At 64.1% G+C, this 56452-nt stretch carries 57 protein-coding genes (2 of these 57 running past the window's edge); 36 read left to right on the forward strand and 21 right to left on the reverse strand.

What is annotated here, in order from left to right:
• The 4 genes from AC5WEY_RS20435 to AC5WEY_RS20450 all read right to left on the reverse strand — a co-directional run.
• On the reverse strand, positions 1–10 hold the start of the coding sequence (locus AC5WEY_RS20435; protein ID WP_495647279.1) for an AlkA N-terminal domain-containing protein. Its footprint begins 1457 nt before the window's first position; the window shows 10 of its 1467 coding nt (coding positions 1–10); the start codon lies at positions 8–10; its stop codon lies beyond the left edge, outside the window.
• A gap of 113 nt (positions 11–123) precedes the next feature.
• Positions 124–294: a YbdD/YjiX family protein gene (locus AC5WEY_RS20440; RefSeq protein WP_072692145.1), complete on the reverse strand. Its 171-nt coding sequence runs from the start codon at positions 292–294 to the stop codon at positions 124–126.
• Positions 295–2568, reverse strand: coding sequence for a carbon starvation CstA family protein (locus AC5WEY_RS20445; protein ID WP_495647280.1), 2274 nt, complete (start codon positions 2566–2568; stop codon positions 295–297).
• 134 nt (positions 2569–2702) lie between these two features.
• Entirely contained in the window at positions 2703–3893 is a 1191-nt protein-coding gene (locus AC5WEY_RS20450; RefSeq protein WP_495647281.1) for an ROK family protein, read from the reverse strand.
• Positions 3894–4026: 133 nt separating this feature from the next.
• Between AC5WEY_RS20450 and edd the strand changes: the two genes are divergently transcribed.
• From edd to AC5WEY_RS20465, 3 genes are all read left to right on the forward strand, one after another.
• Positions 4027–5850: a phosphogluconate dehydratase gene (edd, locus tag AC5WEY_RS20455; RefSeq protein WP_495647282.1), complete on the forward strand. Its 1824-nt coding sequence runs from the start codon at positions 4027–4029 to the stop codon at positions 5848–5850.
• Positions 5851–5879: 29 nt separating this feature from the next.
• Positions 5880–6497, forward strand: a complete 618-nt coding sequence (gene eda, locus AC5WEY_RS20460) for a bifunctional 4-hydroxy-2-oxoglutarate aldolase/2-dehydro-3-deoxy-phosphogluconate aldolase (protein WP_495647283.1) — start codon at positions 5880–5882, stop codon at positions 6495–6497.
• 84 nt (positions 6498–6581) lie between these two features.
• Complete coding sequence (locus AC5WEY_RS20465) at positions 6582–6896, forward strand: CD225/dispanin family protein (protein WP_495647284.1); 315 nt, start codon at positions 6582–6584, stop codon at positions 6894–6896.
• A gap of 22 nt (positions 6897–6918) precedes the next feature.
• Here the strand turns inward: AC5WEY_RS20465 and AC5WEY_RS20470 are convergent, their stop codons facing one another.
• Positions 6919–7689, reverse strand: coding sequence for an SDR family NAD(P)-dependent oxidoreductase (locus AC5WEY_RS20470; protein ID WP_495647285.1), 771 nt, complete (start codon positions 7687–7689; stop codon positions 6919–6921).
• Between the two features lie 102 nt (positions 7690–7791).
• On the opposite strand from AC5WEY_RS20470, the gene AC5WEY_RS20475 reads away from it, so the two are divergent.
• From AC5WEY_RS20475 to AC5WEY_RS20495, 5 genes are all read left to right on the forward strand, one after another.
• Entirely contained in the window at positions 7792–8628 is an 837-nt protein-coding gene (locus AC5WEY_RS20475) for a helix-turn-helix transcriptional regulator (protein WP_495647286.1), read from the forward strand.
• A 34-nt stretch (positions 8629–8662) separates the two neighbouring features.
• Positions 8663–9457: a TIGR03620 family F420-dependent LLM class oxidoreductase gene (locus AC5WEY_RS20480; protein ID WP_495647287.1), complete on the forward strand. Its 795-nt coding sequence runs from the start codon at positions 8663–8665 to the stop codon at positions 9455–9457.
• Between the two features lie 12 nt (positions 9458–9469).
• Complete coding sequence (gene ychF / locus AC5WEY_RS20485; protein WP_057475323.1) at positions 9470–10549, forward strand: redox-regulated ATPase YchF; 1080 nt, start codon at positions 9470–9472, stop codon at positions 10547–10549.
• A gap of 248 nt (positions 10550–10797) precedes the next feature.
• Entirely contained in the window at positions 10798–11532 is a 735-nt protein-coding gene (locus AC5WEY_RS20490) for a hypothetical protein (protein ID WP_495647288.1), read from the forward strand.
• A 456-nt stretch (positions 11533–11988) separates the two neighbouring features.
• Positions 11989–12282, forward strand: coding sequence for a tyrosine-type recombinase/integrase (locus tag AC5WEY_RS20495; protein WP_495647358.1), 294 nt, complete (start codon positions 11989–11991; stop codon positions 12280–12282).
• Here the strand turns inward: AC5WEY_RS20495 and AC5WEY_RS20500 are convergent.
• Entirely contained in the window at positions 12272–13201 is a 930-nt protein-coding gene (locus tag AC5WEY_RS20500) for a DUF2971 domain-containing protein (protein ID WP_495647289.1), read from the reverse strand. The two genes, AC5WEY_RS20495 and AC5WEY_RS20500, sit on opposite strands and share 11 nt — an antisense overlap.
• Positions 13202–13555: 354 nt before the next feature.
• Here AC5WEY_RS20500 and AC5WEY_RS20505 point away from each other — a divergent pair, with 354 nt between their 5' ends.
• Together AC5WEY_RS20505 and AC5WEY_RS20510 are read left to right on the forward strand one after the other, a co-directional pair.
• Positions 13556–14548 (forward strand): alpha/beta hydrolase, encoded by a 993-nt coding sequence (locus AC5WEY_RS20505; protein ID WP_495647290.1) that lies wholly within the window; start codon positions 13556–13558, stop codon positions 14546–14548.
• 155 nt (positions 14549–14703) lie between these two features.
• Positions 14704–15321, forward strand: coding sequence for a class I SAM-dependent methyltransferase (locus tag AC5WEY_RS20510; RefSeq protein WP_495647291.1), 618 nt, complete (start codon positions 14704–14706; stop codon positions 15319–15321).
• A 77-nt stretch (positions 15322–15398) separates the two neighbouring features.
• Here the strand turns inward: AC5WEY_RS20510 and AC5WEY_RS20515 are convergent, their stop codons facing one another.
• Positions 15399–16571 (reverse strand): winged helix DNA-binding domain-containing protein, encoded by a 1173-nt coding sequence (locus AC5WEY_RS20515; protein ID WP_495647292.1) that lies wholly within the window; start codon positions 16569–16571, stop codon positions 15399–15401.
• Between the two features lie 4 nt (positions 16572–16575).
• The gene (locus tag AC5WEY_RS20520; RefSeq protein ID WP_495647293.1) at positions 16576–17349 is read right to left on the reverse strand and encodes a metallophosphoesterase family protein; all 774 of its coding nucleotides are present in this window, start codon (positions 17347–17349) and stop codon (positions 16576–16578) included.
• A 162-nt stretch (positions 17350–17511) separates the two neighbouring features.
• Between AC5WEY_RS20520 and AC5WEY_RS20525 the strand changes: the two genes are divergently transcribed.
• The gene (locus AC5WEY_RS20525; RefSeq protein WP_495647294.1) at positions 17512–18873 is read left to right on the forward strand and encodes an MFS transporter; all 1362 of its coding nucleotides are present in this window, start codon (positions 17512–17514) and stop codon (positions 18871–18873) included.
• Positions 18874–19242: 369 nt separating this feature from the next.
• Positions 19243–19638: a hypothetical protein gene (locus AC5WEY_RS20530; protein ID WP_495647295.1), complete on the forward strand. Its 396-nt coding sequence runs from the start codon at positions 19243–19245 to the stop codon at positions 19636–19638.
• Between the two features lie 170 nt (positions 19639–19808).
• On the opposite strand, the gene AC5WEY_RS20535 is transcribed toward AC5WEY_RS20530, so the two are convergent.
• Positions 19809–20351, reverse strand: a complete 543-nt coding sequence (locus AC5WEY_RS20535) for a DUF2716 domain-containing protein (RefSeq protein ID WP_495647296.1) — start codon at positions 20349–20351, stop codon at positions 19809–19811.
• A gap of 62 nt (positions 20352–20413) precedes the next feature.
• On the opposite strand from AC5WEY_RS20535, the gene AC5WEY_RS20540 reads away from it, so the two are divergent.
• Positions 20414–20737 carry a hypothetical protein gene (locus AC5WEY_RS20540; protein ID WP_495647297.1) on the forward strand — a complete coding sequence of 108 codons (324 nt, stop codon included), beginning with the start codon at positions 20414–20416 and terminating at the stop codon, positions 20735–20737.
• Between the two features lie 5 nt (positions 20738–20742).
• Here AC5WEY_RS20540 and AC5WEY_RS20545 read toward each other — a convergent pair whose 3' ends face one another.
• Positions 20743–22116: an FAD-binding oxidoreductase gene (locus tag AC5WEY_RS20545; RefSeq protein ID WP_495647298.1), complete on the reverse strand. Its 1374-nt coding sequence runs from the start codon at positions 22114–22116 to the stop codon at positions 20743–20745.
• Between the two features lie 49 nt (positions 22117–22165).
• Here AC5WEY_RS20545 and AC5WEY_RS20550 point away from each other — a divergent pair, with 49 nt between their 5' ends.
• A complete protein-coding gene (locus tag AC5WEY_RS20550; RefSeq protein WP_495647299.1) occupies positions 22166–23935 on the forward strand; it encodes a helix-turn-helix domain-containing protein in 1770 nt (589 codons plus the stop codon).
• A 37-nt stretch (positions 23936–23972) separates the two neighbouring features.
• A complete protein-coding gene (locus AC5WEY_RS20555; RefSeq protein ID WP_495647300.1) occupies positions 23973–24512 on the forward strand; it encodes a hypothetical protein in 540 nt (179 codons plus the stop codon).
• Between the two features lie 5 nt (positions 24513–24517).
• Here the strand turns inward: AC5WEY_RS20555 and AC5WEY_RS20560 are convergent, their stop codons facing one another.
• Positions 24518–25477 (reverse strand): SDR family NAD(P)-dependent oxidoreductase, encoded by a 960-nt coding sequence (locus tag AC5WEY_RS20560; protein WP_495647301.1) that lies wholly within the window; start codon positions 25475–25477, stop codon positions 24518–24520.
• 71 nt (positions 25478–25548) lie between these two features.
• On the opposite strand from AC5WEY_RS20560, the gene AC5WEY_RS20565 reads away from it, so the two are divergent.
• The 3 genes from AC5WEY_RS20565 to AC5WEY_RS20575 all read left to right on the forward strand — a co-directional run bounded on the left by AC5WEY_RS20565 (position 25549) and on the right by AC5WEY_RS20575 (position 28870).
• Positions 25549–27462, forward strand: a complete 1914-nt coding sequence (locus tag AC5WEY_RS20565) for an alpha-amylase family protein (RefSeq protein WP_495647302.1) — start codon at positions 25549–25551, stop codon at positions 27460–27462.
• Between the two features lie 75 nt (positions 27463–27537).
• Complete coding sequence (locus AC5WEY_RS20570; RefSeq protein WP_495647359.1) at positions 27538–28494, forward strand: alpha/beta hydrolase; 957 nt, start codon at positions 27538–27540, stop codon at positions 28492–28494.
• Between the two features lie 16 nt (positions 28495–28510).
• Positions 28511–28870, forward strand: a complete 360-nt coding sequence (locus tag AC5WEY_RS20575; RefSeq protein WP_495647303.1) for a VOC family protein — start codon at positions 28511–28513, stop codon at positions 28868–28870.
• A 6-nt stretch (positions 28871–28876) separates the two neighbouring features.
• On the opposite strand, the gene AC5WEY_RS20580 is transcribed toward AC5WEY_RS20575, so the two are convergent.
• Complete coding sequence (locus AC5WEY_RS20580; protein ID WP_495647304.1) at positions 28877–29758, reverse strand: PE-PPE domain-containing protein; 882 nt, start codon at positions 29756–29758, stop codon at positions 28877–28879.
• A gap of 75 nt (positions 29759–29833) precedes the next feature.
• Positions 29834–31198, reverse strand: a complete 1365-nt coding sequence (locus AC5WEY_RS20585; RefSeq protein WP_495647305.1) for a WS/DGAT domain-containing protein — start codon at positions 31196–31198, stop codon at positions 29834–29836.
• 194 nt (positions 31199–31392) lie between these two features.
• On the opposite strand from AC5WEY_RS20585, the gene AC5WEY_RS20590 reads away from it, so the two are divergent.
• Complete coding sequence (locus AC5WEY_RS20590; protein ID WP_495647306.1) at positions 31393–32745, forward strand: sialidase family protein; 1353 nt, start codon at positions 31393–31395, stop codon at positions 32743–32745.
• A gap of 52 nt (positions 32746–32797) precedes the next feature.
• Here AC5WEY_RS20590 and AC5WEY_RS20595 read toward each other — a convergent pair whose 3' ends face one another.
• Positions 32798–33595 carry a hypothetical protein gene (locus tag AC5WEY_RS20595; protein WP_057475345.1) on the reverse strand — a complete coding sequence of 266 codons (798 nt, stop codon included), beginning with the start codon at positions 33593–33595 and terminating at the stop codon, positions 32798–32800.
• 135 nt (positions 33596–33730) lie between these two features.
• Positions 33731–34309 carry a TerD family protein gene (locus AC5WEY_RS20600; RefSeq protein ID WP_057475524.1) on the reverse strand — a complete coding sequence of 193 codons (579 nt, stop codon included), beginning with the start codon at positions 34307–34309 and terminating at the stop codon, positions 33731–33733.
• Between the two features lie 227 nt (positions 34310–34536).
• On the opposite strand from AC5WEY_RS20600, the gene AC5WEY_RS20605 reads away from it, so the two are divergent.
• Positions 34537–35286 carry a DUF1906 domain-containing protein gene (locus AC5WEY_RS20605; RefSeq protein ID WP_495647307.1) on the forward strand — a complete coding sequence of 250 codons (750 nt, stop codon included), beginning with the start codon at positions 34537–34539 and terminating at the stop codon, positions 35284–35286.
• Between the two features lie 155 nt (positions 35287–35441).
• On the opposite strand, the gene AC5WEY_RS20610 is transcribed toward AC5WEY_RS20605, so the two are convergent.
• Positions 35442–36302 (reverse strand): Rv1157c family protein, encoded by an 861-nt coding sequence (locus tag AC5WEY_RS20610; protein WP_057475525.1) that lies wholly within the window; start codon positions 36300–36302, stop codon positions 35442–35444.
• Positions 36303–36579: 277 nt separating this feature from the next.
• Between AC5WEY_RS20610 and AC5WEY_RS20615 the strand changes: the two genes are divergently transcribed.
• A complete protein-coding gene (locus AC5WEY_RS20615; protein WP_235581504.1) occupies positions 36580–37797 on the forward strand; it encodes a mannosyltransferase in 1218 nt (405 codons plus the stop codon).
• 1 nt (position 37798) lies between these two features.
• On the opposite strand, the gene AC5WEY_RS20620 is transcribed toward AC5WEY_RS20615, so the two are convergent.
• A complete protein-coding gene (locus AC5WEY_RS20620) occupies positions 37799–38083 on the reverse strand; it encodes a 4a-hydroxytetrahydrobiopterin dehydratase (protein WP_495647308.1) in 285 nt (94 codons plus the stop codon).
• Between the two features lie 14 nt (positions 38084–38097).
• Here AC5WEY_RS20620 and AC5WEY_RS20625 point away from each other — a divergent pair, with 14 nt between their 5' ends.
• The 6 genes from AC5WEY_RS20625 to AC5WEY_RS20650 all read left to right on the forward strand — a co-directional run bounded on the left by AC5WEY_RS20625 (position 38098) and on the right by AC5WEY_RS20650 (position 44387).
• Positions 38098–38523 carry a (deoxy)nucleoside triphosphate pyrophosphohydrolase gene (locus AC5WEY_RS20625; RefSeq protein WP_495647309.1) on the forward strand — a complete coding sequence of 142 codons (426 nt, stop codon included), beginning with the start codon at positions 38098–38100 and terminating at the stop codon, positions 38521–38523.
• A gap of 317 nt (positions 38524–38840) precedes the next feature.
• The gene (gene typA / locus AC5WEY_RS20630; RefSeq protein ID WP_057475350.1) at positions 38841–40778 is read left to right on the forward strand and encodes a translational GTPase TypA; all 1938 of its coding nucleotides are present in this window, start codon (positions 38841–38843) and stop codon (positions 40776–40778) included.
• Between the two features lie 103 nt (positions 40779–40881).
• Positions 40882–42681: an ABC transporter family substrate-binding protein gene (locus AC5WEY_RS20635; RefSeq protein WP_495647360.1), complete on the forward strand. Its 1800-nt coding sequence runs from the start codon at positions 40882–40884 to the stop codon at positions 42679–42681.
• Between the two features lie 76 nt (positions 42682–42757).
• Positions 42758–43666 (forward strand): N-acetyl-1-D-myo-inositol-2-amino-2-deoxy-alpha-D-glucopyranoside deacetylase, encoded by a 909-nt coding sequence (gene mshB / locus AC5WEY_RS20640; RefSeq protein ID WP_495647361.1) that lies wholly within the window; start codon positions 42758–42760, stop codon positions 43664–43666.
• A 43-nt stretch (positions 43667–43709) separates the two neighbouring features.
• Positions 43710–43868: a hypothetical protein gene (locus AC5WEY_RS20645; RefSeq protein WP_008714214.1), complete on the forward strand. Its 159-nt coding sequence runs from the start codon at positions 43710–43712 to the stop codon at positions 43866–43868.
• Positions 43869–43934: 66 nt separating this feature from the next.
• Entirely contained in the window at positions 43935–44387 is a 453-nt protein-coding gene (locus AC5WEY_RS20650) for a hypothetical protein (RefSeq protein WP_057475352.1), read from the forward strand.
• Here AC5WEY_RS20650 and AC5WEY_RS20655 read toward each other — a convergent pair.
• The 3 genes from AC5WEY_RS20655 to AC5WEY_RS20665 all read right to left on the reverse strand — a co-directional run bounded on the left by AC5WEY_RS20655 (position 44314) and on the right by AC5WEY_RS20665 (position 47004).
• Complete coding sequence (locus AC5WEY_RS20655) at positions 44314–45012, reverse strand: uracil-DNA glycosylase (protein WP_495647310.1); 699 nt, start codon at positions 45010–45012, stop codon at positions 44314–44316. The two genes, AC5WEY_RS20650 and AC5WEY_RS20655, sit on opposite strands and share 74 nt — an antisense overlap.
• A gap of 1 nt (position 45013) precedes the next feature.
• On the reverse strand, positions 45014–46462 hold the full coding sequence (locus tag AC5WEY_RS20660) for a PH domain-containing protein (protein ID WP_495647362.1): 1449 nt from the start codon (positions 46460–46462) through the stop codon (positions 45014–45016).
• Positions 46463–46524: 62 nt separating this feature from the next.
• A complete protein-coding gene (locus tag AC5WEY_RS20665) occupies positions 46525–47004 on the reverse strand; it encodes a PH domain-containing protein (protein WP_495647311.1) in 480 nt (159 codons plus the stop codon).
• A gap of 177 nt (positions 47005–47181) precedes the next feature.
• Here AC5WEY_RS20665 and AC5WEY_RS20670 point away from each other — a divergent pair, with 177 nt between their 5' ends.
• The 5 genes from AC5WEY_RS20670 (at position 47182) to AC5WEY_RS20690 (ending at position 52813) form a co-directional block, all read left to right on the forward strand.
• Positions 47182–49722 (forward strand): bifunctional FO biosynthesis protein CofGH, encoded by a 2541-nt coding sequence (locus AC5WEY_RS20670; protein WP_495647312.1) that lies wholly within the window; start codon positions 47182–47184, stop codon positions 49720–49722.
• Positions 49723–49762: 40 nt separating this feature from the next.
• Entirely contained in the window at positions 49763–50524 is a 762-nt protein-coding gene (locus tag AC5WEY_RS20675; RefSeq protein WP_495647313.1) for a hypothetical protein, read from the forward strand.
• 114 nt (positions 50525–50638) lie between these two features.
• Positions 50639–50962 (forward strand): ferredoxin, encoded by a 324-nt coding sequence (gene fdxA, locus AC5WEY_RS20680; protein ID WP_008714223.1) that lies wholly within the window; start codon positions 50639–50641, stop codon positions 50960–50962.
• A 4-nt stretch (positions 50963–50966) separates the two neighbouring features.
• Positions 50967–52070: a succinyldiaminopimelate transaminase gene (gene dapC / locus AC5WEY_RS20685; RefSeq protein ID WP_495647314.1), complete on the forward strand. Its 1104-nt coding sequence runs from the start codon at positions 50967–50969 to the stop codon at positions 52068–52070.
• Positions 52071–52195: 125 nt separating this feature from the next.
• Positions 52196–52813 (forward strand): LysE family translocator, encoded by a 618-nt coding sequence (locus AC5WEY_RS20690; RefSeq protein WP_495647315.1) that lies wholly within the window; start codon positions 52196–52198, stop codon positions 52811–52813.
• Between the two features lie 10 nt (positions 52814–52823).
• On the opposite strand, the gene AC5WEY_RS20695 is transcribed toward AC5WEY_RS20690, so the two are convergent.
• Complete coding sequence (locus tag AC5WEY_RS20695; protein ID WP_495647316.1) at positions 52824–53246, reverse strand: hypothetical protein; 423 nt, start codon at positions 53244–53246, stop codon at positions 52824–52826.
• 17 nt (positions 53247–53263) lie between these two features.
• Between AC5WEY_RS20695 and AC5WEY_RS20700 the strand changes: the two genes are divergently transcribed.
• The 4 genes from AC5WEY_RS20700 to AC5WEY_RS20715 all read left to right on the forward strand — a co-directional run.
• A complete protein-coding gene (locus tag AC5WEY_RS20700; RefSeq protein ID WP_495647317.1) occupies positions 53264–54664 on the forward strand; it encodes an acyl-CoA synthetase in 1401 nt (466 codons plus the stop codon).
• Positions 54665–54704: 40 nt separating this feature from the next.
• Positions 54705–55367 (forward strand): SDR family NAD(P)-dependent oxidoreductase, encoded by a 663-nt coding sequence (locus AC5WEY_RS20705; protein ID WP_495647318.1) that lies wholly within the window; start codon positions 54705–54707, stop codon positions 55365–55367.
• A 191-nt stretch (positions 55368–55558) separates the two neighbouring features.
• Entirely contained in the window at positions 55559–56071 is a 513-nt protein-coding gene (locus AC5WEY_RS20710) for an OsmC family protein (protein ID WP_057475529.1), read from the forward strand.
• Between the two features lie 4 nt (positions 56072–56075).
• Positions 56076–56452 carry the 5' end (the start) of an O-acetylhomoserine aminocarboxypropyltransferase/cysteine synthase family protein gene (locus tag AC5WEY_RS20715; protein ID WP_495647319.1) on the forward strand. 922 nt of this gene lie beyond the right edge of the window, so the window shows 377 of its 1299 coding nt (coding positions 1–377); the start codon lies at positions 56076–56078; the stop codon falls past the right edge of the window.

Here is a 56452-nt window from a genome sequence, read left to right on the forward strand (position 1 = left end):
CGTTGCTCATGTACCTACTGTGTCAGCGCAACCCCGTCAGTGCTAGCGGGAATCGGACATCGCTGAGGTCGTGCGCGTTTTGCGTACCTGGAGGGGCGCAAAACGCGCACGAGGGCAAAGCCCCTAACAGCAGCGTGCCCCTGGATTCCGGTCCGCTTCCGCGTGCCGGTCTTTCCAGTACTGCCGCACCGTCGGTGGTTCCTGACCCGGATGGTGCCGGGCCAGGTGGGCGACGTACCGGTCGTAATCGTGGTCGCCCATCACCGAGGTGATCCACCACCAGAGCCCGCGCATCTAGTGCGCCGACCCGGGGCGTCGAACGGTGCCGGCATCGATCAGCTCGTCCCACTCGGCCTGGATCTGCTTCTCGGCGGGGGTGAGAACGAATCCGGCGGGGCCGAAGATCTTCGACGGCACCTCCGGCTCCTCGTTGTCCGGCAGATCGGCTCCGCGAACGGCCCTGACGCACACGATGACTCCGGCGATGACGACGACCAGGACGAGTACCGCGAAGATGATCGACAGCGTGCCCTGGATGAAGGTGTTGCGGATGACGGCATCGATGGCCTCGGGAGTTTTCGCGCTGCCGAAGCTGCTGAGCCCCTGCGCCTTTGCATCACGGAACTGTGAGTGCTGGGTCCAGTAACCGATGGCCGGGGTGGAGGAGAAAATCTTCTGGTACGAGGCCGTCATCGTGACGATGAGGTCCCACGCCAGCGGAACTCCGGGAATCCAGGCCCACTTGTAGAGGCCACGCTTGACGACGATGACCATCACCACCGTCAACGCGATCGCTGCGAGCAACTGGTTGGCGATACCGAACAGCGGGAACAGGGTGTTGATGCCGCCGAGGGGGTCGGTGACGCCCATGAGAAGGATTGCACCCCAGGCTGCGACGACGATGACGGAGCAGATCCAGGCGCCGGGACGCCAGGACGGGTCCTTGAACTTCTTGGCCGAGGCACCGGGCAGGTTGCCGATGCTGTCGGAGAGCATGAAGCGTGCGACGCGGGTGCCGGCGTCGACCGTGGTGAGGATGAACAGGGCCTCGAACATGATCGCGAAGTGGTACCAGAACGACTTGAGCGATTCGCCGCCGAACACCTGGTGCAGTACCTCGGACATGCCGAATGCGAGTGTCGGTGCGCCGCCGGTGCGCGAGATGATCGATTCCTCGCCCACATCGGCTGCCGCCTGACTCAGTTCGTTCGCCGAGATGTCGCCGCCGCTCAGTCCCAATCCGTTCACATACGTTGCCGCGGTCTCCGGAGTGCCGCCGGTCAGCGTCGCCGGCGCATTCAGCGCGAAGTAGATGTGCTGATCGAGAACACAGGCGGTGATGAGAGCCATGATGGCGACGAACGACTCGGTGAGCATGCCGCCGTAGCCGATCATGCGCATCTGCTTTTCCTTCTCGAGCAACTTCGGCGTGGTGCCGGAGGAGATCAGAGCGTGGAAACCGGAGAGTGCGCCGCAGGCGATGGTGATGAACAGGAACGGGAACAGCGATCCGGCGAATGCCGGGCCGTTGCCCTCGGTGGCGAAACTCGTCATGGCGGGCATCTGAATCTCGGGGCGCGCGATGAGAATGCCGACGGCCAGCAGGGCGATGGTGCCGACCTTCATGAACGTCGACAGGTAGTCGCGCGGTGCAAGCAACAGCCACACCGGCAGGATGCAGGCGAGCAGACCGTAGCCGATCAGCAGCCAGGCGACCGTCACCTTGGACAGGGTGAACCAGTCGGTGCCCCACTCGGTTTCGGCTACCCAGCCGCCGGCGACGATGGCGAGCAGTAGCAGGACGACACCGATGAGCGAGACCTCGGTGACGTTGCCCGGTCGCAGGAAGCGCAGGTACACACCCATGAACAGTGCGATGGGGATGGTCAGCGCGATGGAGAAGACGCCCCATGGGCTTTCGGCGAGCGCGTTGACGACGACGAGTGCGAGCACCGCGATCAGGATGATCATGATGACGAACACTGCGACCAGAGCCGCGGTTCCGCCGACGACTCCGAGCTCGTCCCGGGCCATCTGGCCGAGGCTGCGGCCGTTGCGGCGCGTCGAGATCCACAGCACCAGGAAGTCCTGGACGGCACCGGCGAACACGACGCCGATGATGATCCACATCGTGCCGGGTAGGTAGCCCATCTGGGCCGCGAGGACGGGTCCGACGAGGGGACCGGCACCGGCGATGGCGGCGAAGTGGTGGCCGAACAACACCCGACGATCCGTCGGCATGTAGTCCTTGCCGTTTTCCAGAATCTCGGCCGGTGTCGCTCGGTCGTCGCGAGGAAAGACGATCTTGCGTTCGATCAACCTGGCGTAGAAGCGAAACGCGAAGATGTAGGTGCAGACGGCGGCGATGACGAACCAGACGGCGTTGGGGTTCTCCCCGCGCACGATGGCGATGATCGTCCATGCGACACCGCCGAGCAGGCCGATCGCGACGAGCATCAGACGCTTGATCGGCGTCATCGGATGTGACTCGACGACGCCGACGGGCGGCAGATCGGGGTCCGTCTTCAGCAGTTCGACGTGTGGTTCGTCGGGCGCTTTCAGTGACATGTGTGGGGTCTCCAGGATCGCAGGTGTGACTGCGATCACCCTATGTGTGCAGTCGGTGCGCGTCCTCGAATCGGCGCATCGCGGTGCGCCCGGCGGTCGCTGGAGTGCGACGAACGGAAAACGTGGCCGGGGTGTCAGCTACCGAGAGCGTTGTCGACGGCCCGGGCGCTGAGTACCTGATCCAACACCAGTGCTGCGCTGCCGATGACCCCCGAGAGGTCGCCGTGCGTGGTGGCCTGGATGGTGAGCGCCTTGGTGGCCAGTGCGGTCGCGTTTCCGTAGACGGTCTCGCGCAGTCCTGCGACGAAGATGTCGTAGGCGTTGGCCATGTCGCCGCCGACGATGAGCACCTCGGGGTTGAGCAGGTTCACGGCTCCGGCGAGGGTTTCGCCGATGTGGCGTCCACTGTCGCGGATGAGTCTGCGTGCTTCGGGGTCACCGCTCACCGCGAGGTCGACGACACCGCGGATGTGGCCCACTTCTCGGCCCTGCTCGTTGAGCGCGCGCACCAGTGCCCAGCCGCCGGCAATGGCCTCCAGGCAGCCGCTGTCGCCACACCGACATGCGACGCCCGCTGCCGCTGCGGTCTTGGTGTGGCCGAATTCGCCTGCAGCGCCCAGTGATCCACGCTGTAGGGCCCCGCCCGCGACAATTCCGGCACCCAGACCCGTCGAGGCCTTGACCAAGAGGGCGTTATGGAAGCGATCGCGATTGTCCCGGCGTTCGGCAAGGACCATCGCGTTGGCGTCGTTGTCGAGAAAGACCGGAGCAGATGTGGTGTCGGCGAAGTACGGGGCCAGTGGCACTCCGTCCCAGCCGTGCATGATCGGTGAGTCCAGGCTGCAGCCGCGTGCGGTGTCGGCGGTGCCGGGTATGGACAGGCCGACGCCGAGAATGCGATGTTCGGTTCGGTTCGATTCGTCGAGCAATGCCTGCAAGCGCTTCGTGATCTGCGGCATCAGCTCGTCCGGCCCGATGCCGATTTCCTGATCGACGGTATCGCCGGCGAGAAATTCTCCACCGAGAGTGAAGACGCCGAGTTGCGAGCGGCTGCGTCCGATCGCAGCGGCGAGCACGACACCCGCGTCGACGTCGAAGGACAGTCGCGCCGGGGGGCGTCCACCCGTCGACTGGGTGTCCTCGGTTTCGATGATCAAGCCGAGTCCGGTGAGTGCGGCGACACGGGAGGCGACGGCCGACCGGGACAGTCCGGTGATCCGGCCCAATTCGGCGCGGGTGTCGGCTTCTCCGTCGCGAACCAGAGCAAAGATCTCACCTGCGGTCGCAGGTGGAGCGCTCAGGCGCGGCATCGACATATACGCCATTCAACCAACTGGCAACTTTTACGGCAACACCCTAAGAATTGCCACTTAGAACTTTGAAAAACATAAGTTGGGTTGCTGATGGGCCTAACTGGCTTTAGGCTGAGTCGTGAGAGACCGAACATCGGAGATACTCATGGACACACTTCATCCAGTCCTGCGTCAGGTCACCGACCGCATCGCAGACCGCAGCCAGTCCGGCCGCACCACATATCTCGCTCGAATCGCTGCTGCCGCTGATCAGGGCCCGGCCCGTGGCCGACTCGCCTGCGCCAACATCGCCCACGGCTTCGCGGCCGCCGGCAAGGCCGACAAGCAAGCGCTGCGCGGCATGGTCAAACCCAACATCGCGATCGTCTCCGCCTACAACGACATGCTCTCGGCGCACAAGCCGTTCGAGACCTACCCGGCCGTACTCAAGAAGTCGGTCATCGATGCAGGTGGCATCGCGCAGTTCGCCGGTGGCGTCCCCGCCATGTGCGACGGCATCACGCAGGGCCGCGACGGCATGCAGCTGTCATTGTTCAGTCGGGACATCATCGCGATGTCGACGGCAATTGCGTTGTCCCACGACATGTTCGACGCCACCCTGATGCTCGGCGTGTGCGACAAGATCGTCCCCGGAATGCTCATCGGCGCACTGAGTTTCGGCCATCTTCCCGCGGTGTTCGTGCCTGCGGGCCCGATGACGTCCGGACTTCCCAACGGCGAGAAGGCAAAAGCGCGTCAGCTCTATGCCGAGGGCAAGGTGGGCCGGGAGGCTCTGCTGGACGCGGAGGCCGCGTCGTATCACGGCAGTGGCACGTGCACGTTCTTCGGAACGGCCAATTCCAACCAGCTGCTCATGGAGGTCATGGGTCTGCATCTGCCGGGCTCGTCGTTCGTCAACCCCGGAACCGCGATGCGCGACGCGCTCACTCGCGAAGCCGCTCACGTCGTCACCGGTCTGACCTCGTTGGGCGACAACTACACCCCGGTCGGAGAGATCGTCGACGTGAAGTCGATCGTCAACGGCTGCGTTGCGCTGCTGGCCACCGGCGGCTCGACCAATCACACGATGCACCTCGTCGCCATCGCGAAAGCTGCCGGCATCACGCTGACGTGGCAGGACCTGTCGGATCTGTCGGCCGTGGTGCCACTGATGGCCCGGATCTACCCGAACGGCAAAGCCGACGTCAACCACTTCCATGCGGCCGGTGGACTCGGGTTCGTCATCGGGTCTCTGCTCGACGCCGGGTTGATGCACGAGGATGTGAAAACCGTTGCCGGGCAGGGCCTGCGGCGCTACACGCAAGAGCCTAAGCTCGACGGCGACGGGGTGATGTGGCAGGACGGTACTCGGATGAGCCACGACGACAGCGTGTTACGTGGCGCGAACGAGCCGTTCAGTGCCGACGGTGGACTGAAGATGCTGACCGGGCCGATCGGAAAATGTGTCATCAAGACTTCTGCGTTGGCACCCGAACACCGCGTGGTCACCGGACCGGCGCGAGTGTTCGACGATCAAGCCGACTTCCTCGAAGCGTTCGACGCCGGGCTTCTCGACGGCGACTTCGTTGCCGTGCTGCGTTATCAGGGCCCGCAGGCGAACGGTATGCCCGAGTTGCACAAGCTCACTCCGGCTCTGGGAATTCTGCAGGACAAGGGGCGGTCCGTCGCACTGATCACGGACGGCCGGATGTCCGGTGCCTCCGGCAAAGTCGCTGCGGCAATTCACCTCACGCCCGAGGCCGCGAGTGGGGGACCGATTGCGAAAATTCTCGACGGTGACATCATCACCCTCGACTCTCTCGACGGCACATTGTCGATCGACGTTCCGCTCGACGAGTTCGAGGCTCGGCCGGTCACCGGACGAGTCCTGGACAAGGACGAGTGGTCGAGCACCGGTCGTGACCTGTTCTCGGGCATGCGTGCGCTCGTCGGCCCTGCCGACGAGGGTGCAATGTTCGTCATGCGCTGAGCCCCCACAACTCCGAAAAAGGTAGAAACGTGACTGCATCTCTGCTCGACCGCGTACCCGTCATCCCCGTGGTCGTCATCGACAACCTCGATCATGCTGTTCCGATCGCACGTGCCCTGGTGGCGGGCGGAGTGCCCGTCATCGAGCTCACGCTGCGGACTCCGGTGGCACTCGACGCCATCGAGCGCATCGCGGCGGAAGTCCCCGAAATCCTCGTCGGCGCAGGCACGATCATCACTCCCGGTCAGGCCAAGCAGGCGGCCGACGCGGGTGCTCAATTCCTGGTCTCGCCCGGTTGCACGCCGTCCCTGACGAAGGCCATGCGAGACACCGGACTACCGCATTTGCCCGGTGCCGCAACAGTGTCCGAGGTGCTCACGCTGCTCGAAGCCGGCTACACAGAGCTCAAGTTCTTTCCGGCCGAGGCATCGGGCGGCGCGAACTTCTTGAAGTCGATCCACTCGCCTATCCCGGCCGCCCGTTTCTGCCCGACGGGTGGAATCTCCACCGCCAATGCCTCGGCGTACCTGGCGCTGCCGAACGTCGGATGCGTCGGGGGATCGTGGCTCACTCCGGCCGCGGCTGTCGCAGAACAAGATTGGGATGTAATCGTCGCTCTTGCGGCGGCCACGGCCGAACTGGTCTGAGATTCCCCCTCCTCCGAGGGAACCAGACGTGGCGATGCGGCGTCCTACTGGTTGTCCGTCATCGAACTATCGGGGGAGATTCTCATGTCAGGTCCGTACGAGCAACCGTTCCCAGCCGCACAGCCGTTTCCACCTGCGCAGCCCTATGTCCAGACGCCCACCCTGCCGTCCTCGAACGCAGGCTGGGCCGTCGTGGCCATCATCTTCTTCTGGCCGCTGGCCATTCCCGCGTTCAACCATGCACTGAAGGTGCACCCACTGTGGATGATGGGAGACGTTCAGGGAGCAGAGTATTCGTCGAGTCGTGCCGCGTTCTTCGGGAAGCTGTCGCTGATCATTTTCGGTGCCTTCATCGTTCTCTACCTTGCGTTCATCGGCTTGGTCGTCTCGACCATGTGACGGGTCGGCGGCGGTTCACTGCTCACCCGCGGGTGACCGAGATGCCGCCGTCGATGTACAGCGTCGTTCCGTGAACCATCGCGGCGTTGTCCGAGACCAGAAACAGAACGCCGTCGGCGATGTCCTGCGGAGAGAGCACTGTGCCTGCCGGTGTGCCGGCCGTCATGGCGTCGAGGACTTGACGAGCATCCTCGTTGCCCGGGGTGAGAGTTGCCCCGGGTGCGAGCGCGTTCACTCGCACGCCGTGTGGTCCGAACTCGGCGGCCCAGCTGCGGGTGAGCTGTTCGTCTGCGGCTTTGGTGGCGGAGTACATCGCGGCGAAGGGGCTGCCCATCGTGGCCATCCACGACCCGATGTTGACGATGACTCCAGTGCCCCGCTCGGCCATGGCCGGGGCCAGCGCGCCGACGAGCACGTGTGGAGCTCGGACGTTGACGGCAAGCATCGCGTCGAGCTGGTCGTCGGGAAGGTCCGCCGTCGAGGTGGCCGGATAGATACCGGCGTTGTTGACGAGAATGTCGACGCGGCCGCCGAGAGCGTCGGTGCTGCGGGCAGCGAAGTCGCGGAGCTCCTGGTAGGTGCCCGAGAGATCGACGTCGACGAAGGTCGCGGTGCCGCCTGTCTCGGAAATGCGGTGCGCCAGGGCTTTGCCGCGCTCGGCGTCGCGGCCGCTGACGACCACCGAGGCTCCCTGGGCGGCGAGGGTGAGTGCGATGGCAGCACCGATTCCACTGGTCGATCCGGTGACGACGGCGGTGCGTCCGAGGAGCTGGGATGAAGTAGAAGATGTCATGACGCCATGTCTACGGTCGGTCGAGGCCGTGAACCAGGCGTCGTTCTGCCTAGGTCTGTCATGACCAGGTTGGCGATCGCCCGTGTGGTTACTGTGGAATTCGTGAACAAGGACAGGTCCGCCCTCAGCGCGTTTCTGCGTGATCGGCGCGACCGCATGACCCCGACCGAGGCTGGGCTTCCTACCTATCCCGGTGCCCGACGGGTGCCTGGGCTTCGGCGAGAAGAGCTGGCGTCGTTGGCCGGAGTGAGTCCGGATTATTACAGCAAACTCGAACAGGGTCGCCAGGCCAACGTCTCACCCGAGGTGCTGCGGGCAATCGCCGGTGCGTTGAAGCTCGATGAAGTCGAGTGTGCGCATCTACTCGATCTCGCGTCCCCGGCTGTGCCCACCGAGGATGTTGCGCAGCTACCGAATCCGGGTCTGCTTCAGGTCATGAAAACCCTCGACCACGTTCCGGTGATTCTGCTCGGGCGCAACGGGGTGATCCTGGCCGGCAACTCGCTGGTTCGATCCGTTCTGAGTCTGCAACCGTCCGCTGATCGCTCGTTGTTCCACTATCTCTTTCGCAATCCCATCGCCCGTGAGCGAATCGTCAATTGGTCGCAGTTCGCGGCGGCCTCGGTTGCGGCGCTGCGTCGCGATCTTGCTCGTCGACCGGGAGACCCGACCCTGAGTGCGATGATCGACGAATTACGTTCATCCGAGCCGTGTTTCGAGCAATGGTGGTCCGATCACGAGGTCGCCGAATTTGCAGGCGCAACCAAGATCATTCAGCATCCCGCGGCAGGCACCCTGCAATTCGGGATCGAGTTTCTGACGTCGCCGAGCGCACCGGATCAAAGTCTGATCGTCTACACAGTCGAGGAAGGATCGAGCACGGCGAAAGTCCTGCCGATCCTGGCGAGCTGGGACCCGAGTTCGGCGATCACCTCTTGACCTGAACAACGCTCGAGGTTTTAGCGTCGTAGCCATGAACACACACGGACTCGGCACAATCGGCATTTCCATCGACGTGTCACCGTCGTATCTCGACGATGCACGCGCGTTGGAATCACTCGGATTCACCTCGTTGTGGCTGCCGGGTGGGCAGATCGATCGGCTCGGCAGGCTGGCCGATCTGGTTCACGCGACCGAGACCGCCACCATCGTTCCGGCAATCGTGCCGGTCGATGTGTACTCGCCTGCGCAGGCCTGCGGACTGTTCGACGAGCTCTCGGGCACCGGTCGATTCGTCCTCGGCCTGGGCGGACCGCAGAGTGCCCGGCCTCTGGCCGGGTTGAGGAAGTACCTCGACGAGCTCGAGGTCCCCACCGATCACCTTCTGCTCGCAGCGCTCGGTCCGAAGAAATTGGAGCTGGCGCGGGACCGTGCTGCCGGTGCAATCGGGTTACTGGTGACGCCTGACTGGACGGCGCAGACGCGCGATGCACTCGGTGAGTCGACGCTGGTGGTCGACCAGTTCGTCGTGGTCGAGTCAGATCCGGATCGAGCCCGCGCCGCAGCTTGGGAGCCACTGAGCTTTCTCGCGACAGTCCCGGGCTATCGCCAGAACTTCCTGCGGATGGGCTTCACCGAGGCCGATGTCGACGAGCTCAGCGACCGACTGGTCGACGGCCTGGTGGTGTGGGGGAGCATCGACGACATTGCCGAGAGGGTGGCCGCCCACCACGCTGCCGGCGCAGATCACGTGGTTCTCGCGCCCCTCGGTGCGTCGAGTATCGACGCTGGCCGGGCACTGTCCGAACTGGTGGCGACGTCAAAGTAGACTCCATAGACCGTGAGCCTCACCCTCGGAATCGTCGGACTGCCCAACGTCGGCAAGTCCACCCTCTTCAACGCACTGACCAACAACGATGTGCTGGCCGCGAACTATCCGTTCGCCACCATCGAGCCCAACGTCGGTGTGGTCGCGCTGCCGGATCCCCGGCTCGAGAAGCTGGCCGAGGTGTTCGGTTCGGAGAAGCTCGTGCCCGCGCTGGTGTCGTTCGTCGACATCGCCGGCATCGTCAAGGGAGCGTCCGAGGGCGCTGGCCTGGGCAACAAGTTCCTCGCCAACATTCGTGAGGCCGACGCCATCTGTCAGGTCGTTCGGGTTTTCGCCGACGACGACGTGGTGCACGTCGATGGTCGCGTCGACCCGACCGCAGACATCGAGGTCATCGAAACCGAACTCGCCATCGCCGATCTGCAGACTCTGGAGAAGGCCATCCCGCGCCTCGAGAAAGAGGTGCGGATCAAGAAGGATCGCAAGCCTGCACTCGACGCGGCCCTGGCTGCCCAGGCCGTGCTGAACGACGGCAAGACGTTGTTCTCGGCCAAGGCGAAGCTGGACTTCGAGCTGCTGGGTGAATTCCAACTGCTCACCACCAAGCCTTTCCTGTACGTCTTCAACGCAGACGAGTCGGTGCTGACCGACGATGCGAAGATCGGCGAACTCGCTCGCCTCGTCGCTCCCGCCGATGCCGTGTTCCTCGACGCGAAGATCGAATCCGAATTGCTCGAACTCGACAAGGAATCGGCAGCGGAGCTGCTCGAATCCGTCGGACAGACCGAGCCCGGTCTCGACGCGTTGGCTCGCGCCGGCTTCCACACCCTGGGCTTGCAGACCTACCTCACCGCAGGCCCGAAAGAGGCTCGGGCGTGGACGATTCATCGAGGCGACACTGCGCCGCAGGCGGCCGGAGTCATTCACACCGACTTCGAGCGCGGCTTCATCAAGGCCGAAATCGTTTCCTACGAAGACCTCATCGCGGCGGGTTCCATGGCCTCGGCCAAGGCCGCCGGGAAGGTGCGAATCGAGGGCAAGGACTACATCATGTCCGACGGCGATGTGGTGGAGTTCCGCTTCAACGTCTAGCCACGGCACCCATGGCGGCAAAACCGCAGGTGGTTTCCACGAGTTGTCGCTTAAATGTGCAGGTCAGCGTGGTTTTGTGTGCTGACCTGCACGCACCCTGTTGGGTGCGTGGCGGGATCGTAAGCGCCACCGCAATAGGGCTATTTTAGGGCTACGGGCGTTTCGCCTGCGTCACCGGCAGAGCGGACCGTAGGCTCCGGTGAGATCGTGATCTACCGGTAGGGTCGTCGCCAGGGAACGGACAACTGATGAGCCAGGTTCGCGCAATCATCGCAACTAGTCACGAGATCGATTCTGTATACGGGCGGGTGCGACTGACTGAAGGTGAGCTCGATCAAATGCTCGCGGCAGTTCGCTCCGGGTCTCTTCCGATGACGTTTAACCACGACGCACAGCAGCCGCTTGAGGCAACAGTTCTTGCGAGCGGTATCGAAGATACAGCCGACGGCCATCGTGCCCTCTGGTGCGAATTCGAGGTACCTGACTCCGAATGGGATTACGTCCAAGAGCAGATTAAGAAAAATAATGCGCCCGGTGGTTTTTCGTTCACAACTGGTCACGTCATCCAAGAATCGAAAGAGCCGCCTCTAATCGAACTCGCCGCTGATGAATACCACTTCAGCGAGGAAATCGTGGTGGCTGCCGCCGAGGCGATGTCGGCGAGCTTTCCGACCGAGGCATCACATATTCGTCAGTTTTGTATTGTGCCTGAGGCTGTGGTCTTCGTCACGTTCGCTTTCTCTGTATTGCAGGGTATCCCTGTAAACGTTCTTTCGCAGCTAGTTTACGACTCACTCAAGGGGCTCTTTACGCCGAAAGGTAAGAACACCTTTAACTTGCGAGTCAAGCAAGAGAACGGCCGCGTGGATACGAAAGTAAGTATCGTTACCGAAGACCCCGAGGGACTACGCGAAGCAGTCGAAAGACTCGCGGATTCGATTCGGGCAGCGCAGCCGCCGGACTCGGATGGCGCGCAGCGCTGAGTAGCGCACACAAGGAACGCCCCCGTCACCGAGGCAGGGTGACGAGGGCGTTCGCAGTCGGCTCCCGCGCCAACTCGGGGCCGAGTATTTTGTGGCCCACAACCTCCGGCTTGGTGGCGGCTAAGAGGCCTATCGGCGCTGGGGCTGGTTTGTTTTGCCGCGCAGTACGGGATGCGAGCCGGCGAGATGTGCGTACTGCGCCGGGGCAACGTCGAATTGCTCCGGAACCGGGTCACCGTTAGCGAATCCATCAGCACCATCAACTCCGGGGGAATGGTATGTGGTGCCACCCAAGACCAACAAAGACACGGCACGTACCGCTGACACCAGCGCTGGACGCTGCGCTGGGTACCCACGGGCTCCTCAAGCGCGGCGCGGTGCGTTCGCCCCCGAGGTGTACGTATGGTCCACGCCCGCGACTTCGAAAGACGAGCCGTACGGATCAACGCCGATGCAATGGGGCTGCGACTTTTACTGCGATACCGGAAGCAAGCTGCACCGGTCGCAGGATCTGCAAACACGTTGCGCACTCACGATTTACGACACACATGCGCGGCACTGCTCATTGCAGCGAACGTTCCGGTCAAGGTGATCCAGGCCCACCTCGGCCACTCGTCTTTTAAGGTAACGATGGACATATGCAGGCATCTCTACGATGACGCCAGCGATGTCGTCACCGACGCGATGGGTGCCGCATTCGTGCGTCCATCCGAACCGAGAAACGTAAGAAACCCTAGGGTTAACCTCTGAAGGACAATTCGCTGGTGGTTATCTTGATCGTGTGATTCTTGCCGAACTGCTGCTCTAACATGTACTTCAACGTCGACCGCCTCAACTCGATGTTCAATCCTGGGCCAACTGTTATTGCTTTTATTGCTTCCGGATCAAACTCGAGCTCAATATACGGCGTCGGTCCGATCCTGGACGGCCGGAACTTGACCGCACCTGCGTGAGACACGCAGATTCGGACTTCCTGTTCGTCCGCAAAGCCCCGCTCCTTGTAGAACGGAATCGATGTTTGTACCGCACCGATAGCCGCGATGGCGGCAAGCGCATGTCGATTTTCGGGTTTGATAAGATTCCCAAGAGGCGCGTTGGCCCCGGCAAGGTTAAACGCTTCTAGGTCCGCATCTGCATTGTGCAGAACTTCGTGCATTCTGCCAAGAACGGAGTGCATATAGTCCGCCTGACCCCACTCCTGGCCGTCGCCATACATGACTGGACGGCTCCTTACAGACTCGGCGTTGTCGTACGAGGCTGAAATGCTCTCAGTCAACTTTTCGAAATCGAACGTTATGCAATATCCCTCGCGCGCATATCCACGCCATTGTCCAAGATCGTCGATAAACCGCGAAAAGCAAGATACAAACTGCGAGTTCTTCGTGGTTTCCCCAACGCTTTCTAGCAAATCAATCGCAAATTCTACCGCTGCCGCTAGTTCTTCTGTGTAGGGTGTCTTATCATCTTCCCCTTTCTCAATGCTTCGAACAGCACTTCGTAGGGATTCGCATACTGAATTTAATCCGAATGCATATTCAAGGGAGTCGTTCAGAAATTGAATATTTGTCGCCCATAGTGTCTTGTTTTGCACGATGCCGATCAGGCCACCGGTGTCGGTGTAGTGATGGACTTCGTTCTCGTTCGGCACCGCATAGAACGCCTTCGTCATACAGGGAGTGTCTCACGGCAGTCCGGCAACGCCAGGGACTTCTTGGGCTAAAACGGGGCTAGTGTGCGCGACGAAGCTGGCTTGACCGCACGTGAGCGCACTGGCCGCTGTGTTGTCAGCGTTCCGCTTAAACGTCTACCCTGACGCGCGGCAACCATAGGTCACCCGGGCACGTCATTTGTTGGCAGCTCGCAGTCTCGGTAAGTACTCAGCTTTTCCCCTCGGTGCGCACAAAACAAGCTGAATCCCGGTTTTTTCACAAGTTGTCGACGATTCGTCCGATTCTTGCTCTCCCGTCGTGCAACATTGCCCAGACATCAGCGGTGGTACAGCGCCGCGGGCAGTGGGGGTTCTATGTTCGGCGTGCGGCCGGTTCTAGTGGTGATCGCAGTTCTGCTCACCTTCGTAGCGGGCGTGCCCGCTGCTGCTCAAGACATCGACAGTGAAAATCCTGCACGCCAGTCGGCGCGGATCGAGAACCGAATTGATAACAGCCCGACGCTGACGTGGCTGGCGGTGTATTCGCCGAGTATGGATCGGACCATCGAGGTGCAGGTTCTGACCCCCGCGGAGCGTAAAGGCCCGCGCCCCACGCTGTACATGCTCAGCGGATCCGGGGAGAACGAACCGTCGAGCAGCATCTGGCTTCGCAAGGGCAACGCGGCGGAGTTCTTCCGTGACAAGAACGTCAACGTGGTTCTCCCGCTCGCCGGGCCGGCGAGCTTCTACACCGACTGGGAGAACGACGACCCGCGCCTCGGCCGCTACCGCTTCGAAACCTTTCTGACGCAGGAGCTTCCGCCGTTGATCGACGCGGAGTTCGAGGGCAACGGCAATGACGGTGTGGCGGGCCTGTCGATGGGCGCTCAGTCGGCGATGATGCTGGCGGCCCGGAACCCGGACAAGTACTCGGCCGTCGCGGCGTACAGCGGGTGCTTCTTGTCCGAGGGCATACTCGGGCAAGTCCTCATGCGAAGCATCGTCGCCGGTTACGGCGGCAACGCGAACAACATGCTCGGTGGCCCCCTCGACGCGGGCTGGGCAGCCCACGACCTGCTGGCGAACGCAGAAGCGCTGCGCGGAATGTCCATCTACCTCTTTTCCGCCAGTGGCCTCCCCGGTCCGCACGAGCGGTACGAGACGCTGGAAGACCTCGACACGCTGGTGATCGGCGGAGCGATCGAAGCAGGCACCGATTTCTGTACGGGCCTGCTACGCGACAGGCTCGTCGAGCTGAACATTCCGGCCACCTTCGATCTGGGCAGCCCCGGTACGCACTCATGGCCGTACTGGGCCGACCAGCTTGCAAAGAGCTGGCCGACCCTGGCCGCGGGGCTAGAGCCGTGAGCGTATACGCAGCTCAGTAGCGCGCTCGACGAACTTTCATGCACCCTGCTGTGCAACCTCGGCGAACGCAGTGGCGTGTTCTGCCAGTGATCCGTGTCGTCTGCATCGAACATCGAAGTTGGCTACGCTCCGAATCAGACGATAGGAGAACGTAGATGGGTCTGCAGGAACTCGAAACGCTGGTGAACCAGACAGCCACCGCCGGTGAACCTTTCGAGCGGGGAGCCGACGAGGCGGAGCAGAAGTATCTGTCCTCGCTTGCGGCGCGTCCGAGTACGAGGACGATCTGCGAGGTCGGGTTCAATGCCGGCTTCTCTAGCTGGGCTTTTCTGTCCGCGTCTCCCGATACCACGGTCGTATCCTTCGATCTGGCCGCGTATGCCTATAGTGCCACCGCGAAAGCCCATATCGACGAACACTTTCCGGGCCGCCACACTCTGATCCAGGGTGATTCGCACACCACCATTACCGCGTACGCTAAGGAACATCCGGACGTGCGATTCGACGTCATCTTCGTCGACGGTGACCATTCGGTGGACGGTGCTCGCTCAGACCTCGACGACCTACGTGCGCTGGCCACCCCGGAATCGGTGGTGATCATGGACGACATCACCCCGTGGCTCTGGTTCGGTGAAGGCCCGACGCAGGCCTGGCAGGAAGCAATCGACTCGCGCAAAATTCTGCATACGCAGTACTTCCGCGACGGAGAACCTGTCGACGAAGTGTCTCCTCCTGCTGCCCGAGCCTGGGCCGAAGGCCGCTACGCCTTCTGACACCGCTGTTGCCCACGGATTGTTCAGATGCCCACCTGCGACGGTGGGCAGATGAATAATGCGTAGGCCAACGTCGGCTACTTCTTGCCGCGCAGCTTCTTCTCCAGCGGCGTCGGGAAGGACGGGACCACCGCGGTGCCGTCGAGCAGGGTGGTGAGTCGTTCGGCCTCGGCTGCAACGGCTTTCGACACCGTCGAGCCGACGTCTTCCAGTAGCTCAGTGACCACCTCGCCGGATCCGGTCACGGCCCAACCCCCGACGATGCGACCCCCGGACCAGATGGTCGGACCGATGTTGCCGAAGGTGTCGAACAGTGGTGCCTTGTGCTCACCGAGATACCAGGCGCGGTGTTTCCAGCCCATCGGAGTGGGATCGAGAGCGGGCAGCAGCATGACACTCGTGCCGGCGGTCTTGTCGAAGGTAGTGCCGGGCAACATGATTCCGTCGCCCTCGGTCAGTTCGACTGCCACGGTGTTCAGGCCCGAGACCGCACCACGAGTCTGTGTCTTGTTCCAGCCGGTCCACCATTGCAGGTCGTCGAGAGTTGCCGGTCCGAATACTTCGAGCCAGCGTCGGGCAAGATCGGCACGTGCTTCGGTTTCATCGAGTTCGGGGATCCCGTCCGGCCACCAGTGATCGATCGGTGCCCACGCATGCCGCCGAGAAGTCCATGCTCCCCGTGGCTCGACACGCACCAATCTTCCTTCGGCGGCCATCATCACCAACACCTCGGAGGTGACGTACCGCTTGACGTCGTACACCTTGTCTGTGGTCGGCAGATATGCCGTCTTGAGGCCGGGAACTGCAGAAGACAGTTCTGCTCCGGTCGCGGTTCCCATCGACCGTAGCACCGCCTCGGTTTCCTGTTCGGTTGCTGCGAGCCAGGATTCGACATCGTCGATCACCGGATCGGTGGGCAGCGTCGAGACCTGCTTGATCAGACGTGCTCGCATGGTGCGCGCAACCCCGAGACTCGCGCCGGCATGAATCATCGGGACGTCGTCGTGCGCGACGACGAACATCGTGCGCCGCATCGCCATCAAGCGGACGAGGCTCCGGCGTTCGTACATCGCGTCGCGAACATCCGAAAGTCCCAGCGATCGAGCACGCGCCAACACCGAGAGATACACCGTCGCCGGGTCGGTGGCATGTAATGCCAGCAACGACGACACAACGTCGTCGGCAGTCGAGGTATGGACGAAGTGCCGCTCGACGAGCCGGTGTCGCCGCTGGGCGTCGGTGATCTTCACGCGATCAGTGTGACGGCTGCTGAGGCGCAGGGCCGACAAAACCGGTGAGAAGAGCGTCGGCGATGGCGTCCATGCCGTATGCGCGGGCATCGGCGGCAGCACCGACGTGGTCGTACTCGACCAGCTCGAACGAGACTGTCCAGCTGCCTCTGCCGTGGTCGTCGAGTACTGCGTAGCGGGCGTGCGGAGACCCGGATTCCATGACGTGCGGGTGGGGCTGATCGTCGTCGTACGCGGGGGTGCCGACGCTGCCCGGGTTGACCACGAGTGTGCCGCTGGGAAGAGTCCACTGTCGCTGCAGATGGGTGTGCCCGCAGGCGATGACAGAGCGGTCCATGAAACCTGCTGCGCGGTGGAGTATTTCGGCCTCGGTTGCCTCGCGAGAGCCGTTGACGTCGACCGAGTGCAGGAAATACTGCTGATCGTCGGTGGGGGTTCCGTGCACTGCAAGGATTCCGTGACCCAGTTCGAGTAAGAACGGCAGCGAGCCCAGCCACTGTCGATGCTCGTCGTCGAGTCGATCATGGGCGTGCCGATCCCAACTACCCATGGACTCGGGATCCTGCTCGAGCAGATAGCGATCGTGATTACCTGCGATGGTGGGAAAATCCAGCGCCATGAGCCGGTCCGCAGTCCGACGCGGATGCAGTCCGCCGGACAGCAGATCGCCGAGGTTCACCACCGAGTCGACGCCTTGCCGTTCGATGTCGTCGAGGACGGCGTCGAGCGCCGCGATGTTGCCGTGAATATCGGCTATGAGAGCTACCCGCACAACCACAGGATCGCAGCGTAGGTGTTCGCCTGCAACACGGGAGACCTCGGCGAGCGTTGGAGACTTCGCTCTCGGATATCCGGCTTCGATGGGTGATTTCTCCATAGACCGTTGCTCGGCGTACTCAACGTGGTCCAGGTCACTCTCGCTCTACGGAAAGCCGAGCCCATGTCTGCAGTCACGTCGAAGCCCGAGATCGAAACGAGGGTGGTCAAGAAGGTCGCCCGACGCATCATCCCTTTTCTCGGTTTGGCCTACTTCGTCAACTATCTCGATCGCACCAACATCGGTCTCGCCAAGCTGACCATGAGTGACGAATTGGGCCTCACCGAAACGATGTTCGGCCTGGCGTCGGGACTGTTCTTCATCGGATACCTGCTGTTCGAGGTGCCCAGTAATTTGGCGCTGCACAAATTCGGTGCCAGACGGTGGATCGCCCGCATCATGGTGTCGTGGGGAATTGTGGCCGCCGCCATGGCATTCGTGCCGACGGCAGGGTGGCTGTACGGGTTGCGGGTGCTACTCGGTATCGCCGAGGCCGGCTTCTTCCCCGGCGTACTGCTGTACATGACGATGTGGTTTCCGCGCGCCTACCGAGTCCGTTTGATGGGCCTGTTCATGCTGGCACTGCCGGTGTCGTCGGCGCTCGGTGCGCCATTGTCCAGTGCGATCATTCAGTACATGGACGGGCTGTTCGGACTGTCGGGTTGGCGGGTGATGTTCCTCCTCGAGGGTATTCCTGCGATCCTGCTCGGAGTGGTCACCTGGTTCTATCTCACGGATCGACCGTTCCAGGCGAAGTGGCTCACTGTCGACGAGAAGGCCTGGCTCACCAACGAATTGGAGTCCGAGGACGCTGTGAAGGACGGGCACATCAGCGGCTCGGTCAAGCGTGCTCTCGGTGACGTCCGAGTCTGGATGCTCGGCTTGGTGTATTTCGGCATCACCTACGGTCTCTACTCCCTGAGTTTCTTCCTTCCCAGCATCGTCGCGGGATTCAAGCAGACGTTCGACACCGACTTCTCGCTCGTGACAACGGGCCTCATTGTGGCCGTGCCGTTTGCGGTGGGCGCAGTTGCGATGGTGCTCTGGAGTCGACACTCGGACCGGACCGGTGAGCGCACTTGGCACGTCGCGATCCCCACCCTGATCGGTGCGATCTCCATTCCGTTTGCGCTGTATATGGATTCACCGTTCACCACCATGATCGCGGTGACGGTCAACGCCGTGGGCGTGTTCTGCGCGCTTCCCGTGTTCTGGTACCTGCCCAGTACGTTCCTCACCGGAGCGGGGGCAGCGGCTGGAATCGCGATCATCAACTCGGTCGGCAACACTTCGGGCTTCGGTGCCCCCTATGTGACGGGGTGGCTGCTCGACGCCACCGGCAACGCCAAGGCCGGTTTGTGGGTCGTCGGCGGTGTCATGCTCATGGCGGTTGTACTGGTGATCGCTCTGCGGAGCCGAATGGGAGTCCGCTCCGAAGGCAATACGGAAGCAGCCCACGGTCCCCAGAGGGCGGCACGGACCTGAGGTGCTCAAGGCTGAAACAGGAACGTTCCTGGACTCCCTCGGTCCTCTGTTTGGGACACTGTTTGCGTGAACGATGTGGACCTCGACCCGACGGAAATGAAAAGACTCCTGCCCGACTTCGGTTCCGCGGATGTCAAGCGGCTCCTGAGGGCGACCCGTCCAAGCTCGGTAACTCGCCAATGGGCCCGGCTGTCACGGCTTCTGACGGCGAATCTGGGGGTCCAGTATTTCGGTGCCTCCGACGAAGCGATCGCAGAAGCCGAGGCCGCGACGTGTGCGTGGCCCGAAGAGGTACGAGAACTTTACCGATGTGTCGAACGAGCTGATGACCGCCGGGGCATGTTGCTCCTGCCTCCGAACTTTGAGCTGTTGTCACTTTCGCAGGTCGAGAAGACTCACGCGTTCTGGGATCGGTCCAACAGAAACCCCGAATACGGACCGTCGGTCGACCTCGCAGCCGAGATGAACAAACCTGCCGGGTCCGCCGCCCGCACGATGCTGCCGGGGTTCGTTCCGTTTGCCAAGGATGACGCCGACACACTGTTCGTCGACACTCGGTCGGGTCCGCTCCACGGTTGCGTCAATCTGTGGCCGGATGCAGACCTAGCATGGCGGCCACCGATCTGGCGGTCGGCGAGCGCGATGCTCGAAGACTTGGCCTTCTCTCTGGAGCGCAACACGCCGATCGCGATGCGGATCTCGCTGTGGAGCCAATTCCAGCCGTACGTCGAGGGAGATCGGCTGGTGTGGGAATGGCTTGCGTAAGAGACGTTGTCGTCGAACCTGAGGCACTGGACGTGAGCGAGGCGACGACCGGCGCAGTACCCATCATCTCGATATGAGAACCATCATCTCGACCTGAGAAGCACGCTGCCCCTACAGCTTCGCCAAGGCCAGGCGGGTCGGGCTCGGTTACATTCGTCGCCGCCGACCTGTTAACCGTCGACGCGGATCGTGGGAAGCCACGTTGCCAAGGTGCGACCGAGCGTGGCGACCATGCGCGGTCCGAAGACACACAAGGTGCGTTCCCACGGGTGGCCGAAGGTCCCTTCGGTGAATCCGTCGCGGGCGAAGATGTAGTAGTCACCGTTCGGGTGGACGGGGACCCGCCACTCGCCGTTCTCGGCCGCGTCGGCGTGCGCTTCCGCGTCGAAGCTGTAACCGGGGTGTTGCCAGTCCAGGACGACGAAGGTCGGGTTGTCCGAGAACTCGGTGACGAAGCAGCGCAAAGCTTCCGCGTTGACGGCGTCGACCCGAGCAGACCACGAGGCCGTCGTGCGGACGGTATGGGCGTCCAGGTCGAATGTCATGGAGGGCGCAGGCTCGGCAATGGCCGGCCACGACTCAGGTGTGGTCCCGGGCCGAAATACGAACTTACTGTTGAACACCGACCAGTGCTGCGTTTGCACAGTTCGGTCGAGTTCGGTCCACCCGATGGGTAACGTAGATCCGAAGTCCATGGTCAGCTTGGTCGTCATCGGTCTATCGTTCCAGGCTGGGAGACTGCGCGAGGACGGCAGCGGGAAGGGGAGGCGAGTACATGTCGCTTGCGTTGTGTGCCATCACGTTCGCTGTACTGCTTCACGTCCTGGCAGCTCGAATTGCATCTCGTGAAAACTACGGCCGTAGGTTGCCCACCGTGAACGGCTCGTATCCGGTCAGACCTGCCCAGCGTGCCCGACGTGCCCAGGCTGCCGGATGGATACTGAGTATTGTCGGTGCGCTACAGCTCGGCAACCATTTCTGGCTGACCGAGCCGTGGTTGGCGATGGGCCTCATGGTGGCCGTTCTCTTGTTGGTCAACGGCCTGCCGAGTCTGCTGGTGACCGTGCTCCACAACGGAAGTCTGCGAACGCAACAGTAAGGCCCTCAGGACGCGAACACCTTTCCCGGGTTGAGGATTCCGTGCGGATCCAGTGCCTTTTTCACCGCGCGGTGCATGTCCAACACCACCGGATCGAGTTCCTGTACCAGGCCGTCCATCTTGAGTAGCCCCACTCCGTGCTCACCGGTCACGGTGCCGCCGAGTTCCAGAGCAGCGTCGATGATCTCGGCAAAGGCGGCCTGTGCGCGCTCGCGGGCCGGAAGGTCGTCGTGCGGTGTGATGAGCAGTGGGTGCAGGTTTCCGTCACCGGCGTGGGCGATGTTGGCGATCGTAGTCTCGTACCGCAGGCCGATCTGCTCTATACGCGAAAGCATTTCGGGCACATGCTTCTTCGGTACACACACGTCCTCGGTCAGTACTGGACCCAGTCGCTCCATCGCCGGATACGCCAACCGGCGGGCCGCGAACAGCGCGTCGGCCTCCTCCTGGTCGGTCGAGACCGCAGACCACGTGGCCCCGGCCTCGTCGAAGCACGAGAGCATCTTCTCGGCTTCCTGGTCTCCGATGAGCCCTGGATCGTCGATCCGCCCGAGTAACACCACATTCGCCTCGACCGACAGGCCCATGTTCTTCCAGGCGTCGACGGCGATGAGGCACTGTTTGTCGATCAGCTCCAACGCGGAGGGCGTCAATCCGGCGGCGGCAACCGCGGCCACGGCACGACCGGCGTCGACGATCGAGTCGAAGTACCCGGCGACGGTCCGCTGCGGGTCCTGCAGCGGGCGCAGCTTGAGGGTCACCTCGGTGATGATGCCGAGTGTGCCTTCCGATCCGACCATCAGACCTGCAAGGTCGTAGCCGGCAACACCTTTCGCGGTTTTGCGGCCGAGCCTCACCAGTTCTCCGGTTCCGGTGACGACCTGCATGCCCATGACGTAATCGCGGGTGACGCCGTACTTCACGCAGCACAGCCCGCCCGCGTTGGTGGCGACGTTGCCGCCGATGGTCGACCACGGTGCACTGGCCGGGTCCGGTGGGTACCAGAGACCCTGCTCGGCGACCGCGGCTCGCAGGTGATCGTTGACCACTCCCGGCTCGACGACGGCGTATCGCTCGAGCTGGTCGATCTCCTTGATCGCGTCCATGCCGTCGAGGGCGAGTACGACACATCCCTCTGTGGCATTTGCGCCGCCGGACAGTCCGGTGCCCGCCCCGCGAGTGACGACGGGTGCGCCGTGGGCCAGGCATGCACGAACGACAGCCTGCACTTCTTCGGCGCTACGGGGCCGCACGACGGCAACAGGTACCGCAAACGGAGCCCATTCCGCCTCGTCGTGCTGGTACGACGCGATGACGTCGGGATCGACGACGACGCGGTCCGCGGGGAGAGACTTCGACAACTGTTCGACGAGCGACATATCTCGACTCTAGCTGTGACCTGGGTCTCGGCCAATGTAGGTTTCCTCTATGTCGCCCGCGAAGTCATGGATGGAATTGCTGCTGGACGACGCGTCCATCGACGAACTCGAAGCCCACCGTCGAGCGCATCCCGGTGCCGAGGCGCACGCGGCGTCGCGGCTGCGCGCATTGCTCGATCAGCGCAAACAGCGCAGCACCGAACTCTCGGCGCTCAACGACATCGCAGTGCGCCTGACAACCGTGCGAGACAACCGGATTCTGTTGCAGGAAGTGGTGGACCAGGCGCGCACACTTCTGGGCGTGGATCTGGCTTACATGGGTTCGGTGTACGGGAACGAGTTCGTCATCGAAGTCACGAGCGGTGCACTGACGCCGAAGCTCGTGGGCATCAGACTCACGCTCGACGAGGGGCTCGTTGGGCTGATCGTGCGCGGTGCCTCGCCGTCGTGGACCCCCGACTACCAGAGCGAACCTGCATTTCGGCACATCACGGGAGCGGACAGTGCTGCGCGGTCGGAGAACATGCGCGGCTTACTGGGCGTACCGCTGCGGGTGGGCGACCGCGTGATCGGCGCCCTGTTCGCGTGCAAACGGTCGGAGCGGGACTTCGCAGACAGTGAGATCGCACTGCTGTCGGCACTGGCTGCACACGCAGCCATCGCCATCGAGAACGTTAGGGCGATCGACAAGCTCGAAACTCTCAACACCGAGTTATCCCTTCGCACTGCGGAGTTGGAACAAACGCTGCAGTGGGACCGCACGTTGACCCAGGTCGTGCTCCAAGGGGGCGGTGTGCGGAGTTTGGTGCGCGAGGTCGCTGCGGCCACCGGACGCCCGGCGTACTTCGTGGCGGATGTTGCGTCCGTGCCGGCTGCTCTGGAGGACACCGCAACAACGGTCGACACTCTCGTCGACCGCTGTAGGGCGGGCGCGGAGACGGCCGTCGACGACGCGATGACCGCTCACCGGGTGGTGGCAGCGGGTCACTTTCTGGGGGTGTTGATCTCCGTCGGACCCGAGGACCATCAATCCCGTTTGCTTCTCGATCGGGCCACGCCGGCCCTTGCGTTATCGCTGGCCGAGGAGCGGGCCGCAGCGGAATCGGCACGCCGCGCGCAGGATGCTTTTCTGGTGGATCTGCTTCTTCATCCCACCTCGTCACCCGATGACGAACGCAGGCAGTTCCACCGTGCCGGACTGACGCCGGACGTGACGTACTGCGTGGCAGTGGGGCAAGGGAATGCGTCGAGAGCCGAGTTCGAAGCCATAGCGCTACCTCCGGGTTCGGTTGTGGCGGAGCAGGGTTCGAGGGTTCTACTGGTCGTACCAGCCCGAGAATCTGCTGCCGTTCGCCGCATGATCAACACCGGAGCGACGGTAGGAATCTCCGAGCCCGCGCGAGGTGCCGACGCCCTGTCAACAGCATTCCGCGAGGCGCAACAAACCGTCGACGTGCTGACGACCCTGGGCAGGGACGGTGAAGTGTCCTCGGCCCGCGGTCTTGGGATCTATCGAATCCTGCTCAGCCACATGGCCCGTGAGCATTTGGACGAGCTCACCGACGAACTGCTGGGCCCTCTGATGGCGGAGCAGAACAAGCGCGGGGTTCCCTTGATGGAGACGCTGTCGGTGTATCTCGCACACGGACGGCATCATTCGGCTACTGCGTCGAGCCTGGGTGTGCACGTCAACACCCTCTATCAACGACTCGAGGCAATCGACCGGCTGATCGGTACGCAGTGGCGCAACCCGGACGACGCTCTCGATCTTCAAGTGCTGGTGCGGTTGCGAAGATCAGCGGATCTGCTGGGTCTGTGATCCGAGCGATTCGGTGCTCGTCGGATAGCGTCGAGATATGGCAGCCGACTTTTCGTGGTCTCAGTTTCTGTGGATAGTCTTCGTTTTCGTCGGGGTGCCGTCGACGTTCTGGGCTCTTGTTCTGTGGGCCGTCCATACGAAGCGTCGAGAAGGAAGGGGAACCGGTCCGCTCAGCTTGTGGGCTACCGGATCTATCGCTGTCGCATCGGGTTTCGCCGCGTGTGCAGGGTGGCTGAGCTGGTCTGCCGACTACCAGGGCGAAGTCCGTGGCCCGGGTCTCCCGGCCCCGAACGAGTTCCCGTCATGGCAAGTCGCAGCGTGCGGTGCGACGGTCTTGTTGCTGTGTCTACTCACCGCGCATCTGTCACGATGGCCGAAGACCGGCGGACACGTTGCTGCGTTGGGCACGACGGTGGGATTCTCGACGGCGTTCTGCGTCGAAGCGAGTACTGATGTCACCGGGCAGTCCGGAGTGGGTGTCATTCTGTGCATGCTCGGCTGGGGGATGGGCTTGACACTGCTGATGCTCGTTCGGAACACAGTCGGTGGGAGAAGGCGGCCCACGGTACAGCAGTGAGACTCTCAGATCTCCATTCTCGTAGCCTCGACCACGCTGGCCCACAAAGCATCTCGCACGCGAGGTGAATCTCCCCGCCAGGAAGGGTAGTGAGTCGGGCGCGGCGCGCGGTCGTGCCAGAATGTGCCGGTGCTGGTCAACGCGGGATCGGCGGCCACGAGCCAGACGATGGTATCGGCTCCGTCGTCGGCGCTGCGCAGAATCGGCTTCATCACCGAACCGAACAGCGGCATCGAACCGGTGACGCCCGGAGTGGCCGCCCAGCCCGGGTGCATGCTGTGCACCACCGGATCGTCTTCGAGCGAAAAGCGTTCGGCCAGTTGCTCGGCCACCACCACCTGCATTCGCTTCGTGCGTGCGTACGCCGTCATGCCGGAGTACTTGCCGTTCTCGTACTCGAAGTCGGAGTTCTGCAGAGGCACTGCATACATGCCGCCGCTCGAGACGAACACGACCCGCGATCCGGCGTCGAACAACTCTCGCAGTCCAACCGTCAGCGCGACCGGACCGAGAACATGCGTAGCGAAAGCGGATTCGTGCCCCTGAGCCGACATTTGCCGCTCGTCCGGCATCACTCCGGCGCAGTGAACGAGCGCGTGCACCGCCGTCAGCTCGGACGCCAACGCCGCGACCAACGAGGCCACGGAATCGAGGTTGCTGACGTCGCACTCACGCACCACCAGCGAGGCGTCGGGCACCTCGGATCTGATCGCCGCGGCCGCGGTTTCGAGTCGCTCGGCGGATCGACCCACCAGGTGCACCCGCGCCCCGAGCCGCGCGAGTTCTTTCGCGGTGGCGGCTCCCAGACCGGACGACGCACCGGTCACCACCATGTCGATGGGGGAGGGAAACGGCGTCGGATCGGCGGCCCAGAACCGGCGACGCACCGTGGCACCGATCCGGGAGTACCCGGGAACGATTGCTCTGTCGAGGATCGTGTCGACCGTGCGGCTCAGCAATGACATGCCGCTCTGATACCCCGCGGTAACCGGATGTATGCGCGTCTGGACGCTGGGGTCGATGCCAGAATGAGTCCATGGTTCACCACGCCGTCTCCGACGTCTCCCGCGAGATCCTCGACGAACTTCCCGCACACCGACGCGAGACGTTCGAGTTGCGTCTCGAGCAGTGGTTTCCCGATCTGCACGACGCGGTCACCGCTGTCTACCCCGATCCCGATGGCGTCGCGGCCGGCCTGGTGGAGACGGCTGCCCGCGCCTATGCTGCCCGGGCAGAGGATCTGCACCGGCTCGATCAGCGCCGACTGCTCGAGCCCGACTGGTTTCAGCAGCCCGACATGTTCGGCTATGCCTGTTACGTCGACCGGTACGGAGAGACGCTGCGCGGGGTCGGTGAGCGACTCGACCACCTGACCGACCTCGGTGTCACCTATCTGCACCTGATGCCGCTGCTGCAGCCCCGGCCCGGCGACAACGACGGCGGATACGCGGTGATGGACTACCGCTCGGTGCGAGAAGACTTGGGTACCAACGAGGATCTGCGGACACTAGCCCAGACCCTGCGTGGGCGCGGCATCAGTCTCGTGGTCGACCTCGTTCTCAATCACGTTGCGCGCGAGCACGAGTGGGCTGCCAAGGCGCGTGCCGGTGATCCGAAGTACCGTGACTACTTCCTGATCTATCCCGATCGGACCACTCCGGACTCGTACGAGCGCACTCTCCCCGAGGTGTTTCCCGACTTCGCTCCCGGCAGCTTCACGTTCGACGACACACTCGGCGAGTGGGTGTGGACGACGTTCAACGAATGGCAGTGGGATCTGAACTGGGCCAATCCTGCTGTGCTGCAGGAGTTCGCGGGCATCGTGCTGCACCTGGCCAATCTCGGGGTGGAAGTGCTTCGCCTCGATGCGATCGCATTTCTGTGGAAGCGGCTGGGAACCAACTGCCAGAACCAACCCGAGGTGCATGCCGTCACCCAGGCCTTGCGCGCCACCGCTCGACTCGCTGCTCCGGCCACGTTGTTCAAGGCCGAGGCGATCGTCGGACCCCGCGATCTGCTGCCGTACCTGGGCCAGGGGCGGCACACCGGACGAGTGTCGGACATTGCCTACCACAACTCGTTGATGGTGCAGGTCTGGTCGATGTTGGCAACGGGCAGTACAGCTTTGGCGCGTCACGCGTTGGCGTCGCTGCCCCCGACGCCGCCCAGTGGAACCTGGGTGACCTACGTTCGCTGCCACGACGACATCGGTTGGGCCATCGACGACGGCGACGCGGCGTCACTCGGGCTTTCGGGCGCAGGCCATCGGCACTTTCTGGCCGACTGGTATTCCGGAGAATTCGACGGCTCCTGGGCCGAAGGCCTGGTGTTCCAGTACAACCCCGACACCGGCGACCGACGGATCAGTGGAACCGCGGCCGCGCTCACCGGCCTGGGCCCGTCCTGCCTGGATTCCGACGGCGCGTTCGGGCGCATCTTCCTGGCGCACGCCATCATTGCCGGCTGGGGCGGCATTCCCGTCGTGTGGAGCGGGGACGAGCTCGGCTCCCCGGGCGACCCGAACTGGGCCGACGAACCGGCTCATGCCGAGGACAACAGGTGGGTGCATCGTCCCCGCGTCACCGACGCCGACCGCGGCGGCCGGTTCGAGCAGGGGAGCGACGCGCAGCGGGTGTTCGACGGTATCGCTCGAATCGCGAAGGTGCGCGCGTGTCTGCCGATGTTGCACGCCGAGGCGCCGGTGGACGTGCAGACCGAATCGGACGACGGTCTGCTCGTCGTGCGCAGGCGTCATCCGAGCGGCACCCTGGTCTGCCTCTACAACGTGACGGCCGAGCACCGGCCCTTTCCTCACGCGCAGCTGATCGAGCTCGGTATACCGGCCCCGACCGAGGTGCTGTCGCAACACGATCTGCGCGTCGACGACACCGGATCGGTGTGGTTGCCGCCCCACGCGGCGTGGTGGATCGTCGACAGCCCTCTGCGCTAGAAGAAGCGCTACCGTGACCGGGCTGTTACTCTCCCCGGGACGGTGGGGCTGGATACGAACAAGGGGACAATGTCGATGCTGCATGCTCGGATACGAAGTCTGGTGCTCGCTGTAGTGGCGGTGTTGGTCGCCACGATGGCAACGGTGCTGATGGGGACCGGTGTGGCGAACGCCGATTCCGAGCTCGTCTACGTCTACTCGCCGTCGATGGACAAGGACATTCCGATCAAGGTCCTCAAAGCTGCCGGTGGGGGACCCGCGCCCACCCTGTATCTGCTCGACGGGCTGCGCGCGCCCGACAACAACAGCGGCTGGCTCATCGAGACCGACGTCGAGAGCTTCTTCGCCGACAAGCACGTCAACGTGGTCATTCCGTTCGGCGGCGGCGGAACTTTCTACTCCGACTGGCAGCGCGACGACCCCAAGCTCGGACGGGTGAAGTGGGAAACCTTCCTCACTCAGGAACTGCCGCCCGTCATGGCCGATCGTTTCGGCAGTGACAACGTCAACAACGCCGTCGCCGGACTGTCGATGAGTGGCACCTCCGCGCTCAACCTGGCCGCGCATCGTCCGGATTTCTTCAAGGCCGTGGCATCGTTCAGCGGCTACCCGACTGCGAGTAGCCCCGGATTTGCGCAGGGCATCTCGGTGGCCGTCGGCGAGATGGGCGGCAACGCTCGCAACATGTGGGGCACCTGGCCGTCCGCGGACTGGATCCGCAACGACCCGTCCCTCAACGTCGGGGCGTTGCGCAACACGGCAGTCTTCGTCTCGTCGGGAAGTGGCTCACCGGCGACGGACCCTGTGTTCAACCCTGCCAGCAGCCGCTTCGACCCGGTCAAGTTCGCTCAGATGGTGCCGCTCGAGACGGCCGCCGGCATGAGCAGCCGTGCTTTCGTTCCGCTGCTGCAGGCCGCGGGCGGTCGACCCAACGTCAAGATCACCGGTACCGGTGTGCACTGGTGGAACCACTGGGAGCAGCATCTGCACGAGGCGTGGTTCGAGACAATCGCGCCTGCTGTCGGCGGCTGATAGATACTCTGTCGCCATGACGACCCCGAGAATCACCGTCGACTACACGGTGCTGGACTGCCCGGAACCCGCTGAGCTGGCCCGCTTCTACAGCACGATCCTCGGTTGGGAGCCGGTTCGCGACGACGGCGACTGGGTGGTGATCCATGGTCCCGGTGAACTGCGTCTGGCATTTCAGCGGGCACCCGACTTCACGCCGATCGACTGGCCGAGCGAGGGCATCAAGATTCATCTCGATCTGGTGGTCGACGACATGGAACAGGCACGGGACTTCGTCGTCGACGCGGGGGCCGAACTCATCGACCATGCGCAACCCTCGTTCTGGGTGTACCGCGATCCCGTGGGGCACATTTTCTGCCTGTGCAAAAGAAAATGAACTCATCTAGGCCACCCGCGCTGTCGGCCGAGCCCTTTCGCTGGAGTGCTGCCGCTGATCTTCTTGCTCGCCCAGCCAGCGTGCGAGTACCTGGCATCCGGTGAGTTCACCGTCGTACGGTTCACGCGCGTAGGCGATGTGCCGGCCACCGCCGGGGTTGGCCCATTGGAATCGGTGCCAGCGCATCGACTGCGGCAGGTAGCCGGCCACCTCGGTGGCCGCGGTGCGGAGGCGTCGAACATCCTTCACCCACTGCGAAGGTCGCAAGCGAGTCCGGGTCGCGTTCTGGAAGCTGTTGCTACGCAACAACGTCCACAGCTCACGTAGCCAGATTCTCGAGGTGCGAAACGACATCCAGCGGGTGAGGTCGGCGATGTCGCGAATCAGGCTGTCGTCGCTGGCGTTGCAGATCATGTCGGTCTCGAGGCCGATCCACCGAACCGGGATCGACGCGGGTAGAGCAGGACCCGTGCCTGCGACGCCGCGTCCAGCGCATCCGCTCACCGCACCCGCCGGTTGCTGGGGATCGGACACCAAGCCCGCAGCGACTATCCGAGTGCCGTCGATCGTTCCGTCGGCGACGAGCCCGAGTACCTCGCGGACGACGGTAGAACCTTGGGAATACCCGATCAACGCGATCGGCCCGGTAGTGCCCTCGACGGCGCGGCGGAGGCGGCGGACACCGATGTCGGCACTGTGCCGGAAGCACAGCCCGCCCAGTGCGACAGGGCCGTACGACGCCGGGTAGCCGACCCATCGGCCGAAGAAGCGGTCATCGAGCTCGCCGACGACGCAGGCGAGCAGCCCGGTGACGCGTGTCCGGTGGTCGGACGGATGCGATTCTCCGGTACCTCCGACGGCGAGCACGGTGACCTGATCCTGGTTCATGGTGTCGAGTCTGCCGGGCGAACCTGAGCCCGGTGCCCGCCTAACGCTGAGAACTGCCTGGCAGTTCGGTCCCGATCAGGTCAAGGCTGCACGTACCTCCTCGATGGCGTCGCGAAGGAGCGCCTCGTAGCGGTCCGGGTCGGGTACGGCCACACTGTTGGACGTGATGCCGATGGTGACCGTGTCGCCGATGCCGTGCACTCCGTGAGTGAGGCTCATGGCGGGGGAGAGCGCGGGGAAGCCTGCGGTGAATCGGACGGATCCGCCACAGAGGGTGAGGTCCGCAGGGCCGCGCGTGACGCTGGATACGACAGTGTTGCCGGTGACCGTCGGTGGCGACGCCGTCGGATCGAACTGCGCTACTCCCCATTCGGCCAGAAACGCCGGCACGTGTACTTCGACGTCGTCTTGCGAAAAGCGAGCTGCCTCCGCCAGTGGATGGCTCGCGCGGACTCTTCGCGCGGTCAGATCCTGCGAGATGAGCATCATGCGCGTGCGAATGTCCGGTTCTGCGGTGAACAGCCCGATTCCCACGTTGCCGAAGTTGTTGCGCGCGAGTCCACGCGCCTGTCGCGCAAGCGTGACTTCTGCGGCCAGATCGCAAGGAGCGCGGAGAAAGCCCTGCAGTGCAACCGATATGGCGGTGAGGGCGAACGTGGTGACCGTGGTGCCCACAGCCTGCAGATCGGTCTTCGCCAGAACGATGGTCCGCACGGACGTCCGGCCGGTGGGCGGAACGTCCAGGGCTGTCAGGGCTCGCGATCGCGAAGGCGGCGGGATCGAACCCGAGTCGGTGGCTCGCCCGAGGGCCATCGCGTCCCGTCGAGCTCGTAGGCCGCCGCGAATCATCAGCGCCACGCGTACCGGAAGGAGTGCAGCAGCACGCACTGTGGACGCGAGTTCGGTCCCGGAGGAACGCGAAGTACACCCGATCACCGGCGGGAGTCGATGTGTACCGAAGAGGTCGCGGGCGGTCTTCGACGCCAGGGTGCCATCGGCGGCAGCATGCGAAAGTTGAAGTACAGCAACGGTAGTCGGCCCTGATCCGCCTGGAGCGTCGGAGACGTTCGAGTACACCTGCAGGCACCACACCGATACTCGGGGGTCCACCTGGTGCTCGAACGACGACGAGATCGCCCCGAGGCATTGCCGCCAGGTGTGCGGTGTCCGGTGCACGACGATCGCGTCGGTGCGCGGATCCGCTGACGTCCACCGGGGGTAGTCGAGGCCGAGCGGTGCCTCGGTGACGTGTCGGCGCAGTACGTCGATGCGAGCGCTGCGCTCGCGCAGTCGGACCACCTCGGCATCGAGATCGTCGGGCCCGGAGTCGAAGCAGTACAGCAGAAACTGGTCGCTCGGGATCTTCGACGCCATCCAGTACGTCCGCGCATCGGTCGGGTGTAGACGCGTCGACTCGGGGCTACGTCGTTCGCGGGGCACAGGAGAAATCCTAAGCGCCGCGGCGTGACGGGGCGGATTACGAACTGATCAGTTCGGTTCTGTGAAGTTTCACCACGACGGGCCGAGGACTTCTTCGATTGCCTCGGCGATTACTCGCCGTATCCCCGCTAGCCTGATTCAATGCATCGTCTCGACCTCCGTCCGCGACGCCGCGAGATCGCACGGTCGGTGTCGTGACGCCCAGGGTTGCCTCGGGTTATCGGGGAGGTCTACGTTCCTCGACCAGCGCTGCCGCCTCGGCCGACTACATCACCGACATCTCTTATACCGAGTACGGCTCGGCGGCCTGCACCCTCGGAGTCGCGTCGGACGACACCGTCTTTCTCGCCCCCGCGTTCACCGTCGACGGGATCGGTGTGTTGCGGTCGTCGGACTCCGGAAAGTCATGGCGCGCATCGGTTCCGGTGGGCATGCAGAACGGTCGGCGTCGGCCGTATCTGTACTTCGACGCTGTCGACGATCGACTGTTCTTCCATGTCGGCCGATTCGGCGCAGCACCGCAGCATCTGTTTCGGACGGGATTCGTTCTCGGCGTCAGTGACGACCGAGGTGAGACCTGGCGCATCCGAAAGGTGGCCTCCAAAGCTCGAATGAACGCAAAAATATTTGCTGGACCACGTAATTCGAGCAGTGGGAGAGTGACGTACCTATCTGCTCCCACGCCGTTCGCGTTGCGCGTGCGACCGCTGGTCGATGTGACTCGTCAGGTGATCTGGCGGTCGTACGACGGCGGCGTGAAGTGGGAGGTGGCCGGCGGATTCGACATCGATCCGAAGAACATCCCCGGTCTGCCGAGCCGCGAGTACGTCACGTTCGGCAAGGGCGTCGTCGGCCCGGATGGAACGGTCTACATCGGTGGCCGTTACGGTCGGCGGTTCGCAGTGGCAGTCAGTCGCGACGAGGGCCTGACCTGGGATGTCCGCATGGTCCCGGGGTCGGCCCTGGCGAGATACCACAACCCGCTGCATTTCCTGTTGCTCGGTTCGCGTTATCGGCTGCCGGAGTCGACGGCCGTCGACGACGAGGGAAACGTGTACGTGGTGTGGCCGGACCGCGACGGGGTGCTTCATGCCGCGTGGTCCGCCGATGGAACGGTGACCTGGTCGAGGCCGGTGGTTGTCTCCGCACCGGGAGTGCGCGATGCCCGCCTCGGCGCCATCACCGCCACCGGATCCGGGCGAGTGGGTATTGCCTATTACGGGCGTGAGCGAGGGCGCGCATTTCACGGCTTCATCGCGCAGTGCCGTGACTTTCGCACCGCTCGTCCGGTGTTCGTCGGAGGCAAGTACAACGAACCCGACGCGCCACTGCTTCCGCACGGGTTCCGCGGTGGCGTCAGAGATTTGGTGTTGGGGCGCTCGCTCGACGACCTCGTTCGGGTGCACTTCGCCCCCAACGGTGACCTCCTCACAGGTGCCGTGATGCAGATGCGGGGTAGAAACCGGCAGCGCCCCTGGGCTGCGCGTTCCGAACGCACCGAGATGCAGGCAGTCCTAGGACGGCTGGGCCGAGTCGTCCGAGTCTGAACAAAGAAAAGCCCTGCAGCGCATGCGCTGCAGGGCTTTTCTTTGTTCGAGATCAGGCGACGTCGACCAGACCGACGGTGGGGAAGAAGAAGCAGCTCTTGTCGCTACCGTCGAGAGCCTTGTGGTTCACCGTGCCGAACACCGCTGCCAGCACGGTTCCCGATCCGGTGTCGACGGGTACGGCGCGGGCACCGGCAGCGGGCAACGCGTTCAGTGCGTTGACCACGAGAGGCCGGGCCAGTTCTTTCAACTCGGCCGGAATGCCGGAGTTGTCGAGGATCGACTGGGCGAGAGTGGTGGCGAGCCCACCGAAATCGGCGAAGCCACCCTGCAGGGTATTGACGTTGAACCACGCCACCTGCATGCCGGACTTGTCGGCCGAGTCGTTCACGATGCCGGCCGGGACGAATGCGAACATCGTTTCGCCCTTGTCGACGGCGTTGAGATCGGGAATCGGCAGCGGTACGGGTGCCTTCAGTTGCGGCCACGGGCCTGCTGCTCCGCCCGCGACGCCCGGGACTATACCGAGCGGCGCGCCCGGGGTGGCAGCGCAGTTGATAGCCGCTGTCGGGTAGAAGAACGGGGTGATGCCGAAGTCGGTGAGCGCCTTGTTCGCTGCGTCCAGCGCGGCGAAGGGATCGGCGGACGCGTCCTCGGCGACCGGGGTGCGCGAGTCGGCGATGGCATTGGCTGCGGCGAGCGAAGCACCGCCCTGACCCTGCAGTGCCGCGATTGCCTGGGCCAGCGGATCCGCCGGTGCCGGCTCGGCTGCCGCGGTAGCGGGGATGGCGAGCAATGCCGCGCAGGAGAGCGCGAGCGCGCCCGCCAGACGGCTGAGGCGTCGAGACATGTGTGACTCCTGTGACTGATGTGACTTATGTTGCGGTTGCGCTGATACCACCACACATCATCTCGACGTCACAAGTTCTGCCGGAATCCGTTGTCCAATCGAGACGGTTCAATCCGGACGGTTCGCGAAAGATGTTCAGCCCACGTCGATGCCGAAGTCCCGGACGATTCCTTCCAGGCCCGACGCGTAACCCTGGCCGATGGCGCGGAATTTCCATTCGGCACCGCGGCGGTACAGCTCACCGAAGACCATGGCGGTTTCAGTGGAGGCATCCTCACTGAGATCGAAGCGGGCGAGCTCGCGTCCGTCGGACTTGTCGACAACGCGGATGAAGGCGTTGACCACCTGACCGAAGTTCTGCCCCAGGGCGTCCGCGTTGTGAATGGACACGGGGAAGACGATCGAGTCGACCTCGGGGGACAGTGCCGCCAGGTCCACATCGATGCTCTCGTCGTCACCCTCTCCCTCGCCGGTGCGGTTGTCGCCGGTGTGCTCGATGGCTCCGTCGGGCGAGCGCAGGTTGTTGTAGAAGACGAAATAGAGGTCGCTCAGCGCCTTTTTGCTGGTGCCGAGGCCGATGGCGCTGGCATCCAGATCGAAGTCGCCACCGGTGGTCGCCCGGACGTCCCAGCCCAACCCGACGGAGACGGCGGTCAGGTTCGGTGCTTCCTTCGTCAGTGAGACATTGCCACCCTTGGCCAGAGTTACGCCCATGTCCATCCACTCCTTCGCGTCTTCGGCCGTGCATCGTCCTACCCACCCTATTCATCTCGACGAGCGCGATGCCCGAGTTGCCGGTGTGAGCCGCGAGGCACGCGTGCGAGGTGTGAGCAGTGGGGCTGGCGGTACCCATGGGATTGTGGTGGGATACGTCAAAAGATCAGAAGCTAGCAGTGGTGGTGCAGTTGAGCGAGTAGGCGCGCCGCGGCGACCGAACGACGATGGAGATTTCTGTGCAGGTTTCGCGACGTGAACTGTTCAAATACGCCGCCGCGGGGTCCGCTGCCGCCGTCGGAATGGTTGCGCTGGGAACGGCGACCGCCCACGCGGACGCCGCACTGGGGACACTCGTCGACTATTCGGGCGGGGTGCCGTCGGCCTCGGCGATCAAGCAGGCCGGTCACCGCGGTGCCGTGCGATACGTCTCGGATCGCCGCCCGGACGCGAAATGGATGGTCGGCAAGCCGATGCGGAGGTCCGAGGCCGACTCGCTGACCGCCGAGGGGCTCGAGGTGGTCTCGAACTACCAGTTCGGAAAAGGGACGACGTCGGATTGGCGCGGTGGGTACGCAGCGGGCGTGAAGCACGCCGAGCGTGGTCTCGAACTTCACACGGCGGCCGGAGGTCCTGCTGACCGCCCGATCTACGTGTCGATCGACGACAATCCCACCGCCGTCGAGTTCGCGACTCTGATCGCGCCGTACATCCTGGGTTGGCAATCGGTGATCGGATCGGAGAACACGGGCTTGTACGCCAATTCGCCCACCATAGAATTGGCCTCCGTGGCCGGTCTCGGCCAGTGGTATTGGCAGCACAATTGGGGAACACCGAAGGGGTTCGTGCACCCGGCGGCGCACATTCATCAGATCCGAATCGACAAGGATTCCGTCGGCGGAGTCAAAGTGGACATCAACAACATTCTTCGAGCCGATTACGGGCAGTGGTCGAAATCCGCCGCCGATATCACCTGAATTACATCGAAGTAATTTACCGACATACAACTCGATCGGTAAGTCCGGACTTTGTCGAATTCCACTATCGGAAAGTCGATCACCCGGAACATCTTCGAAAGAATTTCGCCCCCGGCTGACGGACAGCCGGGGGCGAAATGCGTCGTGCGCGGAAACTACGGAACGTAGACCGTTCCGATGGTGGGCAGGAACGTGCAGCTGCGGGGAGCGGCCGCGGGGTCTTCCTTCGACTGCGTGGTGATCGACCCGGAGATGACCGACAGTACGCGTCCTGGGCCGGTGTCGGCGATGGCAGACAGGGTGGCCGGGCCGTCGGTGTTGATCATCGCTGCGCCGGTCAGGTCCTGTGTTCCCGAGCGACGGTTGTCGATGTTGAGCCAGGTGACAGTGAGCGGAGCGGTCTGCTCGGCGGCGATGGGAGCGGTTCCCAGAGCGGTGAAGACGAAGCCTGCCTGGCCCGCGGCGGGACCGGGAGGGGGCAGCGTTGCCGGGCCCGGTACTGCGAGTGCGGTTCCGACCGAATCAGCGGTGTCCGAGATGCATCCTGCACCGAGGGTGGGGTAGAGGAACTGGGCGATGACCGGCCCATCGGCGGGCAGCTCGGGGCCGCCACCGCCGGATCCGTCGAGGAATGTGATGACAGATTCGAGCAACGACTTGACCTGCTCCGGAAGCTGCGCCGTCGCGAGCAGGGCGCGGGCCTGACCCAGAAGATCGGCCGCAGGCGCGGCTCCGACATCGGCAGGCCCGGCTGCGGCGCCGACGATGGCAGGCGCAAACGATGCAAGTGCTTCCACGTCGCGAAGGTTGGGTAGCGGTTCACCCGGTGCGGGGAAGAACTGAGCGATCAGCGCGCCGGGATCGGTCGGTGCTGCGGGTAGATCCGCAGGTGCCATGGGCACCAGTGGCTGCGCGGATGCGCTGGTCGGTACGACGAGTGCGGCGGCTGCTGCTACGGCCAATGCCGTCACGACACGACGCGTTCCGCGAGTACGAAGCACGGTGATAATCCCCATTCTGATCATGACGCGAGCACCGGCGACAGCCGGTGCACGAGGGGTCACTCTATGTAGCGCGATCCCCGATGTACAGCTGTTGACGTCGAACCCTCCCCTGTCGCAACCGAGTGAGGGCAGTCTATGTGGTCCACGCTGCGAATTCTCCGCAGGGCCAAACAATAGCCTGTTACTGGAGTTGTCAGTGTTAAAGGTGATGCAAATGTTACTCGTTGGGCCATGTGGTTAGGGAAGGTCTGTGACGCCCTATAAGCTTCGGTCTCGATATATCGCATCTATACCGAACGGAACCGCACGCACTGTGAACCGACTCGTTCGGCTGGCCCCCGTTCTGTTGGCGATATCGGTGATCAGCCGCTTCGTCTGGGCCTTCGTGACGCCGAACGGCATGAACCTCGTCGATTTGCACGTGTACGTCGAGGGCTCCGCTGCGCTGCTGGGCGACAACCTGTACGACTACACGTATTCGGTCCAGACTCCGGACTTCCCGCTTCCGTTCACGTACCCACCGTTCGCCGCCCTGGTCTTCTTTCCGCTGCACTACCTGCCCTTCACGCTGGTCGGGATCGTGTGGCAGGCCGCGACCATGGCCGCGTTGTTCGCGGTGGTGCGGCTGGCGCTGGCGATGGTTCTGGGCGACGAGCATGCCGCCGAACCGCGGTGGGTGCGGATCGCGATGCTGTGGACCGCGCTGGGGCTGTGGTCCGAACCAGTACGGACGACACTCGACTACGGCCAGGTCAACGTTTTCCTGGTGCTGCTGGCACTGCTCGCAGCGCGCAGCTCGCGATGGTGGGTCGCCGGCGGCCTCGTCGGCTTCGCCGCGGGAATCAAGCTGACCCCGGCCATCACGGGTCTGTACTTCCTGGCCACGCGACGGTGGAAGGCTGCAGCATTCTCGGCGTTGGCCTTCGCACTGACGGTTGCGGTGAGTTACGCGGTGCTCGGGCATCAGGCCGCCACCTACTTCACCACGTTGCTCGGCGATGCCGACCGCATCGGCCCCGTCGGCTCGGTCTGGAACCAGTCTCTCCGCGGAGCCCTGAGCCGGATCGTGGGCGAGGACGTCGGCCAGGGACCGCTGTGGATCGCTGCCGCGGTGATCGGCACGGTCCTCGCGGTGCTGGCATGGCGAGGGCTCGATCGTCGCGACTACCTGGGCACCCTGGTCATCGTGCAACTACTGGGCCTGTTGGTATCGCCCATCTCGTGGTCGCACCACTGGATCTGGGTGATTCCGATGGTGATCTGGTTGCTGCACGGACCACTGCGTGACGTCGTCGGCGCCAAGCTCGTCGCGGGATACTGGCTGGTGACGGTCACGGTGGGGGTGCCCTGGTTGCTCAGCTTCTTCCAGGAATCGATCTGGACCATTCCCCGTCCCGGCCTCGAGGCCTGGGCCGGTGCTGTCGACGTGATCGGATCGGCCCTGTTCCTCGGTTGGGTCGTCTATGCGGGGCGGGCCAGGAGTGGAGCCCGCGGAACGACCGTGTGAGTCAGCGTGAAGCGATCAGTGCATCGATCCGACGCGCCAGATCCACATCCTTCTGCGTGAGACCGCCGGCAGAGTGCGTCGAGAGCGTGAACGTGAGCGTTCGCCACCTGATGTCGATGTCGGGGTGATGGTCCGCCTCCTCCGCGGCATCGGCCACGTGGTTCACCACCGCGATCGCAGCGGGAAACGATGTCAGTTCGACGGTGCGGGTGAGTGACTTCCCCGACACAGTCCAGTCGGTGAGCTGGGCGTCCTCGATGTCGCGTTCGGTCAGCAGTTCGGTCATAGAAAGATGGTGGCATGTCCGGAACCCCCACCGCAGTGGTTGTCGCCGCCGCATTGATCGAGAACGGCCGTCTACTGCTCGCTCAGCGAACCCGTCCGCCGGAGTTGGCCGGCCGCTGGGAACTACCGGGCGGCAAGGTGGAGCCGGGGGAGTCCGAGGACGCCGCGCTCGAGCGTGAGCTTCGCGAGGAACTGGGGATCGAGTGCTCCGTCGGTGCGGCGTTGAGTGGCGATGTCGATCTCCCCGGCGGCCTGGTGCTTCGTACCTACCGCGCGGCGGTGGTCTCGGGAACCCCTGCGGCGCTGGAACATTCGGCTCTCAGGTGGGTGGACGCCGAGACGCTGCCGACGATGGACCTCGTCGATGCCGACCGGCTCTGGTTGCCGGAGCTGCTGGAGATTCTGCTCACTTCGCCCGAGCGGTCTTCAGACCTTTCTTGAGGTCTTTCTTGGTCGCGCCCGCCGATTCGAGCTTCTTCATTCGCATGATGACGACCGGGCATGTAACGCACCGAACCTTCTTGCGGCAGCATTTTTTCTTGGGCTTCATCCCCGAGACATCTGCGGCCTTTACCTTGCCCATGAGCACCAAGACTAATGGGTGGCGCAGGTCACAGACCTGAGGGTGGCGCGGGGCACGGTAGAAGTACGGGTAAACTCGATCAGTCGCGAGAACCTCGCGGTGCAGCGCGCTTCTCTAGCGACATAAGCCCGCTAGCGAACAAGAGCCCGCATTCGACTCCAGGAGAATTTTTCGCGTGAGCGCCCCAAGCAGTGCAGACAACATCGACAGCACCACTACTTTCCGCAACGTCGCCATCGTTGCACACGTCGACCATGGCAAGACCACCCTGGTCGACGCCATGCTTCGGCAGTCCGGCGCGTTCGAGGAACGTGCCGAAGCGATCGACCGCGTCATGGACTCGGGTGACCTCGAAAAAGAAAAAGGCATCACGATCCTGGCCAAGAACACGGCCGTTCACAAGCGCAATGCCGACGGCACCATCACCGTCATCAACGTGATCGACACCCCCGGCCACGCCGACTTCGGCGGAGAGGTCGAGCGCGGCCTGTCCATGGTCGACGGCGTCGTCCTTCTCGTCGATGCATCCGAGGGCCCGCTGCCGCAGACCCGATTCGTGCTGCGCAAGGCGCTCGCCGCGTCGTTGCCGGTGATCCTCGTCGTGAACAAGACCGACCGTCCCGACGCACGTATCGAAGAGGTCGTCTCGGAGAGCCACGACCTGCTGCTCGATCTCGCGTCCGATCTCGACGACGAAGCGTCCGAGGCAGCCGAGCTCGCACTCGACCTCCCCGTCCTCTACGCGTCCGGTCGTGAGGGCAAGGCCTCGAAGGTCCAGCCCCAGAACGGACACGCCCCCGACGCCGAAAACCTCGACGAGCTGTTCGAGGTTCTGCTCAGCTACGTCCCGGCTCCCAAGGGCAACGTCGACGCGCCGCTGCAGGCACACGTCACCAACCTCGACGCATCCGCATTCCTCGGCCGCCTCGCGCTGGTCCGCATCCACAACGGTCAGCTCTCCAAGGGCCAGACCGTGAGCTGGATGCGTGAGGTCGACGGCGAGCCCGTCGTCCAGAAGGCCAAGATCACCGAGCTGCTCAACACGATCGGCGTCGAGCGCGTCCCCGGCGAGAAGGGTGTCGCGGGTGACATCGTCGCCGTCGCGGGCTTCCCGGACATCATGATCGGCGACACCCTCGCCGATCTGGAGAACCCGGTCGCACTGCCCCGCATCACCGTCGACCAGCCCGCCATCTCGGTCACCATCGGCACCAACACGAGCCCGCTCGTCGGACGCGTCAGCGGCCACAAGCTCACCTCGCGCATGGTCAAGAGCCGCCTCGATCAGGAGCTCATCGGCAACGTCTCGCTCAAGGTCCTCGACATCGGTCGCCCCGATGCCTGGGAGGTCCAGGGTCGTGGCGAGCTCGCTCTCGCCATCCTCGTCGAGCAGATGCGTCGTGAGGGCTTCGAGCTCACCGTCGGTAAGCCTCAGGTGGTCACCCAGACGGTCGACGGCAAGCTGCACGAGCCCTTCGAAGAGCTCATGGTCGACACCCCGGAGGAATACCTCGGTGCCGTGACGCAGCTGCTCGCCGCTCGTAAGGGCAAGATGGTCCAGATGACGAACCACGGCGCAGGCTGGGTTCGCATGGAATTCATCGTTCCCTCGCGTGGCTTGATCGGCTTCCGTACCGAGTTCCTCACCGACACCCGCGGTACCGGCATCGCCAACGCCGTCTTCCACGGCTACGCGCCGTGGGCCGGCGAGATCCGCGCCCGCCACACCGGTTCGCTCGTCTCGGACCGTCACGGCACCGTCACCCCGTTCGCGATGATCCAGCTGGCCGACCGCGGCACGTTCTTCGTCGAGCCGGGCGCAGACACCTACGAGGGCATGGTCGTGGGCATCAACCCGCGTCAGGAAGACCTCGACATCAACGTCACCCGCGAGAAGAAGCTGACCAACATGCGTCAGTCCTCGGCAGACGTCATGGAGACCCTGGCCAAGCCCAAGAAGCTGGACCTGGAAATGGCCATGGAGTTCTGCGCAGGCGACGAGTGCGTCGAGGTGACCCCCGAGGTCGTTCGAGTCCGCAAGGTCCACCTCGATTCCAACGAGCGTGCCCGTGAGCGTTCGCGCAGCAAGACTCGCGACAAGGCTGCTCTGTAAGACTCGTCTCGTGCAGGAGAAGCGACGTGTCACTGTGGTGGGGCGTCGCTTTTCCTGTACCGGTAGCCGATCACGAAGGAGATCCTCGTTGCGCAACGTGCTGATGCCGGCGGTTCTGGTTTCTGCCATCGCTCTGGTACTCACTGCGTGCACCGCGGATCCGCCACCGCCGATCGAGAGCGTCGAAACTCCGGTCACCACGACGACCGTGCCATCGAAGACCGGCGACCCCGTCGTCGTCGCCATCGACGACGTCGGAATCGGATTCAACCCTCACTTGCTGGCAGACCAGTCTCCCGCCACTGCTGCGGTGAGTTCGCTCGTGCTGCCCAGCCCGTTTCGGCCCGTGCGGAACGCGGACACCGGATCGACCACCTGGGAGCCCGACCTGTCGTTGATGATCTCGGCCGAAGTGACCTCACAATCGCCGTTCACCATTCGCTACCAGCTGCGCAACGAGGCGCAGTGGTCCGACAGCGCACCGATCGCCGCCGAGGACTTCCGCTACCTGTGGCAGCAGATGATCACCCAACCCGGTGTGGTCGATTCCGCCGGCTACGCCCTGATCAGCGACGTCGCATCCTCGGGCGGTGGCAAGACCGTCGACGTGACTCTCGAATCGCCGTACCCGGCGTGGCAGCGACTGTTCACGGACCTGGTGCCCTCGCACCTGCTCAAGGACTCGCCCGGCGGGTTCCAAGGTGGACTCACCGACAATGTGCCGGTCTCCGGCTCTCGGTTCAACATCAAGACCGTCGACCAGGGGCGTGACGAGATTCTGCTCGAGCGCAACGACCGCTTCTGGGACGAGCCCGCATCGCCCGATCAGATCCTCATCCGCCGGGGCGGTACCCCCGCGCAACTGGCCGATTCTCTGCGATCGGCCGACGCTCAGATCGCCCAGGTTCGTGGTGACGCGGCCTTGCGCGCACAGCTCTCGGCAATTCCAGGCGTCCGAACCGACACGATCAGGCAATCTCGGGTGCTGTCGATGACGGTGAACGGTAGAGCGCCCAACATGTCGAATTCTATTGTGCGCCAAGCGATTTTCGGCCTTCTGGATCCGAACCTCCTCGCAACGGTCGGGGCCGGCGGCGGCGCGACGGATCGCCGTGCTGCAGCGCAGCTCCTCTCGCCCTCCGACCCCGGTTACACCGCAACGTCGCCCGCTCCCATCGGCAGAACCGCGGCCCTCGATCTGCTGGAACGCGCAGGTTTCGTTCCGACGCCCGACGCGATGGTCACATCGACACCGAATGCGACCGCTCCGACGACTGCAGCTGCACCGACGACGACAACCGCGCCTACGTCCGCCGAGGCGTCCACCACGAGTACAGCCGTTCCGGGTGCCACCCGCCTCGCCGACGCGACCGGTACCGCGCTGCGGTTCGTGATCGGTGCCGTCGAGAACGACGACATCGCTCTCGCGGTCGCGGGGACGGCGGCGGACGAGCTCGTCGGCGCAGGGGTCGATGCGACCGTCACCCCACTGCCGGCCGACGAGCTGTACTCGACTGCGCTGACCGACGGAACCGTCGATGCGGTGGTGGGCTGGAACAGTGCAGGAGTCGACCCCGCAACGGCGCTCGCATCACGGTTCGGCTGCGTCCCGGAGCCCGCCGCAGACAGCGGCGACCGCGCGGCGGCCCCGCGGAATCTGTCCGGCCTGTGCGTTCCCGAACTCGAGCCCACTATCGACAGGGCTCTCGTGAACGGTCTCGATCCATCCGTGGCCGCAAACGACGTCGAGCCCAAGCTGTGGTCGCTGGCATCGACGTTGCCGATCATGCAGGACTCGTCGGTGGTGGCCGCAGTGCCCGGCATCACCGGTGTCTCCCTGACCGGCCCGGTCGAGGTCGGCATCTTCGCCGACGCCGCGCAGTGGATGCGGACGCCCTCGTGACCGATCGCCGCGGCGACACCGCAGGAACGACGACGTGAGCACAGGATCGAGGACGGACGGAATGACGGAGCAGGCGATGAGCGAGCAGGCGATGACCGAGCCGCAGCGGTTGCTCCTCGTACACGCGCATCCGGACGACGAGACCATCACCACCGGCGGCACCATTGCCCACTACGTTCGCGCCGGGGCAGATGTCACGGTGCTCACCTGCTCGCTCGGCGAGGAGGGTGAGGTGATCGGCGAGACGTGGGCCGATCTGGTCGTCGATCGTGCCGATCAGTTGGGCGGCTATCGGATCCTGGAATTGCATCGGGCACTCGCGGCTCTGGGCTGCAATCCGCCGCGCTTTCTCGGCGGAGCCGGCCGCTGGCGAGATTCCGGGATGGCCGGGACCTCTGCGGCCCGAAAGCCGCGCGCGTTCGTCAACGCGGACCGCGACGAGGCTCTCGGAGCGCTCGTGGCGGTGATGCGTGAGCTGCGGCCTCAGGTCGTCGTCGGCTACGACCCCGAGGGCGGCTACGGCCATCCCGATCATCAGCAGGTGCATTCGTTGGTGACCGAAGCCGTGGAGGTCTGTGGGACGGATTCCTACCCCGGGGCCGGGACACCCTGGGAGGTGTCGAAGTTCTACTGGACCGTCACGGGCCAAAAGCAACTGCAGTCGGGACTCGCCGCGATCGACGACGTTCCGGCCGGATGGCGATTGCCCGTCGACGGTGAGCTTCCCAGCGTCCCCGAGTACACGATCACCACCAGCATCGACATCCGCGGCGTACTCGATGCCAAGCGCGATGCGTTGCGCGCACACGCCACTCAGGTCACCGTCGCCCCGTCGGGACGCGAGTACGCACTCTCCAACGACATCGCCCAACCGATTCTGCTGGACGAGCAGTATGTGCTGGTCCGGGGCACTCTCGGCACCGATGAGACGGGCAGGGAGACCGACTTGTTTGCCGGCGTACTAGGCTGTGCCTCGCATCACTGAATCACCACAAGGTTGATCTCATCACAGCAGGGGCGGAACACACATGTACAACTGGGTAGTGCAGGACGCCATCGTCGCGTTCGTCGATTCTCTCAAGCCGCAGTTCGGCGCGCAGGCAGATCTGTACCAGTACGTTCTGGGTCAGATCGCCATGGGCGCAAGCAACTTGCTCACCTCGCTGGGCTATCCGCCGGTTTCCTGAGTGCCGGTGCCCGGTTTTTCGAGTGCGATGCACTGAAACAACCCGGGTCAAGGCAGTATTGGGCGCATGATCTCGAAGGCCGCATCCAATACTGTCGCCCTGGTGTCGTGGGCGACCGTCGCAGTACTGGTGTTCGACGGCTTTCTATCCGGAATTCTGTCGGTCTTCTTCTTGCCGACCTACCTCGGTTCGGTGCAATTCCCCATCAGCGCACTACTCGGCGGCATCGCCAACGTCGCGCTGATCCTGGCCGCGCGTAAGGTTGCCGAGCGGTCGATCTGGGTGGCGTCACCCCTGATCGGATGGTTCGTCGCAGTGGTGCTCTGCATGCTGGGCGGGCCGGGCAACGATGTTCTGCTGCTCGCCGATTGGCGCACGATGTTGCTCATCATTGCCGGGGCCGGTCCGCCCGGTGTCCTGCTGTTCATGTTCCGGATGAAGGCGATCACAGCAAGCGTGCATGCCGACCCGCATCCCGAAGGACATCCTCGATCATCGTCGGCGTCAACAGTCCGGTGAAGGTGTTTCGCTGGCTGACGTGGTAGCTGGCGAACACGGTGATCGATCCCAGGTCGAGTCGAACGCCGTGCCCGAACTTCGGTGCAGGCCTAGGTATTTCCCATCCATTGGCGGCCAGTATCGGAAGCAGGGACTGCCAGCCGAAGGCACCGAGGACGAGCACCGATCGCAACGTCGGACGCAGCAACCGCAAGTCGTCGTCCAACCAGGGCGTGCACCTGTCTCGTTCGGCCGGAGTCGGCTTGTTCTGTGGCGGCGCGCAGTGCACCGGGGCCGTGATGCGAACTCCGTTGAGCGTCAACCCGTCGCCGATGTGGGTCGCGGTAGGTTGGCTCGCCAGCCCGACGGCATGCATGGCCCGGTACAGCACGTCACCACTTCGATCGCCGGTGAACATTCGGCCGGTGCGGTTCGCGCCGTGTGCCGCCGGAGCCAGCCCCACGATCAGCATCGCCGCGTCGGCCGGTCCGAAGCCGGGAACCGCCTTGCCCCAGTACGTTTCGTCCGAGAATGCCGCACGCTTCTCGGCCGCGACCTGTTCGCGCCATCGCACCAACCGTGGGCAGGCGCGACAGTTCGATACCGCGGTGTCGAGCTCGGCGATGGTCTGCGGGCGCGCCACCATGTCAGGTCCGCTGTAGCCAGATGTCTCCGGCTCCCGGGGTGACGGCGTCGATCATGGCCCACGCGTTCTCCACCGGGATATCGATCACCTCGTAGTGCCCGACGCCTGCCGGAGTAGCCGCCACGATGGTGGCGACCCCGGCGCGTCGCTGAAAGAACGTCTGCCGCACCGTCCAGCCGATGATGCCCGCGGCTTCGAGGCTGTGCCGAGTTCTGTCCAGCGAGCCGTGCTGGGTGATGAGCCAGCCGGGCAGGACGGCATGTCCCAGGCCGCGGTAGCGATCGTGAGCCAGGCCGAAGGCAGCGACGAACAACACCCCGATGGCTATCCACGCGAGGATCGGGATCGGCGCGCCGAAATACTGTGCAACTCCCAGGCCGGCGGCGATGACCAGCAGCGGCACAACCGCCCGGGTGTAACGGCGACGTCGCGCTGCGGGGCCGTGCTGCAGCAGCGGCCGGTCGGCACTGCCGTGCAGACCGGCGTCTCCGAGCACCGTGTTCATCATGCGTAGCGCCTCGGCCTGCGGAGCCTGGGGGAGCAACAGGGACGATTCCTTCTTCTCGGCGCTGACGCCGGTCATGATGGCGTCCAGACGGGCACCGCTGACCGCACGCAGCAGGAGTGGCTGAGACAGGGAAGTGCCGCGTAACCGCTTGCGGTCGAGAGTCGACTGCCGGGTACGCAGCAGTCCGTGGCTGACGTGCAGGGTGCGACCTTGGTCGGTGACGGTGAGGTTGCCGTAGGTCAACAGGTAGCGGACACACGCGAAGATGCTGGATACGACGAGCAGTGCGACCAGGGCTACGACGACGAACACGGCGATTCCGAATTGCTCGGCGGAGTCGATACTGTTCGAGACCACCGACGACTCGGCCAGCGTTTGCCCCAGTCCGTACTGGAAAAGCACGCCGACGGCAGCGGCGATGGTGACGATGCCGGTGATCGAGAACGGGGCGAAGCGCACCCACGAGAACTGCCAGTGGGCAATCTCCACCTCGGGATTCGTTGCTGCAGTGGGCATACCGTCGGCCGACGGAATCTGTCCCGACACTCGCTGGAGCAGATCGCCGCGCAGTGCGGGTACCAGGGAGGTGTCGAGGGCGTTGAGCTCGAAAGCCTCGCCCTTGCCCGCCTGTTGACCGGTACCGATCCGCAAGATCGACAACCCGAGTACCCGGTGCAGCACGTTCGCTTCGACGTCGACCGAACGAATCCTGTTGCGCGGGATGGACAGTACTTTTTTCTGCAACACGCCGGTGCGCAGTTGGACATGCACCGGACCGATCCGGTAACTGGTGGTGAACCATCGCAGAATTGCGAACACCACGACGACCGCGAGGATGCCGAGACTCCAGTAGTGGTTACCGCTCTGGCTGCCCACGAAGAACGAGATCAGCAACACCGGCAGAATCTTGATGCCCTCGTTCACCGGATGCACCAACAACATTCGCTTGTCCAGGCGCAACCACGGCTGCTCCTCCTCGACCGCGAGGAGCTCCGCCTGATCGGTCACGTTGCGTCTCCGACGGTGCGGCCGGCAATATCGGTCAGCCGGGCGACCGTCTTGTCCGCGACGTCCTGATCGAGTGCCGTGATCTTCACCGCGCCGGCGGACGATGCGGTCGTGACGGTGACCGTGGCCAATCCGAGCAGCCGATCGAGTGGGCCTCGTTCGGTGTCGACTGTCTGCACGCGCGAGATGGGCGCGACGCGTCGTTCCTGACTGAGCCAGCCGGTGCGGGTGTAGACGGCGGTATCGCTGATCTCCCAACGATGGACGCGATAGCGCCACTGCGGGACGATCGCGATGTGCAGGGCCGTCAGCACTATCGATGCGACCAGGACGGCGACGTGCGGCCACGAGGTCCACTGCGAGTCGACGACGGCCCAGACGATCTGGGCGACGAACACCGGCAGCCACAACAGACCGGCACTCAGAGCCCAGAGAAGACGTGCACGTGGAGACGGTTGCCACTGGGGATCGGTCATCGTTGTCACAGGTACAAACCTAGAGGTGTCCTTTGCTATCCACCACCCTGCTGCGATAGCGGGCGCTGCCCCTCGTGCGCGATTTGCGTAGCTCCACGTACGCAAACCGCGCACGACGACGGCAGCCCGAAGGCCCTGCAGTGGCACGGGCGTACCGGGAAGGCGCATGATCGACGGGTGACTTCTCTACCTGACTCCGTGCCTGCCCCCTCCGCGATGCGACGAGTGTTGCGTCGCGCCCGCGACGGAGTGTCTCTCAACGTCGACGAAGCCACGGTGCTGCTGCACGCACGCGGTGACGATCTGACGGACCTGATGGCGTCGGCGTCCCGAGTCCGCGATGCCGGGCTCGAATCCGCGGGCCGGCCGAAGACGGTGTCGTACTCACGCAAGGTATTCGTGCCCATCACGCGATTGTGCCGCGACAAATGCCACTACTGCACGTTCGTCACGGTGCCGGGCAAGCTCAACGCCGCCGGGCACGGGATGTTCATGGACCCGGACGAGATCATCGACGTCGCGCGCAAGGGTGCCGCGTTGGGCTGCAAGGAAGCGCTGTTCACTCTCGGTGACCGGCCAGAGGAACGGTGGCCCGAAGCCAAGGCGTGGCTCGATTCGCGCGGTTACGACTCGACCCTGGACTACGTGCGCGCCATGTCGATCCGGGTGCTCGAGGAGACCGGTTTGCTGCCGCACCTCAACCCCGGAGTGATGTCGTGGCAAGAACTTTCGCGACTCAAGCCGGTGGCGCCGTCGATGGGCATGATGCTCGAGACCACCTCACGTCGGCTGTTCGAGGAGAAGGGGCAGGCCCACTACGGCAGCCCCGACAAGGATCCCGAGGTTCGGCTGCGCACGCTGACCGATGCGGGCCGGCTCAATATCCCGTTCACGACAGGCATTTTGGTGGGTATCGGCGAGACGCTGCGTGACCGCGCCGAGTCGATCATGGCAATTCGCAAGGTGCACAAGTCTTTTGGGCACGTTCAGGAAATCATCGTGCAGAACTTCTTGGCCAAGTCCGATACCGCGATGCGGTCGGTGCCCGACGCCGGTCTCGAGGAATTCCTGGCGACCATCGCGGTGACGCGCATGGTGGTGGGTCCGTCGATGCGGATTCAGGCTCCGCCGAATCTGGTCGCACCGGAGGAGACGGCTGCGTTGCTGGGCGCGGGCGTCGACGATTGGGGCGGGGTCTCGCCGCTGACTCCCGACCACGTCAATCCCGAGCGGCCGTGGCCGAACCTCGACACTCTCGCCGAGTTGTCGGCGGCCGCCGGTTACACGCTCGTGGAACGGACTGCCGCGCAGCCGCAGTACGTGTTGGCCGGTGCGCCGTGGATCGATCCCCGGATCTCGGCGCATGTGCGGGCGGTGGCCGACCCGGAGACCGGGATGGCGCGCGAGGGCGTCAACCCGACGGGTCTGCCGTGGCAGGAGCCGGACGAGGAATGGGAGTCCTCCGGCCGCGTCGATCTGAACACCGAGATCGACACTCAGGGCCGTAACGCCGAGACTCGATCGGATCTGGCGAATGCGTTCGGAGACTGGGAATCGATCCGCGAACAGGTACGTGACCTCGCCGGGCTCGAGCGGGTGGACCGCGACCTGGTGTCGGCGTTGACGGCAGCGGAGAAAGACCCGGCCGGTTTGTCCGACGAGCAGTACCTCGCGCTGGCGACGGCCGAGGGCCCGGGCATGGACGCCGTCGCCGCGCTCGCCGACGATCTGCGCAAACAGGTCAACGGAGACACCGTCACCTACGTGGTGAACCGGAACATCAACTTCACCAACATCTGCTACACCGGGTGCCGCTTCTGCGCGTTCGCTCAGCGCAAGGGCGACGCGGATGCGTTCACGCTGTCCACCGCCGAGGTGGCGGATCGGGCGTGGGAAGCGCATGTCGTGGGAGCCACCGAGGTGTGCATGCAGGGCGGGATCGACCCGGAACTGCCGGTGACGGGATACGCCGATCTGGTGCGGGCGGTGAAGGCCAAGGTGCCGTCGATGCACGTGCACGCGTTCTCGCCGATGGAAATCGTCAACGGTGCCTCGCGCGGCGGTCAGTCGATCCGCGAATGGCTCACCGAGCTACGGGCCGCCGGCTTGGACTCGATTCCCGGTACGGCCGCGGAAATTCTCGACGACGAGGTCCGCTGGGTGCTGACCAAGGGCAAGCTCCCCGCTGCCGAGTGGATCGAGGTGATCACCACCGCGCACGAGGTGGGGCTGCGGTCGAGCTCGACGATGATGTACGGCCACGTCGACAATCCCTCGCATTGGGTCGGCCACCTGAACGTCCTCAAGAAGATCCAGGACAAGACCGGTGGATTCACCGAGTTCGTGCCGCTGCCGTTCGTGCATCAGTCCTCGCCGTTGTACCTGGCCGGTGCGTCGCGGCCCGGTCCGACCAACCGGGACAACCGGGCGGTGCATGCTCTGGGCAGGATCATGCTGCACGGCCGTATCGACAATATTCAGACGTCATGGGTGAAATTGGGAATCACGGGTACACAGGCGATGCTGAACGGAGGCGCGAACGATCTGGGCGGGACCCTGATGGAAGAGACGATCTCGCGGATGGCAGGTTCGCAGAACGGTTCGGAAAAGACCGTCGCGGAACTGCACGAGATCGCCGACGGCATCGGACGACCGGTTCGTCAGCGCACCACCACGTACGGCCCGGCACCGGAGGTGTCGGTCGCCGGCCTGATCTGACCCTGGGTCTTGATTTTTGACGAATTGGAGCTTGTCTGACATGGACGACCGTCGAGTCGCCGCGGTGCTGAGCAGTGCCGTTGCCATCATCCATCCCGTGCTCGACATCCTGGCCACACGTGACCCGATCGGACTGAAGGGACGGACGTTCCGCGAGTCCTCTGCGGACGATTCGACCCTCGACAACGTCATCGATTTTCTTGCCAAGGCATTCGACACCACCGACTTCCCGGGCACCGCAGGCTGGGAGAAGCTCGACAGTGGTGCTCGCTCGCAGTGGTGGGTCAATCGCATCGGCGCTCTCAACACCGTTGCCGTCGCGTTCCCCGGTGTGTTCGGCATCCTGGTCAACCGTCTGCCGATCCAGGATCTGCTCGGATTCGCCAACCAGGCGATGGTGCTCGTCGCAGTGGCCCGTGAATCCGGGGTGACCGACCGCGAGACACATGTGGCGTTGCTCGGCTCGGTGCTGTGCAAGCGGAATCTGACGACCTTGGCGGACAGCGCCCCCGTCGAGAAGAAGGAAGAGTCGCCGAAATCCGGTCCGTTCGCACTGCTGCGCGGAATGTGGCAGATCGCCAACGTGCTGCGCGACGTCACCGGAGAGCTGGAGAAGCGTCCGCATCCGCGCGGGTTCTACCGAGTACTCGGAGCCATTCCGCTCGTCGGTGGCGTCGCCGGATATCTCGGTGAGCGGGGCGCACTCTCGCGCGCCGCCAAGCAGGGCCGGAAGTGGCTGGCAGTACATCAGAAGGCCTCGGCCCTCGGTGCCGACACGACCGCGAAGCAACTGCGGCGATAGCCGAGCTGGGGCAGGTGAGGCCACCCTGGTCGGTTTGCCCCATGTTCGGACCGCGATACTAGGATGCTCAGGGCGCGTGAGCGCCCACGATCGATACAGGAGGGGAGAGCAGCAGTGACCTACTCGATTGCAGAACCGTGCGTAGATGTACTGGACAAAGCATGCATCGAAGAGTGCCCGGTGGATTGCATCTACGAGGGTAACCGAATGCTGTACATCCACCCCGACGAATGCGTCGACTGCGGGGCCTGCGAGCCCGTGTGCCCCGTCGAGGCAATTTTCTACGAGGACGACGTTCCCGAGCAGTGGAGCGCGTACGTCGGTGCCAATGTCGACTTCTTCGACGACCTGGGATCTCCCGGCGGCGCAGCCAAGCTCGGCAAGACGGACTACGACCCGCCGTTCATCAAGGCTCTGCCTCCCATGGGCGAGAACTGACGCCTTGGCACGTAGAGCAGTGGCAGCGGCGCTGCCCGATTTTCCCTGGGACTCGTTGACCGCTGCCAAGGAGAAGGCGTCGGCGCACCCGGACGGCATCGTCAATCTGTCGGTCGGGACGCCCGTCGACCCGGTCGCCGAGGTGATTCGGGTTGCTCTGAATTCGGTTGCCGGCGAACCCGGATACCCGACGACCATCGGCACCGTCGCGCTGCGGGAGGCCGCGGTGGCGGCGCTGGAGCGCCGCTACTCGATCACCGGTATCTCGACCGACGCGGTGCTGCCGGCCATCGGCACCAAGGAAATGATCGCCTGGCTGCCGAGTCTGTTGGGTCTGGGGACCGATGACCTGGTTGTCATCCCCGAATTGGCATATCCCACATACGAAGTGGGTGCTCTGCTCGCCGGCTCTCGTATTCTGCGCGCCGACGGTCTCGCGCGGCTCGGCCCCGAGCGGGCGTCGCTCGTCTTCGTCAACTCGCCGTCCAATCCCACGGGCAAGGTGCTCGGTGTCGACCACCTGCGCAAGGTCGTCGACTGGGCGCGAGAGCGCGACGCCATCGTCGTCTCCGACGAGTGCTACCTGGGTCTGACCTGGGATGCCGAGGCCGTGTCGGTGTTGGATCCCCGGGTGTGCGGCGGTGATCACACCAATCTGCTTGCCGTGCATTCACTCTCGAAGACCTCGAACCTGGCGAGTTATCGCGCGGGCTTCGTCACCGGCGACGCGTCCCTCGTGGCCGAGTTACTCGAGGTACGCAAGCACGCCGGCATGATGGTGCCGCTGCCGATCCAGGCCGCCATGACTGCGGCTCTGGCCGACGACGAGCACGAGAACATCCAACGCGAGCGATACCGCGCCCGCCGAACGATCTTGAAGGCGGCCGTCGAGGAAGCCGGATTCACCGTCGACCACTCCGAGGCCGGACTCTACTTGTGGGCCACGCGGGGCGAACCGTGCCGCGACACCGTCGACTGGCTCGCCGAACGTGGCATCCTCGCCGCTCCGGGAGAGTTCTACGGCCCGCACGGTGGACAGCACGTGCGCATCGCACTGACGGCCACGGACGAACGCATCGAGGCTGCAGCTATTCGCCTGCGCGGGTAGTCGGGTTTCTCTGGTGCGCTGAGTGTCCACAATTCGGTTTGGCGAACGGGATCCCGCCTGCCGATGTGAATTGTGGACACTCACGTCAGTTGGCTCCGGCCCGGACCGGGTGTTCTCATGTACCCATGACCCTCACCCTGCTGCTCAGCTTCGCCGGTGTGTGTTTTCTGCTGGCGATCCTGCCCGGGCCCGACTCGTTCCTGGTGCTGCGGTACAGCATCGGCGGCCTCAAGCCCGGGATCGCGGCGGCGATGGGCGTCGCGCTCGGCGGACTGTTCTGGGCCGTGCTGGTAGCCGTCGGTCTGGCGGCGATCGTCGAGCAGTCGGCGACGGCATATCGAGTCGTCAAGATCCTCGGCGGACTGTATCTGCTGTACCTGGGTGTGAAGGCGTTCCGGTCTCGCCGAAGGAACAAGGTTGCCGGTGAGCCGCTGGTGCCGGTTGCTGCGCCGGCATGGTCGGCGTTCGGTGCCGGGGTTCTCTCGTGCGCGCTCAATCCCAAGGTGGGACTGTTCTACTTGGCCGTGGTGCCGCAGTTCCTCACCGTGGTCACGTTCACCGGTGCGATGACGCTAGGCCTGGTCGAGGTGGTCGTGGCCGCCCTGGTGATGGGCGTGTTCTCCGTCGTCGCCTCACGTGCGGTCGCGTTGCTGCGCAAGCCGGCGGTGACCGACTGGTTGGACCGCATCAGCGCCGGATTCCTGGTCGCCCTCGGAATCGGAACCGTCGCGTCCTCGGCCTAGCGGTGACCGGTCAATCGAGGTCGGGCTCGCCCACATCCCAGCCGCCGCGGCGGATGCGCAGGATGTAGACCAGCTCGTTGCTGCCGAACGCTTCGACGGTGGTGAAGCGCTTCGGCTCGGTGTTGACCTCGGGATTGCGTGCGTGGGCTTCCTCGTAGAGCTGAGTGGCTCGCAGGTCGGCCAGTTCCACTCGCGTCCAGAAGTCGTCCGACTGCACCGAGTAGACGAGCCTCGGTGCGCCGTCGGTGACATGCGCGACGTCGATGGCGTCGTCGTCCGCATCCTCGTCATCGAGATCCAGGTCGAGATCGTCCTCGGAATCGGTGTCCTGCTCGGCGTCGGTTCCGATCAGATAGACGCCCGCCTGCAGGTCACCGGCGGCGACCGTCATGTACTCGGCGTAGTCGCCGGTGTCGATTCCGTCCACGTCCATGTATGTACGGTAGCCATGTGCTGCTTCGTTCACTGAACCCACTCGCCGTTGCGCGGGGAGACGATATTCCCGACGCCATCACCATCGACGGAGTCTCGCTGTCTCGCGCGGACATCCTGGGCGCGGCGACCTCGGTTGCCGAACGCATCGCGCGGGCAGACCGGCTCGCGATCCACGCAACACCGTCGGTCAAGACGGTGCTCGCGGTCGTCGGTGCCCTGATCGCCGGCGTCACCGTGGTCCCGGTCCCGCCGGATGCGGGAGCCGCCGAACGCGAGCACATCCTCCGGGACTCGGGTGCGCAGGCGTGGCTCGGCGAGGCTCCGCCCGATACCGCCGGGCTCGAGGTTCTACCGGTGCGTCAGCACGCACGTTCGTGGCACAGCTATGCCGAACCCCAACCGTCTTCCGTTGCGTTCGTGCTCTACACCTCCGGTACCACCGGCCCGCCCAAGGGCGTCCTGATCTCCCGCGGTGCCATCGAGGCCGGGCTCGACGCGTTGGCCGAAGCGTGGAGCTGGACGTGGAAAGACACTCTGGTGCATGGCCTTCCACTGTTCCACGTGCACGGTTTGATCCTCGGTATGCTCGGCCCGCTTCGGGTGGGCAGCCCACTGATTCACACCGGTAAGCCGACGCCGGAGCTCTATGCGGCAGCTCGCGGTTCTCTGTACTTCGGGGTGCCTACCGTGTGGTCGCGCATCGCCGCCGACGAGGATTCTGCTCGCGCCCTGGCCGACGCCCGATTACTGGTCTCCGGCAGCGCGCCGCTTCCGGTACCAGTGTTCGAGAAGCTGCGCGAGCTCACCGGCCAGGCTCCGGTCGAGCGGTACGGCATGAGCGAAACCCTCATCACCATCAGCACCCGAGCAGACGGTGAGCGTCGACCGGGCTCGGTGGGACTACCGGTCGCGGGCGTCGAAACGCGACTGCGCGGCGAGCAGGGCGAAGACGTGCCCCACGATGGTGAATCGATCGGTGCACTCCAGATCCGTTGCCCCATGCTGTTCGACGGCTATCTGAACAATCCCGAGGCGACGGCCGAGACCTTCACCGAGGACGGCTGGTTCGATACCGGCGATGTCGCCCTCATCGAGCCGGACGGCTTTCATCGCATCGTCGGGCGAGCGTCGACGGACCTGATCAAAACCGGCGGCTATCGCGTCGGCGCGGGGGAGATCGAGACGGTGCTGTTGGGGCACCCGAGCGTGAACGAGGTCGCTGTCGTCGGCCTGCCGGACGACGACCTGGGCCAGCGCATCGTGGCCTTCGTCGTGGGCACCGATATCGAGGATCGGGTGCTCATCGATCTGGTGGCCACCGAGCTGTCGATTCACAAGCGGCCGCGCGAGATTCGCGTCGTCGACTCGCTGCCGCGCAATGCCATGGGAAAGGTCCAGAAGAAGCTGTTGTCGTAGTCGTCAGCGGGGTTGTGAGGTGGCCGTTAATCTCGAAAGTATGACGACACTCGACGGCGCACGCATTCTCGTTTTCGGTGCCAGTGGTGGGCTGGGTTCCCCGATAGTCGACCAGCTCGCCGAAGCCGGCGCCCGGCTGACCGTCAGCGGTCGCAGTCTCGAGTCCTCGGAGCATCATGCGGTGAATGCCGATCTGACGCTTCCGGATTCGGCTCGCTCGGTGATCGCGGAGGCCGTCGAACACCACGGTGGTCTGGACGGAATCGTGATCGCCGCAGGCGTGGTGGCGTTCGGTGCGGTCAGCGAGGTGGACGACGACACGGTCGACGAGCTGCTACTGCTCAACTATCTCGCGCCGCTGCGGGTCATGCGAGCAGCGCTGAACACGCTGGATCAGGGCGGATTCGTCCTCAACATCAGTGCGGTGGTGGCCGACAAGCCGATGCCGAACATGGGCGCTTACTCGGCGAGCAAAGCCGCGGCCAGTGCATTGTTGAAAAGCGTTCGCACAGAAGCGCGTAAGTCGAAGATCAGGATCGTCGATGTGCGGCCACCGCACACCGAGACCGGCTTGGCCACTCGGCCGATCGCCGGGCAGGCACCGAAACTGCCACAGGGGCTGACCCCGGATTCGGTGGCAGCGCGCATCGTCGCGGCCATCGCCGACGACGAGACCGACGTCGGCGCGGACCAGTTCTCTTAGGCTATTGTCGAAAACGTGACCGACACGCATGTGACCGACGCAGCCAGAAGGCTCGTTCGTCGTCGCACCATTGATTTGTGTCTGGTTTGCACCTCCTCCTGTTCGTGATTGTCGATCTAACCCATCCTCGACGAGCATTCACTGCTTCTCGGGTCGTTCCGGCAACCATTTTCCAGCGAACAGGATCATTCATGACCACATCTGTGTCCCATCTCGGCGGCGTCATTGCTGCCACCGATGACGCCGTGCAGGCCGACGCGAAGAACGCCCAGGTCGTCTTTCGTGGTTCTGCCACCGCACACGACGCCGTCGCCAGCACCATCACACTCGGCAAGTTCAGCGTCGAGGTCGACGAGCCACCGGCCCTCGGCGGAGAGAACAAGGCCGCCAATCCAGTCGAGTACTACCTGGCGTCACTGCTGTCCTGCCAGGTGGTCACCTACCGCGTGTGGGCCGAGAAGCTCGGGATCGTCGTCGACGACATCAAGGCCAAGGCCGAGGGTGACCTCGACGTACGTGGATTCTTCGGTTTCGACGAGAACGTGCGCCCCGGATTCGGCGAGGTGCGGGTGGTCGTGACGATCACCGGACCCGAGAGCCGAGAACGGTACGAGGAACTGCAGAAGGCCGCCGATGATCACTGCCCCGTGCTGGATCTGACGCGCAACCCCACCCCGATTCGCACCGTTCTCGAAACGGCGTGAGGTTATGAGCGAACGGACTTTCGGCCTGCGTACCAGAGCAATTCACGCCGGAGCGAGGCCCGACCCTTCCACCGGTTCGCGTGCTGTGCCGATCTATCAAACGGCGAGCTACGTGTTCGAGAATTCCTCGGACGCAGGCGATCTGTTCGCTCTGCAAAAGTACGGCAACGTCTACAGCCGTATCGGTAACCCGACCGTCGCCGCCTTCGAGGAGCGCATCGCGAGTCTCGAAGGCGGCATCGGAGCGGTCGCCTTCGCCAGTGGATTGGCGGCCGAGTTCGCGGTGTTCGCCGCGCTCGCGGGCAGCGGCGACCACATCGTCGCAGCGGCCGGGCTTTACGGCGGCACGGTGACCCAGCTCGACGTCACGCTCCGTCGTTT

This window comes from Rhodococcoides sp. S146-33, assembly GCF_059489205.1.

Bases quoted from the DNA above. Each gene is read 5' to 3' on its own strand.
- AC5WEY_RS20440 (WP_072692145.1), bottom strand. From the start codon at position 294: ATGCGCGGGCTCTGGTGGTGGATCACCTCGGTGATGGGCGACCACGAT.
- AC5WEY_RS20445 (WP_495647280.1), bottom strand. From the start codon at position 2,568: ATGTCACTGAAAGCGCCCGACGAACCACACGTCGAACTGCTGAAGACG.
- AC5WEY_RS20450 (WP_495647281.1), bottom strand. From the start codon at position 3,893: ATGGCGTATATGTCGATGCCGCGCCTGAGCGCTCCACCTGCGACCGCA.
- edd (WP_495647282.1), top strand. From the start codon at position 4,027: ATGGACACACTTCATCCAGTCCTGCGTCAGGTCACCGACCGCATCGCA.
- AC5WEY_RS20465 (WP_495647284.1), top strand. From the start codon at position 6,582: ATGTCAGGTCCGTACGAGCAACCGTTCCCAGCCGCACAGCCGTTTCCA.
- AC5WEY_RS20470 (WP_495647285.1), bottom strand. From the start codon at position 7,689: ATGACATCTTCTACTTCATCCCAGCTCCTCGGACGCACCGCCGTCGTC.
- AC5WEY_RS20480 (WP_495647287.1), top strand. From the start codon at position 8,663: ATGAACACACACGGACTCGGCACAATCGGCATTTCCATCGACGTGTCA.
- AC5WEY_RS20490 (WP_495647288.1), top strand. From the start codon at position 10,798: ATGAGCCAGGTTCGCGCAATCATCGCAACTAGTCACGAGATCGATTCT.
- AC5WEY_RS20495 (WP_495647358.1), top strand. From the start codon at position 11,989: ATGGGGCTGCGACTTTTACTGCGATACCGGAAGCAAGCTGCACCGGTC.
- AC5WEY_RS20500 (WP_495647289.1), bottom strand. From the start codon at position 13,201: ATGACGAAGGCGTTCTATGCGGTGCCGAACGAGAACGAAGTCCATCAC.
- AC5WEY_RS20505 (WP_495647290.1), top strand. From the start codon at position 13,556: ATGTTCGGCGTGCGGCCGGTTCTAGTGGTGATCGCAGTTCTGCTCACC.
- AC5WEY_RS20510 (WP_495647291.1), top strand. From the start codon at position 14,704: ATGGGTCTGCAGGAACTCGAAACGCTGGTGAACCAGACAGCCACCGCC.
- AC5WEY_RS20525 (WP_495647294.1), top strand. From the start codon at position 17,512: ATGTCTGCAGTCACGTCGAAGCCCGAGATCGAAACGAGGGTGGTCAAG.
- AC5WEY_RS20535 (WP_495647296.1), bottom strand. From the start codon at position 20,351: ATGACGACCAAGCTGACCATGGACTTCGGATCTACGTTACCCATCGGG.
- AC5WEY_RS20540 (WP_495647297.1), top strand. From the start codon at position 20,414: ATGTCGCTTGCGTTGTGTGCCATCACGTTCGCTGTACTGCTTCACGTC.
- AC5WEY_RS20545 (WP_495647298.1), bottom strand. From the start codon at position 22,116: ATGTCGCTCGTCGAACAGTTGTCGAAGTCTCTCCCCGCGGACCGCGTC.
- AC5WEY_RS20550 (WP_495647299.1), top strand. From the start codon at position 22,166: ATGTCGCCCGCGAAGTCATGGATGGAATTGCTGCTGGACGACGCGTCC.
- AC5WEY_RS20555 (WP_495647300.1), top strand. From the start codon at position 23,973: ATGGCAGCCGACTTTTCGTGGTCTCAGTTTCTGTGGATAGTCTTCGTT.
- AC5WEY_RS20560 (WP_495647301.1), bottom strand. From the start codon at position 25,477: ATGTCATTGCTGAGCCGCACGGTCGACACGATCCTCGACAGAGCAATC.
- AC5WEY_RS20565 (WP_495647302.1), top strand. From the start codon at position 25,549: ATGGTTCACCACGCCGTCTCCGACGTCTCCCGCGAGATCCTCGACGAA.
- AC5WEY_RS20570 (WP_495647359.1), top strand. From the start codon at position 27,538: ATGCTGCATGCTCGGATACGAAGTCTGGTGCTCGCTGTAGTGGCGGTG.
- AC5WEY_RS20575 (WP_495647303.1), top strand. From the start codon at position 28,511: ATGACGACCCCGAGAATCACCGTCGACTACACGGTGCTGGACTGCCCG.
- AC5WEY_RS20580 (WP_495647304.1), bottom strand. From the start codon at position 29,758: ATGAACCAGGATCAGGTCACCGTGCTCGCCGTCGGAGGTACCGGAGAA.
- AC5WEY_RS20595 (WP_057475345.1), bottom strand. From the start codon at position 33,595: ATGTCTCGACGCCTCAGCCGTCTGGCGGGCGCGCTCGCGCTCTCCTGC.
- AC5WEY_RS20600 (WP_057475524.1), bottom strand. From the start codon at position 34,309: ATGGGCGTAACTCTGGCCAAGGGTGGCAATGTCTCACTGACGAAGGAA.
- AC5WEY_RS20605 (WP_495647307.1), top strand. From the start codon at position 34,537: ATGGAGATTTCTGTGCAGGTTTCGCGACGTGAACTGTTCAAATACGCC.
- AC5WEY_RS20610 (WP_057475525.1), bottom strand. From the start codon at position 36,302: ATGGGGATTATCACCGTGCTTCGTACTCGCGGAACGCGTCGTGTCGTG.
- AC5WEY_RS20620 (WP_495647308.1), bottom strand. From the start codon at position 38,083: ATGACCGAACTGCTGACCGAACGCGACATCGAGGACGCCCAGCTCACC.
- AC5WEY_RS20625 (WP_495647309.1), top strand. From the start codon at position 38,098: ATGTCCGGAACCCCCACCGCAGTGGTTGTCGCCGCCGCATTGATCGAG.
- AC5WEY_RS20635 (WP_495647360.1), top strand. From the start codon at position 40,882: ATGCCGGCGGTTCTGGTTTCTGCCATCGCTCTGGTACTCACTGCGTGC.
- mshB (WP_495647361.1), top strand. From the start codon at position 42,758: ATGAGCGAGCAGGCGATGACCGAGCCGCAGCGGTTGCTCCTCGTACAC.
- AC5WEY_RS20645 (WP_008714214.1), top strand. From the start codon at position 43,710: ATGTACAACTGGGTAGTGCAGGACGCCATCGTCGCGTTCGTCGATTCT.
- AC5WEY_RS20650 (WP_057475352.1), top strand. From the start codon at position 43,935: ATGATCTCGAAGGCCGCATCCAATACTGTCGCCCTGGTGTCGTGGGCG.
- AC5WEY_RS20655 (WP_495647310.1), bottom strand. From the start codon at position 45,012: ATGGTGGCGCGCCCGCAGACCATCGCCGAGCTCGACACCGCGGTATCG.
- AC5WEY_RS20660 (WP_495647362.1), bottom strand. From the start codon at position 46,462: ATGTTGTTGGTGCATCCGGTGAACGAGGGCATCAAGATTCTGCCGGTG.
- AC5WEY_RS20665 (WP_495647311.1), bottom strand. From the start codon at position 47,004: ATGACCGATCCCCAGTGGCAACCGTCTCCACGTGCACGTCTTCTCTGG.
- AC5WEY_RS20675 (WP_495647313.1), top strand. From the start codon at position 49,763: ATGGACGACCGTCGAGTCGCCGCGGTGCTGAGCAGTGCCGTTGCCATC.
- AC5WEY_RS20690 (WP_495647315.1), top strand. From the start codon at position 52,196: ATGACCCTCACCCTGCTGCTCAGCTTCGCCGGTGTGTGTTTTCTGCTG.
- AC5WEY_RS20695 (WP_495647316.1), bottom strand. From the start codon at position 53,246: ATGGACGTGGACGGAATCGACACCGGCGACTACGCCGAGTACATGACG.
- AC5WEY_RS20705 (WP_495647318.1), top strand. From the start codon at position 54,705: ATGACGACACTCGACGGCGCACGCATTCTCGTTTTCGGTGCCAGTGGT.
- AC5WEY_RS20710 (WP_057475529.1), top strand. From the start codon at position 55,559: ATGACCACATCTGTGTCCCATCTCGGCGGCGTCATTGCTGCCACCGAT.